At 56.1% G+C, this 52,443-nt stretch carries 49 protein-coding genes (1 of these 49 cut by a window edge); 10 read left to right on the top strand and 39 right to left on the bottom strand.

The annotated features are described in order from the left end of the window. Window positions 1-359 precede the first annotated feature (359 nt). The 4 genes from pssA to FFI95_RS14950 form a co-directional block, all read right to left on the bottom strand. Window positions 360-1,211 (bottom strand): CDP-diacylglycerol--serine O-phosphatidyltransferase, encoded by an 852-nt coding sequence (gene pssA / locus FFI95_RS14965; RefSeq protein WP_144823839.1) that lies wholly within the window; start codon window positions 1,209-1,211, stop codon window positions 360-362. An 89-nt stretch (window positions 1,212-1,300) separates the two neighbouring features. Then, window positions 1,301-2,317, bottom strand: coding sequence for a ketol-acid reductoisomerase (gene ilvC / locus FFI95_RS14960; protein ID WP_144823838.1), 1,017 nt, complete (start codon window positions 2,315-2,317; stop codon window positions 1,301-1,303). A 62-nt stretch (window positions 2,318-2,379) separates the two neighbouring features. After that, window positions 2,380-2,871, bottom strand: a complete 492-nt coding sequence (gene ilvN / locus FFI95_RS14955) for an acetolactate synthase small subunit (protein WP_144823841.1) — start codon at window positions 2,869-2,871, stop codon at window positions 2,380-2,382. A gap of 2 nt (window positions 2,872-2,873) precedes the next feature. Further along, window positions 2,874-4,592, bottom strand: coding sequence for an acetolactate synthase 3 large subunit (locus tag FFI95_RS14950; protein ID WP_144823837.1), 1,719 nt, complete (start codon window positions 4,590-4,592; stop codon window positions 2,874-2,876). A gap of 427 nt (window positions 4,593-5,019) precedes the next feature. On the opposite strand from FFI95_RS14950, the gene FFI95_RS14945 reads away from it, so the two are divergent. Further along, the gene (locus FFI95_RS14945; RefSeq protein ID WP_144823836.1) at window positions 5,020-5,484 is read left to right on the top strand and encodes a DUF4124 domain-containing protein; all 465 of its coding nucleotides are present in this window, start codon (window positions 5,020-5,022) and stop codon (window positions 5,482-5,484) included. A gap of 58 nt (window positions 5,485-5,542) precedes the next feature. Here the strand turns inward: FFI95_RS14945 and clpB are convergent, their stop codons facing one another. From clpB to rluD, 3 genes are all read right to left on the bottom strand, one after another. Next, window positions 5,543-8,119, bottom strand: a complete 2,577-nt coding sequence (gene clpB / locus FFI95_RS14940; RefSeq protein WP_144823835.1) for an ATP-dependent chaperone ClpB — start codon at window positions 8,117-8,119, stop codon at window positions 5,543-5,545. Between the two features lie 135 nt (window positions 8,120-8,254). Then, window positions 8,255-9,022, bottom strand: a complete 768-nt coding sequence (gene pgeF, locus FFI95_RS14935; RefSeq protein WP_144823834.1) for a peptidoglycan editing factor PgeF — start codon at window positions 9,020-9,022, stop codon at window positions 8,255-8,257. Then, the gene (gene rluD / locus FFI95_RS14930; RefSeq protein ID WP_144823833.1) at window positions 9,012-9,989 is read right to left on the bottom strand and encodes a 23S rRNA pseudouridine(1911/1915/1917) synthase RluD; all 978 of its coding nucleotides are present in this window, start codon (window positions 9,987-9,989) and stop codon (window positions 9,012-9,014) included. Before rluD ends, pgeF begins: the two co-directional genes overlap by 11 nt. 133 nt (window positions 9,990-10,122) lie before the next feature. Between rluD and FFI95_RS14925 the strand changes: the two genes are divergently transcribed. After that, window positions 10,123-10,956, top strand: coding sequence for an outer membrane protein assembly factor BamD (locus FFI95_RS14925; RefSeq protein ID WP_144823832.1), 834 nt, complete (start codon window positions 10,123-10,125; stop codon window positions 10,954-10,956). A gap of 8 nt (window positions 10,957-10,964) precedes the next feature. On the opposite strand, the gene FFI95_RS14920 is transcribed toward FFI95_RS14925, so the two are convergent. Continuing rightward, entirely contained in the window at window positions 10,965-12,629 is a 1,665-nt protein-coding gene (locus FFI95_RS14920) for an NAD+ synthase (protein WP_144823831.1), read from the bottom strand. A gap of 93 nt (window positions 12,630-12,722) precedes the next feature. Here FFI95_RS14920 and FFI95_RS14915 point away from each other — a divergent pair, with 93 nt between their 5' ends. From FFI95_RS14915 to FFI95_RS14905, 3 genes are all read left to right on the top strand, one after another. Beyond that, on the top strand, window positions 12,723-14,363 hold the full coding sequence (locus FFI95_RS14915; protein WP_144823830.1) for a sensor histidine kinase: 1,641 nt from the start codon (window positions 12,723-12,725) through the stop codon (window positions 14,361-14,363). A 20-nt stretch (window positions 14,364-14,383) separates the two neighbouring features. Continuing rightward, entirely contained in the window at window positions 14,384-15,751 is a 1,368-nt protein-coding gene (locus FFI95_RS14910; RefSeq protein WP_144823829.1) for a sigma-54-dependent transcriptional regulator, read from the top strand. 110 nt (window positions 15,752-15,861) lie between these two features. Further along, on the top strand, window positions 15,862-16,434 hold the full coding sequence (locus tag FFI95_RS14905) for a GspH/FimT family pseudopilin (RefSeq protein WP_186312031.1): 573 nt from the start codon (window positions 15,862-15,864) through the stop codon (window positions 16,432-16,434). A gap of 5 nt (window positions 16,435-16,439) precedes the next feature. Here FFI95_RS14905 and FFI95_RS14900 read toward each other — a convergent pair whose 3' ends face one another. The 13 genes from FFI95_RS14900 to murJ all read right to left on the bottom strand — a co-directional run bounded on the left by FFI95_RS14900 (window position 16,440) and on the right by murJ (window position 30,902). Then, window positions 16,440-16,895 (bottom strand): type IV pilin protein, encoded by a 456-nt coding sequence (locus FFI95_RS14900; protein ID WP_144823827.1) that lies wholly within the window; start codon window positions 16,893-16,895, stop codon window positions 16,440-16,442. A 5-nt stretch (window positions 16,896-16,900) separates the two neighbouring features. Beyond that, the gene (locus FFI95_RS14895; RefSeq protein WP_144823826.1) at window positions 16,901-20,179 is read right to left on the bottom strand and encodes a pilus assembly protein; all 3,279 of its coding nucleotides are present in this window, start codon (window positions 20,177-20,179) and stop codon (window positions 16,901-16,903) included. A gap of 15 nt (window positions 20,180-20,194) precedes the next feature. Then, entirely contained in the window at window positions 20,195-20,509 is a 315-nt protein-coding gene (locus tag FFI95_RS14890; RefSeq protein WP_144823825.1) for a hypothetical protein, read from the bottom strand. A 77-nt stretch (window positions 20,510-20,586) separates the two neighbouring features. Continuing rightward, window positions 20,587-21,102 carry a PilX N-terminal domain-containing pilus assembly protein gene (locus FFI95_RS14885; RefSeq protein WP_246069530.1) on the bottom strand — a complete coding sequence of 172 codons (516 nt, stop codon included), beginning with the start codon at window positions 21,100-21,102 and terminating at the stop codon, window positions 20,587-20,589. Next, complete coding sequence (locus FFI95_RS14880) at window positions 21,102-22,124, bottom strand: PilW family protein (RefSeq protein ID WP_186312030.1); 1,023 nt, start codon at window positions 22,122-22,124, stop codon at window positions 21,102-21,104. Before FFI95_RS14880 ends, FFI95_RS14885 begins: the two co-directional genes overlap by 1 nt. Before the next feature lie 41 nt (window positions 22,125-22,165). Continuing rightward, window positions 22,166-22,675, bottom strand: coding sequence for a type IV pilus modification protein PilV (gene pilV / locus FFI95_RS14875; RefSeq protein ID WP_144823823.1), 510 nt, complete (start codon window positions 22,673-22,675; stop codon window positions 22,166-22,168). 30 nt (window positions 22,676-22,705) lie between these two features. Next, window positions 22,706-23,275 (bottom strand): GspH/FimT family pseudopilin, encoded by a 570-nt coding sequence (locus FFI95_RS14870; protein WP_144823822.1) that lies wholly within the window; start codon window positions 23,273-23,275, stop codon window positions 22,706-22,708. A 220-nt stretch (window positions 23,276-23,495) separates the two neighbouring features. Beyond that, on the bottom strand, window positions 23,496-24,446 hold the full coding sequence (gene ispH, locus FFI95_RS14865) for a 4-hydroxy-3-methylbut-2-enyl diphosphate reductase (RefSeq protein ID WP_144823821.1): 951 nt from the start codon (window positions 24,444-24,446) through the stop codon (window positions 23,496-23,498). Window positions 24,447-24,448: 2 nt separating this feature from the next. Beyond that, the gene (locus FFI95_RS14860) at window positions 24,449-24,901 is read right to left on the bottom strand and encodes an FKBP-type peptidyl-prolyl cis-trans isomerase (protein ID WP_144823820.1); all 453 of its coding nucleotides are present in this window, start codon (window positions 24,899-24,901) and stop codon (window positions 24,449-24,451) included. A gap of 5 nt (window positions 24,902-24,906) precedes the next feature. Further along, window positions 24,907-25,425, bottom strand: a complete 519-nt coding sequence (gene lspA, locus FFI95_RS14855) for a signal peptidase II (RefSeq protein WP_425463067.1) — start codon at window positions 25,423-25,425, stop codon at window positions 24,907-24,909. 5 nt (window positions 25,426-25,430) lie between these two features. Next, window positions 25,431-28,250 (bottom strand): isoleucine--tRNA ligase, encoded by a 2,820-nt coding sequence (gene ileS, locus FFI95_RS14850; RefSeq protein ID WP_144823818.1) that lies wholly within the window; start codon window positions 28,248-28,250, stop codon window positions 25,431-25,433. 33 nt (window positions 28,251-28,283) lie between these two features. After that, window positions 28,284-29,237 carry a bifunctional riboflavin kinase/FAD synthetase gene (ribF, locus tag FFI95_RS14845; protein ID WP_144823817.1) on the bottom strand — a complete coding sequence of 318 codons (954 nt, stop codon included), beginning with the start codon at window positions 29,235-29,237 and terminating at the stop codon, window positions 28,284-28,286. Between the two features lie 84 nt (window positions 29,238-29,321). Continuing rightward, window positions 29,322-30,902 carry a murein biosynthesis integral membrane protein MurJ gene (gene murJ, locus FFI95_RS14840; RefSeq protein ID WP_144823816.1) on the bottom strand — a complete coding sequence of 527 codons (1,581 nt, stop codon included), beginning with the start codon at window positions 30,900-30,902 and terminating at the stop codon, window positions 29,322-29,324. Window positions 30,903-31,154: 252 nt separating this feature from the next. On the opposite strand from murJ, the gene rpsT reads away from it, so the two are divergent. Next, entirely contained in the window at window positions 31,155-31,424 is a 270-nt protein-coding gene (gene rpsT, locus FFI95_RS14835; RefSeq protein WP_144823815.1) for a 30S ribosomal protein S20, read from the top strand. A gap of 66 nt (window positions 31,425-31,490) precedes the next feature. Here rpsT and proB read toward each other — a convergent pair whose 3' ends face one another. The 4 genes from proB to rplU all read right to left on the bottom strand — a co-directional run bounded on the left by proB (window position 31,491) and on the right by rplU (window position 34,586). Further along, window positions 31,491-32,615, bottom strand: coding sequence for a glutamate 5-kinase (gene proB / locus FFI95_RS14830; protein WP_144823814.1), 1,125 nt, complete (start codon window positions 32,613-32,615; stop codon window positions 31,491-31,493). A 20-nt stretch (window positions 32,616-32,635) separates the two neighbouring features. After that, a complete protein-coding gene (gene cgtA, locus FFI95_RS14825; protein ID WP_144823813.1) occupies window positions 32,636-33,826 on the bottom strand; it encodes an Obg family GTPase CgtA in 1,191 nt (396 codons plus the stop codon). Between the two features lie 145 nt (window positions 33,827-33,971). Next, entirely contained in the window at window positions 33,972-34,232 is a 261-nt protein-coding gene (rpmA, locus tag FFI95_RS14820; protein WP_144823812.1) for a 50S ribosomal protein L27, read from the bottom strand. Between the two features lie 42 nt (window positions 34,233-34,274). Beyond that, on the bottom strand, window positions 34,275-34,586 hold the full coding sequence (gene rplU, locus FFI95_RS14815; RefSeq protein ID WP_144823811.1) for a 50S ribosomal protein L21: 312 nt from the start codon (window positions 34,584-34,586) through the stop codon (window positions 34,275-34,277). A 242-nt stretch (window positions 34,587-34,828) separates the two neighbouring features. Here rplU and FFI95_RS14810 point away from each other — a divergent pair, with 242 nt between their 5' ends. Continuing rightward, window positions 34,829-35,797: a polyprenyl synthetase family protein gene (locus FFI95_RS14810; RefSeq protein ID WP_144823810.1), complete on the top strand. Its 969-nt coding sequence runs from the start codon at window positions 34,829-34,831 to the stop codon at window positions 35,795-35,797. Here FFI95_RS14810 and FFI95_RS14805 read toward each other — a convergent pair. Then, window positions 35,790-36,776, bottom strand: coding sequence for a glutathione S-transferase family protein (locus FFI95_RS14805; protein ID WP_144823809.1), 987 nt, complete (start codon window positions 36,774-36,776; stop codon window positions 35,790-35,792). The two genes, FFI95_RS14810 and FFI95_RS14805, sit on opposite strands and share 8 nt — an antisense overlap. 102 nt (window positions 36,777-36,878) lie before the next feature. Here FFI95_RS14805 and FFI95_RS14800 point away from each other — a divergent pair, with 102 nt between their 5' ends. Beyond that, the gene (locus FFI95_RS14800) at window positions 36,879-37,787 is read left to right on the top strand and encodes a LysR substrate-binding domain-containing protein (protein WP_144823808.1); all 909 of its coding nucleotides are present in this window, start codon (window positions 36,879-36,881) and stop codon (window positions 37,785-37,787) included. A 10-nt stretch (window positions 37,788-37,797) separates the two neighbouring features. Here the strand turns inward: FFI95_RS14800 and FFI95_RS14795 are convergent, their stop codons facing one another. The 9 genes from FFI95_RS14795 to glyA all read right to left on the bottom strand — a co-directional run bounded on the left by FFI95_RS14795 (window position 37,798) and on the right by glyA (window position 45,133). Further along, window positions 37,798-38,454: a DUF2057 family protein gene (locus FFI95_RS14795; protein ID WP_144823807.1), complete on the bottom strand. Its 657-nt coding sequence runs from the start codon at window positions 38,452-38,454 to the stop codon at window positions 37,798-37,800. A 97-nt stretch (window positions 38,455-38,551) separates the two neighbouring features. Then, window positions 38,552-39,079 carry a phosphatidylglycerophosphatase A family protein gene (locus tag FFI95_RS14790; RefSeq protein WP_144823806.1) on the bottom strand — a complete coding sequence of 176 codons (528 nt, stop codon included), beginning with the start codon at window positions 39,077-39,079 and terminating at the stop codon, window positions 38,552-38,554. Continuing rightward, window positions 39,076-40,041 carry a thiamine-phosphate kinase gene (gene thiL, locus FFI95_RS14785; RefSeq protein ID WP_144823805.1) on the bottom strand — a complete coding sequence of 322 codons (966 nt, stop codon included), beginning with the start codon at window positions 40,039-40,041 and terminating at the stop codon, window positions 39,076-39,078. Before thiL ends, FFI95_RS14790 begins: the two co-directional genes overlap by 4 nt. A gap of 3 nt (window positions 40,042-40,044) precedes the next feature. Beyond that, entirely contained in the window at window positions 40,045-40,521 is a 477-nt protein-coding gene (gene nusB, locus FFI95_RS14780; RefSeq protein ID WP_144823804.1) for a transcription antitermination factor NusB, read from the bottom strand. Continuing rightward, window positions 40,521-40,997 carry a 6,7-dimethyl-8-ribityllumazine synthase gene (gene ribH / locus FFI95_RS14775; protein ID WP_144823803.1) on the bottom strand — a complete coding sequence of 159 codons (477 nt, stop codon included), beginning with the start codon at window positions 40,995-40,997 and terminating at the stop codon, window positions 40,521-40,523. Before ribH ends, nusB begins: the two co-directional genes overlap by 1 nt. A 47-nt stretch (window positions 40,998-41,044) precedes the next feature. Beyond that, a complete protein-coding gene (gene ribBA / locus FFI95_RS14770; protein ID WP_144823802.1) occupies window positions 41,045-42,151 on the bottom strand; it encodes a bifunctional 3,4-dihydroxy-2-butanone-4-phosphate synthase/GTP cyclohydrolase II in 1,107 nt (368 codons plus the stop codon). A 74-nt stretch (window positions 42,152-42,225) separates the two neighbouring features. Beyond that, window positions 42,226-43,341, bottom strand: coding sequence for a bifunctional diaminohydroxyphosphoribosylaminopyrimidine deaminase/5-amino-6-(5-phosphoribosylamino)uracil reductase RibD (ribD, locus tag FFI95_RS14765; RefSeq protein WP_144823801.1), 1,116 nt, complete (start codon window positions 43,339-43,341; stop codon window positions 42,226-42,228). After that, on the bottom strand, window positions 43,338-43,856 hold the full coding sequence (nrdR, locus tag FFI95_RS14760) for a transcriptional regulator NrdR (protein WP_144823800.1): 519 nt from the start codon (window positions 43,854-43,856) through the stop codon (window positions 43,338-43,340). The genes ribD and nrdR overlap by 4 nt, the downstream gene beginning before the upstream one ends. Window positions 43,857-43,879: 23 nt before the next feature. After that, window positions 43,880-45,133 (bottom strand): serine hydroxymethyltransferase, encoded by a 1,254-nt coding sequence (gene glyA, locus FFI95_RS14755; protein ID WP_144823799.1) that lies wholly within the window; start codon window positions 45,131-45,133, stop codon window positions 43,880-43,882. Between the two features lie 235 nt (window positions 45,134-45,368). Here glyA and ettA point away from each other — a divergent pair, with 235 nt between their 5' ends. Then, window positions 45,369-47,030 carry an energy-dependent translational throttle protein EttA gene (gene ettA, locus FFI95_RS14750; protein ID WP_144823798.1) on the top strand — a complete coding sequence of 554 codons (1,662 nt, stop codon included), beginning with the start codon at window positions 45,369-45,371 and terminating at the stop codon, window positions 47,028-47,030. Continuing rightward, window positions 47,030-48,406, top strand: coding sequence for a DNA repair protein RadA (gene radA, locus FFI95_RS14745; RefSeq protein WP_144823797.1), 1,377 nt, complete (start codon window positions 47,030-47,032; stop codon window positions 48,404-48,406). Before ettA ends, radA begins: the two co-directional genes overlap by 1 nt. Before the next feature lie 27 nt (window positions 48,407-48,433). Here the strand turns inward: radA and hemE are convergent, their stop codons facing one another. The 4 genes from hemE to aroK all read right to left on the bottom strand — a co-directional run. Next, window positions 48,434-49,498, bottom strand: a complete 1,065-nt coding sequence (gene hemE / locus FFI95_RS14740) for a uroporphyrinogen decarboxylase (RefSeq protein ID WP_144823796.1) — start codon at window positions 49,496-49,498, stop codon at window positions 48,434-48,436. Between the two features lie 99 nt (window positions 49,499-49,597). Beyond that, window positions 49,598-51,052: an SPOR domain-containing protein gene (locus tag FFI95_RS14735; RefSeq protein WP_144823795.1), complete on the bottom strand. Its 1,455-nt coding sequence runs from the start codon at window positions 51,050-51,052 to the stop codon at window positions 49,598-49,600. A gap of 35 nt (window positions 51,053-51,087) precedes the next feature. After that, window positions 51,088-52,185, bottom strand: coding sequence for a 3-dehydroquinate synthase (aroB, locus tag FFI95_RS14730; RefSeq protein ID WP_144823794.1), 1,098 nt, complete (start codon window positions 52,183-52,185; stop codon window positions 51,088-51,090). Continuing rightward, window positions 52,178-52,443, bottom strand: partial view of a shikimate kinase AroK gene (gene aroK, locus FFI95_RS14725; protein WP_144823793.1) — the 3' portion only. 301 nt of this gene lie beyond the right edge of the window; only the last 266 of its 567 coding nucleotides appear in the window; its start codon lies off the right edge, out of view; the stop codon is at window positions 52,178-52,180. The genes aroB and aroK overlap by 8 nt, the downstream gene beginning before the upstream one ends.

Raw genomic sequence — 52,443 nt, 5'->3', positions numbered from 1 at the left:
TTTCTTGCCGAAATACTCCAGCCAGCGCCCACACGAATTACTTGGTCAACTTGTTAAAGAGCGTTTGAGCTGTTGCTCAATCGAGGTGGCGTATTCTACATCGATTCGCCGCCTTGTCAACTGTTAATTTAAAGAAACTTCAAAATCGTTTTTCTTTAATACTTTCAAACAGTTGCCCTTGTCGAAACCGCCGCCTCAGCGGTGTGTCCCTCGAAGGAAGTGCGCATTCTACAGGCGTGGACTTTTCTGTCAACGGCTATTTTCAACTAATCTTCGAAAGCTTCGGTTTCCACCTATAAAACCAGTCAAAGGTGACAGATACTGCTCAATAAACCAGCAAACCCGACCTGTTACAGCTATTAATTGCCAGACCGGACCCCACGACGCCACTTTCCCCGAAACAGTGCACGCACCGGACCGGACAAGGCATACACTAGGAACCCGGTAAAAAGCACAGTTGCCGGATCCAGTGCGACAACCACAAGAATCAGCACAACCAGCAATATTGCTGCAAAAGGAACACGCCCCTTGAGATCAAGATCCTTAAAGCTGTGATAAAACACATTACTGACCATCAGAACGCCGGAACCACCTACAACGATCAGCGTCATGAAGGTAAGCCAGGCCGCAGGCTCGAATGTATGGAAGCTCCAAACCAGTCCGGCAACACAGGCCGCAGCGGCCGGGCTGGGCAGCCCCACAAAATACTTTTTGTCGACTGAGCCGATCTGAGTGTTAAATCGCGCAAGGCGCAGGGCAGCGCCGGCTACAAATATGAAGGTAACCGCCCAGCCAAGTTTATCCAGCCCATTGAGGGACCAGAAGAACGCAACAAACCCGGGCGCAACACCAAAAGCCACCATATCGGCGAGACTGTCGTATTCCTCCCCGAACTTGCTCTGGGTATTGGTCATTCGGGCAACACGCCCGTCGAGGCCATCCAGAACCATGGAGATAAAAATGGCTATGGCAGCGTTATCAAAAACCCCACCCGCTGCAGACACAATCGCATAGAAGCCTGAAAACAGTGAAGCCGTTGTCAGTGCGTTAGGAAGCAGATAAATGCCTTTCCTGCGCACAGGCGCTCCTTCAACCAGCTCTTCCTCGATCACTTCACCCGACTCAACATCATAGTCAGTTGCAGATCCCGGCACTTCATCATGCTTACCGTCCCCGGACTCAGGGCCGGTGCTTGCTCTCTCTTCAGTCATTCCCATTACTCCGGAAAGTATTCGGGCAAAGTATATACGAAAAACGCGGCCACCCGGGCCGCGTTTTATCAAACCAAACGAGAGTCCGCTCAGTTTTTATCTTTATCAACGATCTTGTTCGCTGAAATCCACGGCATCATTCCGCGCAGCTTCTCGCCCACGACTTCAATATCGTGAGCTGCGTTCTGGCGACGACGCGCAGTCATGGAGGGATAGTTCAGTGCACCCTCAGAAATGAACATCTTCGCGTATTCACCACTCTGGATGCGCTTGAGTGCATTGCGCATGGCTTCCCGGGATTGCTCGTTGATAATCTCGGTACCGGTTACATACTCACCATACTCTGCGTTGTTAGAGATGGAGTAGTTCATGTTGGCAATGCCGCCTTCGTACATCAGGTCTACAATCAGCTTCAGCTCATGCAGACACTCGAAGTAGGCCATCTCCGGGGCGTAGCCGGCTTCTGTCAGGGTTTCAAAACCGGCTTTTACCAGCTCAACCGCACCGCCACACAGTACAGCCTGCTCACCGAACAGGTCGGTTTCAGTCTCATCCTTGAAAGTGGTCTCAATGATACCGGTACGACCACCACCAATTCCGCTGGCATAGGACAGAGCGACATTCTTGGCATTGCCGGAGGCATCCTGGAACACAGCTACCAGATCGGGGATACCACCGCCATTGGCAAACTCGGTGCGCACAGTGTGCCCCGGCGCCTTGGGCGCGACCATGATGACGTCGAGATCCTTGCGCGGAACAATCTGGTTGTAGTGAATCGCAAAGCCGTGAGCAAACGCCAGTGTCGCGCCCTGCTTCAGGTTCGGCTCGATTTCTTCAGCATACAGCTGGGACTGGAACTCATCCGGCGTCAGCACCATGATGACATCAGCAGCCGCTACCGCAGAGGGTACGTCGCTGGTTTTCAGACCGTAGGCTTCCGCCTTGGCGATAGAAGAGGACCCCGGGCGCAGACCAACGGTTACATCAACACCGGACTCTTTCAGGTTGCACGCATGGGCATGCCCCTGTGAACCGAAACCGATGATGGCAACCTTCTTGCCCTGAATAATGGATAGGTCACAATCTTTATCGTAATAAACCTGCATGAAAAACCTCTATTATTTGTAATGGTCTCAACAGACCTGAGCGTTCGTAATACACAAACTCTTTATAAACTCAGAACCTTCTCGCCTCTGGCGATTCCGGATACCCCCGAGCGCACTACTTCCAGCACACCCGACGTGCCGACAGCCTGCAAAAAGCCATCCAGCTTGTCGCTGGCGCCGGCCAGCTGCACGGTGTAAACCGAGCTGGTCACATCAACAATCTGGCCCCGGAAGATATCCACGGTACGCTTGATTTCCGCACGCTGGGCACCGGTTGCTTTCAGCTTGATCAGCATCATTTCCCGCTCGATGTGGGGGCCTTCGGTCAGGTCTACCAGCTTCACTACTTCAACCAGTTTGTTGAGCTGCTTGGTAATCTGCTCAATAACCCGATCCGAACCGGAGGTTGTCACCGTAAGACGGGACAGAGTCTCGTCCTCCGTAGGTGCAACCGTGAGGGTCTCGATGTTGTAGTTGCGCTGGGAAAACAGCCCGACTACACGGGACAGAGCCCCCGGCTCGTTTTCCAGTAACACAGAAATGATTCGGCGCATGTTCATACCCTCTCCGTCTTACTGAGCCACATGTCTTTCATGGAACCACGGGCTACCTGCATCGGATATACATGCTCAACCCGGTCAACCTGTATGTCTACAAACACCAGCCTGTCCTTCATAGCCAGTGCTTCCCTGAGTTTGGGCTCCAGATCCTCTTTTTTATCAATCCGGATACCCACATGCCCGTAAGCTTCGGCAAGCATCATGAAGTCGGGCAGCGAATCCATATAGGAATGGGAGTGCCTGGACTCGTAGTTCATGTCCTGCCACTGCTTCACCATGCCCAGCGCCTGGTTATTCAGGTTGATGATTTTTACCGGCAGATCGTACTGGTTGCACGTAGACAGCTCCTGGATATTCATCTGGATACTGCCCTCCCCGGTGATACACAGCACTTCGTCATCCGGGTGCGTAAGTTTGACGCCCATAGCCGCAGGCAGACCGAAGCCCATGGTGCCCAGGCCACCGGAGTTGATCCAGCGATTAGGCTTGTCGAACTTATAGTACTGGGCTGCAAACATCTGATGCTGACCGACATCGGAGGTTACGAACGCGTCGCCATTGGTCAGGCGCGACAACATTTCCACCACTTCCTGGGGCTTGATCACATCCGGGCTGGTTTCATAACGCATTCCATGAAATGCCCGCCACTCGTCGATCTGCTTCCACCAGGATGCCAGCGCCTCGGCATCCGGCTTTTCTTTGCTCTCTTTAACCAGTGCCAGCATTTCCTTGAGCACAGCATCCACCGGACCAACAATGGGCACATCGGCATCCACCGTTTTGGAGATAGAGGCGGGGTCGATATCAATATGGATAATCCGGGCACCCGGGCAGAACTTCTCTGTGGCATTGGTCACCCGGTCATCAAACCGCGCGCCCACTGCGAGAATCAGATCTGAGTGGTGCATCGCCATATTGGCTTCGTAGGTGCCGTGCATACCAAGCCAGCCAACGTACTGCGGATCACTGGAGGGGTAACAGCCAATGCCCATCAGGGTGTTGGTAATCGGAAACTCCAGCTTGCGCACCAGATCGGTCAGCAGGCCGGAGGCCTTGCCCAGAATAACGCCACCACCGGCATAGATGATCGGACGCCGGGCCGCCAGCATCATATCCACGGCCTTCTTGATCTGCCCCGCATGGCCTCGTACCGCGGGGTTGTAAGAACGCAGCTTTACTTTTTTCGGATATGCGTATTCAAAGCGCTCATTAGGCGCGGTCATATCCTTGGGAATATCCACTACCACCGGGCCCGGACGGCCGGTTGAGGCAATGTAATAAGCTTTACGGATAATTTCCGGTATTTCAGAAGGATGACGCACACTGAGGTTGTGCTTAACAACCGGACGGGAGACACCCATCATATCGGTTTCCTGAAAAGCATCTTCACCAATCAGGGTGGAAGCCACCTGCCCGCACAGAACCACCATGGGGATGGAATCCATGAACGCGGTTGCAATACCCGTAATCGTATTGGTTGCTCCGGGGCCTGAGGTTACAAGCACAGTTCCCGGCTCGCCGGTTGCGCGCGCATAGCCGTCAGCCATGTGCACGGCTGCCTGCTCATGCCTTACCAGAATGTGTTTAACCTTGTCCTGCCGGAACAGCGCATCATAAATATGAAGAGCTGCACCACCCGGATAGCCGTATATGTACTCGATACCCTGATCCTGCAGGGAGCGGATCAACATATCGGCGCCAGACAATAATTCCACGATTTTCTACCCTCTTCTGCGAGTGATTGAGCCGGGCACATGCCCGGATGCCTGGATTCACGGTTGTCCTGCTTCTTGTGAAAGCGGAACCGGCTGCTGCTCCACACTTTAAAGAGGTTGTCTCCTGGCCAGCCGCCCTCCTGAGGGTTGCGGAGAACGACCAATCGTCGGGTTGCAACTAAGCAACAACCATTCCGCGACGGATGCGCGGCACGCTCAGTGTGGTAAGTAACGGGGGCATACCTGCACGGGATTGCCGGCCGTATAACCCCCAGTCTTCAGGCAATCAGTAATTCTGACAGGGCTAAACTCCCTGTCAATAGCTACCCGCGTTTTCCCGGCCCGTACTTTTGAACCAGATGGAAGAAAACGCAGGCCACAGATGGCATCATAGCCCCACCAGAATCACACACCCACGAGTAAAGCCATGACGAAACACTCCCTGATACTGATGACCATGCTCCTGATTATCGCGCCCGCAATGGCAATGAGCGCCTCAGTATACAAATGGACAGACGAAAACGGCGTCACCCATTTTGGCGACCGGCAGCCTGTCGGCACCAGTTCCGAAACCCTTAACGTACGCTCTGGTACTGCGTCGGCAAACGGGAACAGCCGCCCGGGCCCTCAGCAGCGCCTTGACGCGCTCCGGGAGCAACAACAGGAAGAAGCAAACAGGCAGACCGAGTCTGCGATGGAAGAAGCCCGTCGCAAACAGCGCGAAGCCAACTGCGCCACGGCCCGGACGAACCTTGAAATCATCCGCACAAATTCACGTATCCGTGTGCAGGATAACGGTGAGCCGCGCTACCTCACGCCTGAGGAAATTGATGAACAGAAAACAAAATACGAAGAGATTGCAGCGGAAAACTGCCAGCGCGAAGATCAGTAAAAAGCCCAAAAAAAGAGGGCAGAGCCAAAGCCCTGCCCTCTTTTTGCTTCTGCCTGTATCAGGCTTTCTTAAACACTAACTGACTGCCATCAACGGTCGCCCGGATTGTATCTTCGGAGACAAAATCCCCCTGCAACAACCTTTGTGCCAGTGGGTTTTCAATCATCCTCTGGATAGCCCTCTTAAGCGGCCGGGCGCCATAAACCGGATCGTAACCGACTTCCGCCAGCAAATTCAGAGCTGCCTCATCCAACTCCAGCCTTACGCCCTGCTCCTGTAAACGCAGGTTAAGGATTTCAATCTGGTTTTTGGCAATCCCGTGAATCTGACTTTCTGCCAGCGGATGGAACACCACCACCTCATCGACACGGTTAATGAATTCCGGACGGAAATGTGTGCCCACAACCTCCATGACAGAATTCTTCATGGCTTCGTAGTTCTCTGCCCCAGCCTGCTGCTGAATAATGTCAGAGCCAAGGTTGGATGTCATAACGATCACAGTGTTGCTGAAATCCACAGTCCGGCCCTGGCCATCAGTCAGGCGGCCATCATCCAGCACCTGCAGCAATATGTTGAAGACATCCGGGTGCGCTTTTTCAACCTCATCAAGCAGCAGCACAGAGTAAGGGCGACGGCGAACGGCTTCCGTGAGATACCCGCCTTCTTCATAGCCCACATAGCCGGGAGGTGCACCAATCAGTCGTGCTACGGAGTGTTTCTCCATAAACTCCGACATATCGATGCGCACCATGGCATCGTCTGTATCAAACAGGAACGAGGCCAGCGCCTTACACAGCTCTGTTTTCCCCACACCTGTGGGCCCGAGGAACAGGAACGAGCCATTTGGCCGCTGCGGATCGGCGAGACCGGCACGGGACCGACGTACAGCGTTTGATACCGCCTCTACGGCTTCATTCTGGCCAATCACACGCTCATGCAGGGCATCCTCCATGCGCATCAGCTTGTCGCGCTCGCCTTCCAGCATCCGGGTAACGGGAATGCCTGTCCACTTGGAAACAACCTCGGCAATCTCCTCGTCGGTCACGCGGTTACGCAGCAGCGTCATCTCCATCATCTCGGCCTGACCCGCCATGTCCAGCTGCCGCTCCAGCTCGGGAATGCGCCCATACTGCAACTCGGACATCTTGCCCAGGTCACCGGCCCGGCGCGCGCTCTCCAGATCAATACGGGCCTGTTCCAGCTCACTCTTTACGTTCTGGGAGCCATGCAGCGCTGCTTTCTCGGAGTTCCAGACTTCTTCAAGGTCGGCGTACTCGCGCTCAACTTCGAGAATCACATCTGACAACTCATTCAAACGCTTATGAGAGGCCGCATCGGTTTCCTTTTTCAAGGCTTCGCGCTCAATCTTGAGCTGAATAAGACGGCGCTCCAGGCGATCCAGAGGTTCTGGCTTGGAATCCATTTCCATACGAATCTGACTGGCAGCTTCATCCACCAGATCAATGGCCTTATCCGGCAACTGACGGTCGGTGATGTAACGCTGAGACAACTTGGCCGCGGCAATAATGGCGCCGTCGGTCACTTCTACACCGTGGTGTACTTCATACCGCTCTTTCAGGCCGCGCAGGATGGCAACCGTATCTTCCTCGTTCGGCTCGTTGATCAGTACTTTCTGGAAACGACGCTCAAGCGCAGCATCCTTTTCTATGTTCTCGCGGTATTCATCCAGTGTGGTGGCGCCTACACAGTGCAGCTCGCCACGAGCCAGCGCAGGCTTGAGCATGTTACCGGCATCCATGGAGCCTTCGGTTTTACCGGCGCCTACGACCGTGTGAATCTCATCGATAAACAGGATAACCTGGCCTTCTTCCTTGGCCAGCTCGTTAAGTACCGCTTTCAGCCGCTCTTCGAACTCCCCGCGGAACTTGGCGCCGGCAATCAGTGCGCCCATGTCCAGAGACAGTACACGCTTGTTCTTCAATCCTTCGGGCACTTCGCCGTTTACAATGCGCTGAGCGAGGCCTTCGGCAATGGCCGTTTTACCCACACCCGGCTCACCAATCAGTACCGGGTTGTTTTTACGGCGACGCTGCAGCACCTGAATGGTGCGACGTATTTCGTCATCACGACCAATGACCGGGTCCAGCTTTCCGGCTTCCGCGCGCTCGGTCAGATCAATTGTATACTTTGACAGTGCCTGGCGATTTTCCTCTGCGCCTGCGTCATCCACGGTTTCGCCTCCACGTACTGAGTCAATCGCCTTTTCCAAAGCGGCTTTATCCACGCCCTGCTCCCGCAATACACGGCCGAGCGTGCCACGATCTTCCAGCGCCGCCAGCAGCATCAGTTCGCTGGAAATAAACTGGTCCTGGCGCTTCTGGGCAAGCTTATCTGCAATATTGAACAGGCGCCCCATATCATTTGACATGGCCACGTCGCCGGCACTGCCCGGCACCTCCGGCAGGTTCTCGATTTCCTGCGCCACTGTCTGACGTACCCGGGCAGGCTCAGCGCCGGCCTGCTTCAGCAGGGGCGTGATCGAGCTGCCCTGTTGATCGAGCATTGCCTGCATCAGATGCAGGGGCTCAATAAAATTATGATCCTTGCCAACGGCAAGTGATTGCGCATCCGCCAAAGCGGCCTGCAACAGACTGGTGAGTTTGTCGATTCTCATGAATTCGTTTCCCCGACTTGTTTCTGCAAATGTAACCCTAAGTGGTACATTCTGTTTGCCTTGACATTTAATGTAGGGGCGTGCAGGGGAACTTCAAGGTTATAACAGGGCCAGCTGTCATATAATTGACGGGCCTCAATTTTTCCAGATAACCGTGGCCATGCGCCCGGTCTGGCCATCACGGCGGTAGGAGTAGAAGCGCGTGCGGTCGGTGACTGTACAAAAGCCCCCGCCAAAAACCTGCTCTACCCCCATTGCTTTCAGTCGCTGCCGGGCAAGCAGGTAAATATCCGCCAGGTAGTGCCCGGAGCGGGCACCGCCCGCAGAAAATGCTTCTGCCGCCTGCGGGTTGTGTGCAACAAACGCGGCTTTCACTTCCGGACCCACCTCAAAAACATCCGGGCCTATTGCAGGCCCCAGCCACGCCATCAGGTGATTACCGGGCAGTCCGAGCTGTGCAACAAGATTCTCCAGAACCCCGCCTGCAAGACTGCGCCAGCCGGCGTGGGCCGCGGCTACTGTGGTTCCATCGCAATCACAAAGAATAACCGGCAAGCAGTCGGCCGACAGGATGGCACAGGCAACACCGGCATGCCCTGTATAGCTGGCATCGGCTTCGGGCATTGAACTCCCCTGCCTCGCCGGCAAAGCGACAGCTTTCGTGCCATGCACCTGATTCAGCCATCCGAATGCTCCTGCAGGCAAGTTACAGGCGCTGGCCAGCCTCTCCCGATTCTGCTGTACATGGGCCGGATCATCATCCACGTGGTCGCCAAGGTTCAGCGACGCCCAGGGCGGACCGCTGACTCCGCCGGAACGGGTAGTACACAGCGCCCGGACATTCGCGGGCGCTGGCCACTGGGGGTGAATAAAGGCCAGCGCGCTGTGATTATCAAAGCTCATTTTGCTCCAGCTCCCGGGCGTGCGTGCGCAACACCGCCAGCAACCCGGTAAAGTCCTCCGGCAAGGGTGCTTCCCAGCTCAGGATTTCACCGGTTTCCGGGTGCTCGAGCGTAAGCTTTCGCGCATGCAACGCCTGACGACTGAACGATGTCAGCATGTCACGCAACGCTTCCGTTGTACCTTTGGGCAAGCGCAATCTGCCGCCATACACAGGGTCCCCGACCAGTGGGTGTTTTACGTGCGCCATGTGCACCCGGATCTGATGCGTTCGCCCGCTTTCCAGCTTGCAGCGCACATGGGTATGAGCCGCAAAGCGCTCGATCAGGCGATAATGGGTGACCGCCGGCTTGCCATTGGCAACCACCGCCATTTTTTTACGGTCATTCGGATGCCGGCCAATGGGGGCATCCACAGTGGCACCCCCGGTCAGCGTCCCTACAACCACAGCCTCATATTCCCGGCCCATGCTGCGCTCCTGAAGCTGATCCACCAGGGATGTATGTGCAATCAGACTGCGGGCAACGACCATTACCCCGGAGGTATCCTTATCAAGGCGGTGAACAATGCCGGCACGGGGCAGGTTTTCCACCTCCGGGGCATAGTTCAGCAGCGCGTTAACCAGAGTACCTGCTGCATGTCCGGCAGCGGGATGCACCACAAGACCGGCCGGTTTGTTGACCACAAGCAGGTGTTCATCCTCATAAACAACATCCAGGGCAATTTCCTCGGCCCGCCAGCTCACCTGTACTTCAGGTTCGGCATCAAGCTCCAGCACATCCCCGAGCATCACCTTGTCTTTGGGCCTGCAAGCGCTTCCGTTCACGGTTAACGCGCCGCTGCGGACCCAGGATTGCAGGCGCGAACGTGAATGTTCCGGCATCAGCTCAGCAGCCGCCTGGTCCAGCCGCCGGTCACTCAGTTCCGGAGGTACAGTAAAACTGGCGGTTATTCGGTTTTCAGATGACATTAAGCCCCCGAGGCCTGTGTGTGTTACGTTTCAGTCAGAATAACTGAAACTTTCAGAATGCACTCTGCACACAGGGCGTGTTCCCCGCTACAATAGCGCACTCGAATTTATCGACATTATACGGGATTCCGGCATGAGATCAGGCTTTCGTTTACTGCTACTTTCCACACTGGTTGTTCTGATCAGTGCCTGCGCATCCAACAAGCAGGAAGAAGTGTTGCCAGAGGAGACCTATTACGACAACGCCCGTCAGGCGATGAACTCCGGCAACTTCAACGAAGCCGAGCAAAACCTGGACTCCCTGGAGACTTACTACCCGTTCGGACGCTATGCTGAACAGGCGCAGCTGGATCTCATTTATGCCCGCTACCAGAACCTTGATCTGGAAGGCGCGCGCGCGGCCGCCGACCGCTTCCTGCGGCTGAATCCCCAGAGTGATCACGCAGACTACGCTCTCTACATGCGCGGGCTGGCGTCCTATAATCTGGACATTGGTCTGGCTGCACGCTATTTCCCCATTGATGTCGCCGCCCGGGACGCTGGAGAACAACTACAGTCTTTCCGTGATTTCGGCGAATTACTGAGCCGGTACCCGGACAGTCAGTACGCCGCCGATGCCCGCCAGCGCATGATTGCCGTGCGCAACCGCATGGCAAAGCTGGAGCTTCACGCCGCACGCTATTACATCAAGCGGGAAGCCTATATAGCTGCCAACAACCGCGCCCGCTACATTGTCGAAAACTACTCCACATCACCCTCAGCTGAAGAAGCACTGATTATCCTGGCGGAAACGTTCGAGTTTCTGAAATACAACGAAAGCGCCGAAGACGCCGTCGCCCTGCTACGGAAAAACTTCCCCGAAAGCGACGCATTCAACCAGGAAGGTGAGTTTGAAGCCGGCCTGCTGAAGCGTGAGAACCGCTCACTCTCCAGCGTAGTCACCTTCGGCCTGGCGGGCGATGACTGACCTGGTCTTTACCGGCCGCTTTTCCAGCCACTGGTAATGGGATAGCGGCGGTCTTTCCCAAATGCCCGCTCAGTAATACGAACCCCGATGGGCGCCTGCCGGCGCTTGTATTCGTTCAGATCCACCAGGCGAACCACCCGCTCAACATCAGCCCGCCCATACCCTTCTGCAACAATGGCGTCGGCGCTGTAATCTTTCTCCACATACAGATGAAGTATCGGGTCCAGTACATCGTACCCCGGAAGATTATCCTCATCTTTTTGGTCCGGCGCTAACTCGGCAGACGGTGGCCGCGTAATAACCCGCTCCGGAATAATCGCAGAAACGGAGTTTCGGTACCTGGCCAGACGAAAGGCCAGCGTCTTGGGCACATCCTTGAGCACATCAAAACCACCGGCCATATCGCCATACAGGGTTGAATAGCCCACCGCCAGCTCACTCTTGTTACCCGTGGTCAGCACCAGTGAACCAAACTTGTTGGAAAGAGACATAAGCACAACACCGCGCACCCTGGCCTGAAGGTTTTGCTCAGTGGTATCGGGTGTTGTGCCTGCAAACGGCACCGCCAGGGTTTCCATAAACGCATCATACAGAGGCTCAATAGAGTACACGTCGTACTGAACCCCCATAGCCTCGGCCTGGGCTTCCGCATCGGCCAGACTGATGTCTGAGGTGTAACGGAACGGCATCATCACAGCGCGAACCCGCTCCGGGCCCAGCGCATCCCCGGCCACAGCCAGAGCCAGGGCCGAATCCAGACCGCCGGATAAACCAAGCACCACCGATTTGAAACCGTTTTTGTTCACATAATCCCGAACCCCGGCCACCAACGCACTGTAAACACTTTCCTCAAGCGACAGCCGGGCCGGCAGTGTCTGGGTTACTGGCTGGCACTGCGCATGACACAAAAGCTCTACCGGATACAGACCTTCGGTAAATTGTGGCGCCGCCACTTCAAGTGAGCCAGACGGATCATAAACCATAGAGCCACCATCAAAGGCCAGCTCGTCCTGAGCCCCCACCAGGTTGGCCCAGATAATACTGACCTGATTCTCACTGGCCTTACGCTCAAGCAGCGATTTTCTGCCAGCCCGCTGATGAATTGTGAAAGGCGAAGCACTCAGGTTAAGGACAAGTTTTGCACCAGCTGCAGCCGACTCCTCCACCGGGCCATCGGCACTCAGGTCGTCACCAATGGTCAGGCCAACCGGTATACCACAGACAGAAACCACCACGGCCTCTGAGCCAGCCTCAAAATAACGCTTTTCATCGAACACACTGTCATTGGGTGTCACCCGCTTGAAGTACCGGCCGGTAATCTCGCCCCCCTCGATCACCAGCGCAGCATTATAAAGCACACAGTCACTTCGCAACGGCGCACCAATAACGATTGCGGTCTCAAGCTTCTCATTCTGCAGCCGCTCCAGCGCTTCACCCACCCGAAGATCCAGGCTGGGCCGAAGCAGCAGGTCTTCCGGAGAGTACCCGGTAAGACACATTTCCGGGAACACCACCACATCTGCCTCATCCCGGTCGCGCGCCTGTTTTGCGGCATCAATAATACGCTCTGTATTGCCGGGAATATCCCCCACAAGAAAATCCTGCTGCGCGATCACCACCCGCAACTTGTGGGGAGGTGTACTGGAACTCTGGGTGTTCCCGGAAACCGTCATAATGAGACTCCTGTAATTCGTTGCCGCTTAAAGGCTATTATACCCCCGCTCAGGCGTTTATTTCTTCCGCACCATAACGGATTTCTGCAGACCATGGCACCAAACACAGCAGCGGCTGGCAGTACTGACAAATACACAACCGGTCTGAAGCGGACCAGCCTATTCCGCATATACAACCATTACCGCCTCATTATCAGCCTGATGCTGGTCGCATTGCTGTTTATTGATCCCATAAGCTTCGACACGCAATTCCGGCTGCCCTACTTTTATCAGCTTGGCGCGGCAGGCTACCTGGCGCTGAACGGCTTTATCGCACTCTCATTGCTGGCCGGGTTTCAGCCCAACAAGCGACACATTACCCTGTCGCTTTTGCTGGACATTCTGATTATGCACGGGCTGCTGTTTGCCAGCACCGGCATTACCAACGGCGTCGCCAACCTCGTCATTGTCATTGTTGCCGCCGGCAACATACTCAACCCCAACCGTATAGGTACCTTTTACGCGGCCCTAGCAACCATCTGCTCGCTCAGCATCTCTGCATGGGCCGTGCTGACCCTCGACGGCCCCGGAGACGACATTGTCCGTGCCGGTTCACTGGGTATTCTGTACTTTGCAACTGCGATTATTCTGCAGAGCATTTCCCGCCGGATGATTCACAGTGAAGCCCTTGCCCGCAGCCGCGCACGCAGCATTGCCGAGCTGGAAAACATAAACCAGCAGATTATTCAACGTATGCGCACAGGGATTCTTGTGCTGGACCGGCAGGGGGAGATTCGCGTAGCCAACGCGGCCGCCGAAGAGCTGTTGTTCGGAATTCCAGGCGCCATGAAAACACCGGAACCCTCACCCCGCACCCTGCCAGCCCCCCTTAAGCTGCGACTGGAGGCCTGGCAGCAAGCCCCCGACAAACGCACAGAGCCCTTCCAGCCTACACCCACATCGCCGCTGCTACAGGCAAGCTTTACCCGGCTGGACCGGGAGCCTTACAAGCAGATTCTTGTGTTTATTGAAGACCTGAGCAAAGTAACGCAGCAGGCACAGCAAATGAAACTGGCCTCTCTTGGGCGACTGACCGCCGGTATCGCCCATGAAATACGCAATCCGCTCGGTGCCATCAGCCACGCGGCCCAGCTGATGGAAGAATCGCCCAACCTGGATAAAGGCGACCAGAAAATGCTGGACATTATCCAGCGCCACTCCCACCGGGTGAACAGTATTATAGAAAACATTCTTACCCTGTCCCGCCGCAAACCCGCCAACCCCGATCTGGTGAACGTTGCAGCCTGGCTGGAAGAATTCAGAGCGGATTTCCTGCAGACTCAGGAAAACATAAGCCCACCCACTCACATCCTCTTAAAATCTGATCCGGGCATACCAGCCGCCAGGTTTGATAAAAGCCAGATTGAACAGGTACTGGTTAACTTGTGCGACAATGGGCTGCGCTATAGTCAGCAAGAGACCGGGGAACGCACTATTGAGCTGCACGCCGGCATCACGGCAGATAATGAACGCGCCTGGATAGCAATAAAAGATTTTGGCCCCGGCATTGCAGAAGGCTCCCGCGAGATGCTTTTTGAGCCGTTCTACACCACCGACAAAGGCGGTACCGGCCTCGGCCTGTACCTGGCCAGAGAATTGTGTGAAGCCAATCAGGCCCATCTATCCCTGGTGGATGATAACCTTCCGGGCAGCTGCTTTCGTATTACCTTTGCCCCACCCGGGCGAATTATCTGAAAGGACACCGACATAACACGATGACCACCCACACCGCGCTGATTGTTGATGATGAACCGGATATCCGGGACCTGCTTGAAATCACTCTTACCCGAATGGGGATTGAGACCTTCACTGCGCCCGATCTCACCGCTGCCCTCCAGGTTCTCAAAACCCAGGCTCCCCATCTGTGCCTGACCGATATGAACCTGCCGGATGGCAATGGCATCGAGCTGGTGCAATGGATACAGCAACACAGCCCGGCAACGCCTGTTGCGGTGATCACAGCCTATGGCTGCATGGAGACGGCCATCGAATCACTGAAAGCCGGCGCCTTCGATTTTGTATCCAAACCGGTTGAACTGTCCCGGCTCAGAGAGCTGGTCAACAGCGCCCTGAAGCTTGCCAGGCCGGAGCCAGGTACAGACGATTCTCAAGATGAACCCGGGCTTTTGCTGGGGAACTCACAACAAATAAAAATCCTGCGCAACCAGACCCGAAAACTGGCCAGAAGCCAGGCCCCGGTCTTTATCAATGGGGAGTCCGGCAGTGGTAAAGAACTGGTAGCGCGAATGATCCACCTGCAGGGTCCGCGCAGTGACGGCCCGTTTGTTGCCGTTAACTGCGGCGCAATTCCCTCGGAACTCATGGAAAGCGAATTCTTTGGCCATAAAAAAGGCAGTTTCACCGGCGCTACCGACAACAAAGACGGCCTCTTCCGCTCCGCAAACGGTGGCACCCTGTTTCTGGACGAAGTTGCCGATCTGCCACTGCCCATGCAGGTGAAGCTCTTGCGGGCGATTCAGGAAAAAGCCGTGCGCCCGGTGGGTGAAACCAAAGAAATCCCCGTGGACATACGCCTGCTCAGCGCCACCCACAAAAATCTCGCGGAGCTGGTTCAGGAAGGGACTTTCCGGCAAGACCTGTTTTACCGGATCAACGTAATCGAACTGGCCGTACCTCCCCTGCGGGAGCGCACAGGCGATATTCCGCTACTGGCCAGACGCATCCTTGAACGCATTGCCCGGGAATACGAATGCGATACCGCCACCCTGACCCGGGATGCTCTCGAACGCTTGCAAGAACACGACTTCCCCGGCAACGTGCGGGAGCTGGAAAACATACTGGAGCGCGCCTTTACCCTGTGTGATTCAGAGCAGATAAGCGCGGCTGACCTGCATCTGGGTAACAGCCTGGAGAGTCGGCCGCAAAGTACAGCTGCGGCTTCCCGTTCGACACTTGTACCGGATGGGGATATCGATCTGGAAGACTACCTTGAATCCATCGAGCGCCAGGCTATTGAAAAAGCACTGGAGGCGACTCGATGGAATAAAACGGCGGCGGCTAAAAGGCTGGGGATCAGTTTTCGGGCTATGCGGTATCGGTTGAAGAAGTTGGGGATGGAGTGAGGTGCGACCAAGCTCACAAATCGGTCAACACTCCATACAACTGCCGTAATTCTTGATACCCTTCTGAGTTTTGGAGCAGGATGCTCCCACGAAAACAAGGACGTCGTACAATGAGCAACTACTCCCGCTGCACCGGCAATGGCGGCTTCACACTTGTGGAGCTGCTTATCGTAATCTCGATTTTCACAATCTCACTCAGCGTTGCAGTCCCAAATTTTCAGACCCTACTGCTGAATAACGCCAGGTCGGAAATCACCAATACCTACCGTGGCGCGCTCGCGCTGGCACGGAGCCACGCCGTCTCTTCCCGGAAAATTGCCGCAATCTGTCCTTTGGACGCCGACAGCAATTGTACCGACGATTGGAACCTCCCGGTCTCCGTTTTCCCCGATTCGAACAGGGACCGGAAGCCGGATAATGACGAGATATGGCGGGTTATTCCCAAACCGAACAATCGGTTCTCAGTTCACTCCAGAACAGGGGGAAGCGGCGTGATTCACTTCGGACCAGATGGCATCGTTCATGGTCGAACCGGAAGCGTGGTCATCTGCCCACAGGACCTTTCCACAAGGCAGATGACCTACCTGGCCGTAAGCCGGGGTGGGCGGGCACGGCAGGTCTCAGACGAAGACGGAGATGGAGTGATCAACCTGTCCTGGGGCGGGCGGATCACCTGCCCCTGACAGTCTTACTTCTCCCAGTCGTTTTCGCCGGCATCATCAGTGTCACCGTCGTTGTTCTCATCCCAGCCCCGGCGACCGGTATGATCGAGAGTGAGAATACCGTCGCCGGCCTGGGCGTTTTTGGGTGTTGCCTGCAAGGAATAGGACGTGGCGTCGGCATCTTCGATCGTCAGGTCGTAATACTTAGTACTACCGTCAATTGGTGCCTCATCCGGGAAAATGGCGGGCGCTCCGGTGTTGTTCCCCCCGGAAGCTGCGCCCTGATAATTACCATTCGACGCCCGATGACGCTCCATGGCAGCAGCCAACCCCATGAGCGCCCCTTGAGCATCCGATCGTCTCGCCCTTTCCACATACTCCGTGTAGCTGGGGTAGGCGATGGCGGCGATTATTCCGATAATTGCCACCACGATCATCAACTCAATCAGGGTAAAGCCTTTGTTCGCTTTAACTGACCGCACTCCGCTCACTCCTCATACCAGTAAATCTTTCTGACCAGCCCACCAGGGTCAGGCGGCATCAGGGTCTCGGCGCCAGAAACAATTATTTCAACACCGTCAATGGTTATTGTTTGGGGAGAAGGCGGCAACCCCAAAGTTTTGAGAGTAATGTACCGGTCAGAGGCGGTCAGGTTCTCATCCGCATCTCCGCCAATCTTGTCGTAGTTGACCACAGCACGCCCGTCCCAAAGCTTTACGTGATACAGTCTCGACTGTCCTGCAGCAGGGATGCATGGATCAAGGTTTGCGGATGGCTCAAAGGTCGTAAAGTAGAGATCACCCCGCAGCGTTGTACTGCTTGAAAGCACTTTCTCTCCATTTCTTGTCAAGCGAATATACCAACCTTTCGCTTCCGCCAGAGAGTTTGTTGCCGCCTCCTTCTCATCTGCATCGCCCTGCTGAATAAGGTTATCCGTTGCATCCATTAGGTCCGACTCTGTCAAAATCGAATACTCAATATCCCCGTCGTCGTTTCTCGGAGCATCTACAGAATCAATCGTAAGCTTGTAGAAACGATCGTCGATAACTTTATCCAGTGGGTGTGCCTGATAGCCAGAGCCAATGGCCAAATTCAGGAAACGCCTGCCGTTTCGCAGGGTGCCTGAGATATCTGGCGAATGGTAAAAGCGACGGTTTGACGCTGACCCACTCCCCGCCAGGCTCGCGATAACTCCCCCGGTAGCAAAGCCTGCTGCGTCCTGACCATTGTTAAAGTCAAAACGAAGAATCTGCCCACCCATATCGCCTACATACAATTGGTCAGCCAGACCATCACCATTAACATCTATCACGGCGGGTGCTGCCGGAATACTGTAATTCATTCCAGCGACCTTAAGGTTAGCGGCACTCGCACTGCTTCCCGCCCACCAGAGCCGATCTCCTGTTACTGCGTCAACCATGTAGATCGCTCGCCCCATGCCATCCTCTGTGCGCACATTGACACCATCCTGACGAGGATCATAGCCCCCGGAAAGGAACAACACGTCCTTGACACTATCACCAATACGCACGCGGTGCTTTACCGGATCCGCCCAGGTTTGCCCGAGTTCCGCGAAGTGACCCGACCCACCGGAAATCGCCCAAAGCATAGAGGGCGACGCTCTGTCAGTCACATCAAGGGCATAGTAGCTTCGCCCCCCTCTCCTCATTCCGGAATAGATATAGACGGAGTCAGAACCATTAACGATACGGTCACCGTTTCGATCGTCAAACCACGCTACAACAGAGCCATCCATTCCATAAGGCCTGGGACCATCTAAAACTCGCTGGTTCATGTATACATTCTGATTAATGAGCAATTCAGCAGGGATAAATGAAAACTCGGCTTCTCCAGTTTCACCATCAATCGCATGGAGAAAACCTTGATTGTCCCCGTAAAAGATTGTTGTATCCGGGTTGTTTTGATCACCACCATAGACCTGTAAGTACGGGCGCGAATGCAGCGGATCAGCCAGGAACTTCCTTGACTCTGTTATATTACCGTCCCGGTCCTCGTCGAGGACGTCTTGGCCCCGCGTCCAGCGAACCAATAACTTATGCTGATCGTCCAACATATCAGGATTACCGAATAATTCCTTACCCAGATTATCAATATTGCTGAGACTCACTGCATTAGAGGCGTTTGACAGAGACTGTGAGCCTCCCAGGTACGTGTAAACCTTCCGCTTGCTGTTGTCGGCATCTATGACACTAGCAGCGCCACCCTGGCCAGCAGCAGCCCCATCGGCTGACGGTGACCAATAACTCTGCGCAGAATCCCGGAAAAAGCCTGTCGCCTGGTCGATGGCAGGATTCCCATTTCTGTCTACAATTGTGCCGTCTGATTGAAGGCGATAACGCTTCAGGTTACCCGGCCACAACGGCTGCACTACAGGTTCAAAAACAGAAAAATAGAGGGAGTCAAGGTGATTTAGCTGGTTAAAGTTACTCACACTAACCCCGGGCGATGCGAACGTCGTATTCGTTGACAGCACTTCCCTGAATATCGAATAAAAGGCATTCTCCAGCTCGTCAGCATTATCGGCAACGTAGTACTTTCCTCCGCCTGCTGTAGCAGCCCGGTTCAGAAGTTCTTGATTCGTTTGAAAGCCAACAGTATGCGTTATTACTCTTTGGTGCCCGATATAATCATCATTTATATCCTGTTCAAACATATATTCAGCAATTTCAGCCAGGCAGTTCTGAACTCTCCTATTGTTGTCATCGGTAATCACGGCACAACCTGTAACGTCTATCTCTGACCTGATCTTGCTATTGTGATTATCATCGTAGGTTGGCACCCCATCGGTCAGCAAAACAATATGGTTAGCCTGGCACTCCAGATCAATCGGGCTATTGTATTTGCCATCCGAAACCGAATCGTCATGCTGCCTCGCTGCAGGGCTCAAAAACGGCTCACTGCCCTCAAAGTAGCGCTTCGCCCCAAACAAGGTCTCAGCTAGTGGCGTATTAGTTTCTGGCCGGAGCCCATTAACAGCTTGCTTGAAAGCGGAGCGGACTTCACTGACAGGCCCGATCGGCTGCAAAATCTTACCGCCCTCTCCGGCATTCTTGCCATCCTCATCAAACGACATTAATCCGATATTCATGCCTTCAAGGCCATCAGCAAGGTTATTTGCAACTTGCTTAACAATCTCAAGCCGACTAACCCAGGTATCTGTACGATGGTTTGCGTACCAGTTACGATAATTCCCGGTGGAATAGACGTGATCATCGATTCCTGCCCAATTAATATCATCGCTTGCAGAGTCTTCAGACTCACAAACAATGGGGCCTTCTGTAACATCTTCGCGATTGAGAGATTGCCAGGATCCACCCTCGGCATCACCACTGCATCCAGGAGCCCAGGGCACCCATTCGCAATACCAAGGCAGCGACGCCTCTTCCCAGTATGCCAATCGATAGTTAGCGGTTTGCCCCAGAGTATCCAGCTTACTTTCAATATCATCACATTGAAGCGCAGATCGAGAAATACGATAGTAGTTCCCACCATCCAGGTAGTAGACATCATTCGTCGTATAGCTGCCGGAGTAATTAATTGTCGGGTCGTAATCAGCAGCTTTGACCCGGACTTTATTAATCATACTCCCCGAGTTGTCCAAAATGAAAAGAATGTTGGGTGCAGAAACTTCCTGTTCGATATTGAAAAATATTTCAGTGTCATCCGCGTACACACTACTGAAAAAGGGGGACAGAACGAGCATCTGAACCGCTATGAAATTTTTGATAAACCGAAGATTGGTCATAAAGACACCCCAGTATTAACGGCTATAAAAATAAACCTTTTGCGCCAACTTTGTCTGAGGGTGATAGAGCACTACCCCCAACCCACCGTTTGCCTGAACCGCCTGTTTTGCAGAAACCTGTTGCTCGCCAACGTATATCTCCAGGCCCCTGGCTGGCAGAAAGGTGGTGTGCTGACAGTCCTCACACTGAACAATGCGAATTCCCACAACATCTCCCTGATTATTGGTTACAAGTGTCAGGTCTACCCCCTCCGCAGCCCGGCTAACGACGGCTTCATCAAAGCCCTCCAGGTCAAAACTCTGAGCAGCCACCAAGCTAGAGAAAATCAAACAAACAAGCAGCGAAAGAAACCGATTTAAGTGCGAAACTTTTACATTCATAGTGCCCACCTGTGTGTAACGGGATATCATCTAGGCTCAAAGCCATAAGTATGGCTAGAACCCGCCTGCGTGCTTGCATTTTCCGTGGTCAGTTGAAGCTCAAACCGCGGTCGAGGAACAGTGCTTTGGCCCGGAGCCGGCGCAGATCGCTCTTCACCCGGGCGGGCAAACAACCCCGCATCCCCTACATAAGTGACTCTGTACTCGGCAGACACAGGATCAACCGCATCGGTGTAATTGGTGGCGCTACTCGGGACACCTACCCCGCGATCCAGGGCGTCACTCATCACTGTTGCCGTGCCGCCCAGGATGTCTTCATCCTCCAGAATATCTTCCAGCAGGCTGGCCGTGTCCTGAAACGAGAGGTTCTTGTACTGGGCGTTGGTGGCCATTCGCTCCTGAAAAACAGCAGTTTCCAGGCTACCAACGCCGAGCAGCGTCACCACCAACAGCACAATGAGACTGATGACAAGCACTGCGCCCCGCTCACGGCCAGGACCAACAACCACTCTACTTTGCCGCTTTGCCATTTCAGCACCCATTACTGGTCAATCCGGTTTCTTACCTTCACGGTCATGGTAAAGGTTGTTCTCAGGCGCCCATCAGCCGGATAGGTTGCCTGCGCTCCAGCCGTACCCGCCGGCTGCACGGCCATCCCGGGCAAGACATAGTCTTTGCTGTCAGCGATTTCCATCACGCGCTCCTCATCACTGACCAGAAGCCCCAACTGTATGGCGTCCACCGAGTTCCACTCCGAGGCATCCACGTTATCCGCGGTCACATACCGCATATCACCATTATCTTCTCTGACGCCATAAAGGACCTGTAATCTCTCCACGCCACTGACGACCTCAAGCCCGTTCTGATAAAGAGCGAAAATAGCGTTACCCTGTCGGTCGTTACGGCCCGTATCTCCAACCCAATAGCTCGTTGTGTTGAAGTGAAATACTCGGGCCCCCTCCGGGTAATTCTGGGACAGTGGCTGATGGTTTATGTGATGGTCCTCCAAGCCGTCGGGGTCGCCTACTGCAAACACATCCGCAGCAGCGCAGTTGGTTATCAAGGCATTCTCACCCATGCGATACTCCGTTACTGCCTGGTCCGAATCGGTACTGATAATGCTCCCCCCATCGGCCATATCCTGATCCAGGGTTAACGCAGGGCCATTTGCCCGGCGAATCTGAAGCACATCCGAGCCTGTGACGGCATCGTCACTCATGGCGCCGACAGCGAAATCATCCACCAGGTCATCCCAGCCATCGCCATCAACACGGACTCCCCTCAATCCCGTGCCAAAGAAATCTCTGTCCAGAGTCGAGGCGCGGAAGTCCGGTTCAAAGTCCTGCATGGGAAAAGCGCAGCCCTGGAACCCCATCATTCGCAGATCTCTTGCCATGAGATCCAGGGCAATTCGCCCTGACTCCTGCACCCTCGCCATGGCGCGACTCACCCGCGAGGTTTCCGTAGAGTCGAGGTACATGGTCAGTATGCCCAGCGTGATCAGGGTGCTCAGCAGGAGCGCGATCATCAATTCAACGAGCGAGAGACCGGTCTGCCGTCTCATGGGTTTCAAGTTGCCTGATAGGGATACCATTCAGCGTTACCTTACAGATTGAATGTCAGCACAAACTGCTGATTTACATTGTTGAACTCGCTGTCGTCAGAACTCCATCCCACTTGTTGCCAGATAATAGTGATATCAAACGTTTCACCATTTCGATCAATGGTGCCACTGGCTTCGGGCAGCATGGCCGCTCCCTCTTCGGCCCCAATCAAGGAACGCGCCCACAGAGCTTTATCGACATTCACAACGGTATTGGAATCACATCCCGAACCAGACGAATAACATCCCGGCAAATCGGGCGCACTAGCGATGTCAAAGCCATCGTAATCCCCCGCTAATGCCCTCTCGCTATTAGCCCGGATTCGATCGGCCATATCATAGGCCAAGATACTGGCCTGAGTACGCAAATAAGCATTGCGATTGCTCTCAAGCCCCTTGATCACCATGGCTGCCGCGCCAAGCAAGCCGACTGACACGATCACCAGGGTCACCAAGATCTCGATCATGGTAATGCCTTTCTCACGGCCCGAATTCACACGATTCAGCCTCATTACAACCCTCCGAATTTCACTGAATCAGAATCACGGACACGCAATGGCCGCCCCTGCATGGTCGAGTCCGTCCCGGACAACCCGCACCTGTCCGGCACCGGAAACCACCAGCGCTTCGGCATTACTCACGCCCCGCTCATCACAGACAATAAAGGTTCCGGCTGCTGGCGCACCGGCAGGCAACCTGGGCATCCCCTCGGCATCGAACCTTACGGAGGAGTTCACGCCGCCAAAGCCCCTGACTCTCAGCGTGTTCCCCCCTGACAGCTCACTGTTGACCCGCAGAACTTCATCATCGCCAGCATCGACGGTCGCGTCGCCGTCAACATCGCGAAAAACAATCCAACCATTTTCCCACAGGGCGCTGCCGCTGCAGGTAGCACCGTTAGCGCTGGCACAAAGGGTTACTGAGGCTCCGGGCCGGGTGGATGCAGAGCTGCGTGCAAATGCGATCGTCCCCGACAGAGAGTTAAGTTGTGAGGCGATTCGATTGTTTGCAACCATTGTCTGAAAGGAAGGGATAGCCACCCCAATTACAATGCTCAGAACCACGAGGGTTACCATTAACTCTACTAACGTCAGTCCGTACTGGTACCGCATCTACACATCCATCTCTGACAGTTTTTCTATAGACAATGCTAAAGGATGTCGTGCCTATAAAGAACAGGTCAACGACAAGCGGTCAACGCAGGAGGATAAACGGAGAGAGGACGATATATTTGTGACCGGGATCAACAAAAGAAAAAACCGCCACGGTTTTACGACAAGTGGCGGTTTGTAGAAGATAAGCGGAAACAGATCCGCAAAAGCGTGATTCAGGTCAAACGTTCAGTGCGTCTATCCGCAATTCTTTAGGCATAGAAAACACAATATTCTCCTCCCGCCCTGCAATCTCTTCAGGCACGTTGCCACCAAGATCGCGCAGGCGGGCAATCACATCATTAACCAGCACTTCCGGGGCGGAAGCGCCAGCGGTTACGCCGATGGATTCTTTGCCTTCCAGCCATTGCGGGTCAATCTGGGAGGCTTCGTCGATCAGGTAGGCGGGCGTGCCCATGCGTTCCGCCAGCTCGCGCAGGCGGTTGGAGTTGGAGCTGTTGGGGGAGCCTACCACCAGCATGAGGTCGCAGTCGCCGGCCAGTTGTTTTACCGCATCCTGGCGATTCTGGGTGGCGTAGCATATGTCGTCTTTGCGCGGGCCTTCAATCTCGGGGAAGCGTTCGCGCAGGGCATCAATCACGCGGGCGGTGTCGTCCATAGAAAGAGTGGTCTGGGTCACGTAAGACACATGAGCCGGGTCTTTCACTTCCAGCCGTGACACGTCTTCCTCGTTTTCCACCAGGTAGATATCACCGCCGGTGCTGTGATCATACTGGCCCATGGTGCCTTCCACTTCCGGGTGGCCGTGGTGGCCAATCAGTATGCACTCGCGACCATCGCGGCTGTAGCGCATCACTTCCATATGCACTTTGGTAACCAGCGGACAGGTGGCGTCAAATACCTTGAGGCCACGGTCAGCCGCTTCGTTCTGCACGGCCTGAGACACGCCGTGGGCGCTGAAGATCACTAGTTTATCGTCTGGTACTTCGTGTAGCTCATCGACAAAAATGGCGCCACGATTGCGGAGGTTGTCGACCACAAACTTGTTGTGGACCACTTCGTGGCGGACGTAAATGGGTGCACCAAACACGTCAAGCGCACGGTTTACGATTTCAATGGCGCGATCCACGCCTGCACAAAAACCACGGGGGTTTGCCAGTCTGATCTGCATAGTCAGTGCGTCTGTCCTGCCGGTTCTACGTCTACAATTTCAACATCAAAGATCAGTGTACGCCCGGATAGCGGATGATTGAAGTCTACTTCCACTTCATCGCCTTCCACACGGCTGATCACTCCGGGCAATTCATGTTGCCGGGCATCGGCAAATGAGATCATTACACCTGCCTCGAGCACCATGTCGGCACTGAACTCGTGCCGTTTGAAGGTCTGCAGGTTGTTGGGGTTACGCTGGCCAAAGCCGTTCTCCGGCGGCACTTCGTAGCTGGCTTTGTCGCCGGCTTTCATGCCCATCAGATACGCCTCGAAGTTCTCGGGCAGGCTTTCATCACCAATTTCCAGAGTGGCGGCAGCCTTGTCGAAGTTGCCGTCAATCACCTCACCACTGTCGAATTTCAGCGCAAAATGCAGGGTTACGCGCGTCCCTTTGTCTACAGGCAGTTCTTTCATGGGCGTTACTCGCTCCCTTTCGCCGCTTCGTCGGGGTCAGCCGGCTTGCGGAATACATCAAGAATCATCATGGCTGCACCTATGGTAATTGCAGTGTCAGCCAGATTGAATGCGGGAAAGTGCCAGTCCTGCCAGTAAAAATGCAGAAAATCGACAACATAACCGTGCACTACCCGGTCGTATACGTTGCCAATGGCGCCCCCCAGTATCAGTGCAATGGCAATAGCGGTCCAGGTTTCATGGTGCCGGAGTTTTCTCAGCCAGCCTGTCAGAACCACACTGACCACCAATGCCAGGGCTACAAAAAACCAACGCTGCCAGCCAGCAGCACCGGCCAAAAAACTGAACGCAGCCCCTGTGTTGTGCAGCAGCGTCAGGTTGAACATGGGCATAACCGGCACCGGGCTGGCGTAGGTCAGCATCGCGGTCGCCATGGCCTTGGTGCCAAGATCCACTGCAACCACCAGCGCTGCCAGCCAGAGCCATTTCAGCTTGGTTCCGGTTACCGGCTTACTCATTGTCATGTGCATCAGGCAAACGAGCGGGTTTCGCCCGTTCCTTCAACGTTGGTAATACAGCGACCACAAAGATCCGGATAGGTCTCATGGCTGCCTACGTCTTCACGGTGATGCCAGCAACGCTCGCACTTGGTGTTTGCAGCTGGTACAACTGCTACGCGCAAGCCTTCATAACCGGTCACCTCGGCGCTGCCCGCCTCGGATATCGGCCTTACAGTGGCTTCGGATGTAATCAGCACAAAGCGCAGCTCTTCTCCCAGGTATTCCAGGTCTGCCGCCAGGTCTGCATCGCAGTAGAGTGTTACTTCAGCGCTCAGTGAGCCTTTGATTTCACCGCGCACACGGGCTTCTTCCAGGCACTTGTTAACGGCTTCCTTCACACTGTAAATCCGGTGCCAGTAATCACGGCTCAGTTCAGCATTGTCCGGGAGTGCGGTCAGGCCTTCGTACCAGGTTTCATAGAACACAGTGTCACCGTGCTCTCCCGGCAGATGCTGCCAGATTTCGTCGGCGGTGAAACTGAGAATGGGCGCAACCCAGCGCGCCAGCGCCTCTATTACGTGGTGCAGCGCCGTCTGGCATGAGCGCCGGGCGAGGCTATCGGCCTGGGTGGTGTACTGACGGTCCTTGATAATATCAAGATAGAACCCGCCGAGTGTGGCCTCGCAGAAGCTGTACACTTTCTGGGAAATCCGCAGGAACGCGTAGTTCTCATAATCCTCATGCAGCTCGTTCTGCAGTTGCAGCGTGCGGTCTACCATCCAGCGGTCCAGCGCAATCATGTCCTCCGGCGCCACCATGTGCTGCTGAGGGTCAAACCCTGTCAGGTTGCTCAGCAGGAAACGGGACGTGTTCCGTATGCGTCGGTAGCCATCCGCGGTTTGTTTCAGGATGCCTTTGGAAACCGTCATCTCGCCACTGTAGTCGGTTGCCGCCACCCACAAACGCAGGATGTCTGCCCCCAGCTCGTTCATGACCTCCTGGGGCGCAATCACGTTGCCCATAGATTTGGACATCTTCAGACCTTTGCCGTCCACGGTGAAGCCGTGGGTCAGCACCTGCTTGTAAGGCGCCACCCCGTTCATGGCTATGGAGGTTTTCAGTGACGACTGAAACCAGCCACGGTGCTGATCCGAGCCTTCCAGATACAGGTCAGCCGGAAACTGCCCCAGCTCCGGGCGCACACGCAGAACGGATTCGTGGGTCACGCCTGAGTCGAACCACACGTCCAGGGTGTCCAGCACTTTCTCGTAGTGCTCAGCGTCATCACCCAGCAACTCACTGGTGTCCAGGTCGTACCAGGCGTCAATGCCATCGGTTTCGATGATCTGGACCACTTTTTCAATCAGGCTCTGGGTATCCGGGTGCAATTCCTGGGTTTCTTTATGAATAAACAGGGTGATGGGTACGCCCCAGGTGCGCTGGCGCGACACACACCAGTCCGGCGACTGCTGGAACATGGCTTCAATCCGGCTCTGCCCCCAGGCAGGAACCCAGCGCACACCCTTGATTGCCTCCAAAGCATCTGCCCGGAGGTTTTCCTTGTCCATGCTGATAAACCACTGAGGGGTTGCGCGGTAAATCAGTGGCGTTTTGGTACGCCAGCAATGGGGGAAGCTGTGGCGGAACTGTTCCTTGCGCACCAGCTTGCCTTCACGCTCAAGCGCCTCGCAGACGGGCTCATCCGCTTTATACACATGAATACCCGCAAATTCCCCGGCAGCGCTGGTGTAGGTACCATTCGCCTGCACCAGGTTGAGGGTATCAATGCTGTAGTCCTTGCCAACCAGGAAGTCTTCCATACCGTGGTCCGGTGCAGTATGGACCGCCCCGGTACCTGCATCAGTGGATACGTGATCACCCAGAATCGCCGGCACCTGTTTGTCGTAGATCGGGTGGTGCAGAGACAAGAGCTCAAGGTCTGTCCCCATACAGGTGCCCAACACTTCATAGTCTTCAATTTCCCAGCGCGCCATGATGTCTTCCACCATGGCCGCCGCAAGAATCATGCGTTCCGGGCCATTACCGGCATCAACCTGGACCAGCGCATACTCCAGGTCTGCGTTTAGTGATACAGCCTGGTTCGCCGGGATGGTCCAGGGCGTGGTGGTCCAGATAACCACGGACACATCACCCTCACCCTTGTCCGTATCGAACAGTGCCAGCGCCTTGCTTTGGTCAACCACGGTGAAGCGCACATCAATCTGCGTGGAGGTTTTATCCTGATACTCCACTTCGGCCTCTGCCAGTGCGGACTGACCCACCACACTCCAGTAAACCGGCCGGTACCCGCGCACAAGGTGGCCTTTGGCCACAATCTTGCCCAGTGCCCGCACAATGCCAGCCTCTACTTTCGGGTCCATGGTGAGGTAGGGCTTGTCCCATTCGCCCATAATGCCCAGACGGGTAAAGTCCGCTTTTTGCCCGGCAATCTGTTTGGTGGCGTAGTCCCGGCAGGCCTGGCGGAAGGTTTTGTAATCAACCTTCACCCCGGCTTTGCCGATTTCCTGCTCAACCTTGTGCTCAATGGGCAGACCATGGCAGTCCCAGCCTGGCACATAGGGCGCATCAAAGCCCATGAAACCGCGGGACTTCACAATCATATCCTTCAGAATCTTGTTAACCGCATGACCAATGTGAATGCTGCCGTTGGCGTAGGGAGGGCCATCATGAAGAATGAACTTTTCCCGACCTTCCCGTTGCTTACGCAGGTTGGCGTATACGTTCAGGTCTTGCCAGCGCTTGAGCATCTCGGGCTCGCGCTTGGCCAGGTTGCCGCGCATGGGAAACGCGGTTTCCGGCAGATTCAGAGTGTGCTTGTAGTCGCTCATGGTTTGTGTGCGTACTCTTTTGGTCAGTGTGGGTCAGTGATGCTGTGCCAGCCACGCCTTGGCGGCGTCGAAATCTCTGGCTATCTGCGCCTTGAGCGCATCGATGGATTCAAATTTTTCCTCGTCCCGCAGTCCATGGCGGAACACAACGTCTATACGCTGGCCGTAAAGTGTGCCAGTAAAGTCAAACAGGTGCACTTCCAGGGCTGGCTGCCTGCCATCCACTGTGGGCCGCAGGCCGATGTTGGCAACGCCGTGCTTTATAGTGCCGTCTGCCAGGGTAACACCAACAACATACACCCCGCGCAGGGCTGGCATCTGGCGCAGAAGAACATTGGCGGTGGGGGCCCCGATCTGCCGACCCAGCTGCCGTCCATACACAACCTTCCCGCGAATGCAGTAGGGTTTGCCAAGCAGGGCCTCAGCTTTTTGCAGCTCATTATCCAGCAGCAGGTTACGAATACGGGTACTGCTTACCCGCTCCCCGGCCACGGTAACGGTGCGGGTGTTTTCCACGGAATAACCGGCCGTTTTACCCACCTCTTCCAGCAATCGGAAGTCGCCTGCACGGTCGCAGCCAAAGCGGAAGTCGTCACCGACAACCAGGTGTCGCACCGCCAGCCCATCGATCAGCACATCGTTGATAAAGCCCATGCCCGAATAGCTGCGAAAAGCGGCGTCAAACCTCAGGCAAAGCACGATATCCACGCCGGCTGCCCGCAGGGCTTCCAGCTTCTGCCGAAACCCGAACAAACGGGGCGGCGCCTCCATGCCCTGAAAAAACTCCCTGGGCTGCGGCTCGAAAATCATGACCACCGAGGGCAGATTTAACGCCGCCGCTTTACTTTTCACCTGCTCGATAATGGTCTGATGGCCCAGATGAACGCCGTCGAAGTTGCCAATAGTAGCCACGCAGCCGCTTGCCAGCGGGGAATCTCCCCGCCCGGAGAGCTTCTTCAGGTTGGTCAGGCTCCGGATAAGACGCATGCAATGCGCACCTTTATTTGCCAGATGGCTTTCAGCGCTCGTTCAGTGTACAAAAACGCTGGTGAGAAAACGCGCGATTATACCTTACCTTTGGCGGAAATGTCTTATCCTCACCCCGGACAGGGCCAGCACAATAAAGTAAGTGCCACCGCCCGCCACGACCAGCATGGCCATATACAGGGATCGCTCGATGGCTTCCGCCGTCAGCCAGCGCCACACAGAACTGTTCAGCCACAGGATAACAGCAACCATGGCGCCGTTCGCCAGCCCGATCTGAACCAGGAACTTTCCCCAGCCAGGCTGACTTTTCCAGGCGCCTTCGCGCCGCAGACCACGCCACAACAAGGTTGCGTTAAGCCAGGCTGAAAGTGAAGTAGCCAGGGCCAGGCCGGCATGGGCCAGCGGGAAAACAAGCACCAGGTTGAAGACCATATTGGCAACCATGGCAATCACCCCGATCTTCACCGGTGTGCGGGTGTCCTGGCGCGCGAAAAAGCCCGGCGCCAGAACCTTTATAATCATGAACGCCAACAGACCGGCAGAGTATGCGCGCAAACTTCGGGCCGACATCATCACATCCCGATCGGTTACCTCGCCATAATGAAACAACGTTGCGATCAGTGGCTCTGCAAGCAGCGCCAGCGCAATGGCGGCCGGCACGCCGATAAGCAGCACGGCACGCACAGCCCAGTCCAGTGTCGCGGCAAACTGCTCTGAAGAGGCGGCTGCGTGCTTGCGGGACAGGCTGGGCAGAATAACCGTGCCTATGGCAATGCCGAAGACCCCGAGGGGCAACTCCGAGAGCCGGTCGGAATAGTACAGCCAGGAGACACTGCCGGTTTCCAGGAACGATGCCAGCACCGTGTCCAGCAACAGATTGATCTGGCTGACCGATACACCAAACAGCGCCGGCAGCATCAGCTTCAGGATACGGCTGACACCTTCGTGCCGGTAATCCACCCGCGGACGCGGCATTAACCCCAGCCGCATCAGGAAAGGCAGCTGGAAAAAGAGCTGCAATGCCCCGGCAATAAACACCCCCCAGGCCAGCGCCATAACCGGCTCACTCATCAGCGGCGTGAGGTAAACCGCAGCTCCGATCATGGCCAGATTAAGCAGTACCGGTGTAAATGCAGGCACCGCAAAGCGGTCGTAGCTGTTCAGAATACCGCCGGCGAACGCGGTCAGGGAAATCATCAGCAGGTAAGGAAACGTGATCCGCAGCATATCGCTGGTCAGTGCGAACTTGACCTCATCGCCGAGAAACCCAGGGGCAAACACCGCCGTCAGCAGCGGCGCACCCAGCATGGGCACCAGAGTGATACCCAGCAAAACCAACCCCAGCGATCCGGCAACCGCATCCACCAGTCGCTTTACTTCCGAAACCGGCTGGTTTTCCCGATAGGATGAAAGCACGGGTACGAAAGCCTGAGAGAACGCCCCCTCTGCGAACAGTCGCCGTAAAAAGTTCGGAATCTTGAAGGCCACAAAAAATGCGTCTGCGCCGGCGCCGGCACCAAAATAACGGGCAATCACAATATCCCGGACCAGCCCAAGCACCCGGGAAAGCATGGTCATAATCCCCACCAGCCCGGATGAGCGAAGCAGGCCGGGCGCCTTGCCTGGTGCTTTTTGTTCGGTTCGTTTCTCAGCTTGTGATGACATTCAGCCTATGGTTCCGTGCTACACTTGTATGAATCGGGCCGTCGAGCTTACCACAGGCTATTTATGCCAAGGGAGCGATGCCAGCGGTATTGACTTTTTCGGGTTTGAGCGGCATAGTTTCGCGTCATTTATTTCGACGCGCTGGTTATGGGCGCGCCCGCGATTTTAACGGAACCTCTGGATGGTAGTCTGGCCAGGGTTTTCCATACGAATCATTCAGAAACGAGTTCAAGTACTTTCAGGAGTTTTACGGTGGCAAATACCCCGCAATCCAAAAAGCGCGCACGTCAGAACGAGCAAAACCGCAAGCACAACGCAAGCCTGCGCTCAATGACACGCACCTACATGAAAAAAGTTCAGGCCCAGATCGATGCCGGCAACTATGAAGAAGCCCAGGCTGCTTTCAAAACTGCCCAGCCGATCATGGACAGCATGGTCAACAAAGGCGTTTTTGCAAAGAACAAGGTTGCGCGCCAGAAGAGCCGCATGAACGCTAAAATCAAAGCACTGAAGAGCGCCTGATAACATCCAGCTCTGAATTGCATTATAGCGTTAGTAAAAACCGGCCCTCAGGCCGGTTTTTTTGTTTCAGATAATGACCATATTATCCCGGTGAATCATTTCTTCATCGGAGATATAGCCCAGAATCTCATTAATGCTGCTGCTTGGCCGACCAGCTATGGCCCTGGCATCCACCGCATCATAGTTCACCAGACCCCGGGCAACTTCTGCCCCGTCAAGAGCAACACACGACACCATCTCGCCACGGCGAAACTGTCCGACCACATCCCGCACCCCAACCGGAAGCAGGCTGCGCCCACCCTGGCGGAGTACACTGACCGCGCCATCATCCAGCGTCAGTTTGCCACGGGTTTGCAGATGACTGGCCAGCCACTGCTTGCGGGCCGCTGTGCGCCCCTGTTCGGGCAGCAATAAAGTGCCCACAACATCACCCTGACGTAAACGCGACAACACACCTTCAATCCGCCCACCGGCAATGACTGTAAAAGCCCCTGAGCGAGCAGCCAGGCGCGCGGCACGCAGCTTGGTCTGCATACCACCCCGACCGAGAGCGCCAGCACTGCCACCGGCCATAGCATTCAGATCGCGATCGCCAGCGTAACGCTCCGTCACCAGGCTCGCATCCGGGTTCTTGCGCGGGTCTTTATCAAACAGCCCCAACTGATCAGTCAGAATAATCAGCCCATCCGCTTCCACGAGATTGGCAACCAACGCCCCCAAGGTGTCATTATCGCCAAAGCGGATCTCGTCGGTCACCACCGTATCGTTTTCGTTTACGATGGGCACTACGCCCACATCCAGCAATGCTCTCAGAGTACTGCGTCCATTCAGATAGCGCTTACGGTCAGACAGGTCATCATGAGTCAGCAGCACCTGGGCAGTATGAATACCATGGCGCTTGAACTGAGCCTCCCAGGTCTGCACCAGCCCCATCTGCCCCACAGCAGCGGCGGCCTGAAGCTCATGCAACTGGTCCGGACGCCGGGCCCAGCCCAGACGGCTCATGCCTTCGGCTACAGAGCCTGAAGACACGACAACCAGCTCAACACCCTGCTGCACCAACTCGACCATCTGATCAACCCAGACCCCCAATGCTGCAACGTCCAGACCGCGACCGTCGTTGGTTAGCAGCGCACTTCCGATTTTCACAACCAGGCGGCGGGCCTGGCCAAGCTGGGCACGTTCACTCATGACAGGGGTGTTACCTCTCTTCAGTCCGGCGCATAAATGACCTCAACGCCGTCGTCATCGTCGTCAAAGTCGTCTTCGTCTTCTTCACGGGCAGCTCTGCGGGCCAGTTTTTCTTCCTCAATACCGACCCGGGCTTCTTCGTCCATCTGCCGGCGTCTTTCAGCTTCACGCTCAGCTGCCTCAGGATTCTCAACCTCTTCCTCGGCGCGCTCCTCAATCCAGCGCATAACAGCCTGTGTCAGCGGCTTGGTGCCCTCACCGCTTAATGCAGAAATTCTGAACACCGGTCCCTGCCAGCCCAGCTCGTCAATAATTGCCTGACAATGCGCCTCACGCTCATCCTCCGGCACCATGTCGACCTTGTTCAGCACCAGCCAGCGTTCACGCCCGGCCAGTGTTTCACTGAACTTTTCCAGCTCGTTAACAATCACCCGCACCGCATCAGCCGGAGAGGAGCCGTCATAAGGAGCTACATCTACAAGGTGCAACAGCAACCGGGTGCGCACCAGGTGTTTAAGGAAGCGGACGCCAAGGCCGGCACCTTCTGCAGCGCCCTCAATCAGCCCCGGAATATCCGCAACCACAAAGCTCTGGTGCGCCTGTACACTCACCACCCCCAGGTTCGGCACCAGAGTGGTAAACGGGTAATCCGCTACCTTCGGCGTAGCGGCAGACACAGACCGGATAAAGGTGGATTTGCCGGCATTGGGCATACCCAACAGCCCCACATCCGCAAGCACCTTCAGCTCAAGACGCAGATTCCGGAGTTCCCCTTCAGAGCCTTTAGTAGTCTGGCGGGGCGCCCGGTTTACAGACGACTTGAATCTGGTGTTTCCAAGTCCGTGAAAACCGCCCTGAGCCACTTTGAGACGCTGACCAATACGAGTCAGATCCCCCAGCACTTCGTGGGTATCCATATCCACCACCGTGGTGCCAACCGGCACCGGCAAGACCAGGTCGCTGCCCTTGGTGCCTGTGCAGTTACGCCCGGCACCCGGCTCGCCATTTTCGGCCTTGTGCTTACGCTGAAAGCGGTAATCAATCAGCGTATTGAGGGAGTCTTCCGCTTCCAGGTACACGGAGCCACCATCGCCGCCGTCACCGCCATCGGGACCGCCCTTAGGTACGTACTTTTCACGCCGGAAGCTCAGACAACCGTGCCCGCCCTTTCCGGCCTCTACAATGATGGTGGCTTCGTCTACAAATTTCATGATTCAACCCTTTGCGCATAGCGCATAAACAAAAAGCCCCGCAGCCTCTGGGAAGCTTTGCGGGGCTCCGGGCGACTCTTGCCGCTGGCTGCAACAGCACAGCACAAGAGCTGCCTAAGGCTCTGAAGAACCGGATCGCCGCTGCTTACGCAGCTGGAACGATACTTACAGTCTTGCGGCTCTTCGGACCTCTCACTTCGAATTTGACCTCACCGTTTGCCTTGGCAAACAGAGTGTGGTCTTTACCCAGGCCAACATTGCTGCCTGCGTGGAACCTGGTTCCGCGCTGACGAACAATAATGCTGCCCGCAGAAACTGTTTCACCGCCGTAGCGCTTCACCCCAAGCCGTTTCGACTCGGAATCCCGACCGTTACGGGTACTACCTGCTGCTTTTTTATGAGCCATGATTAGCCTCCTGTTAAAAGGGTTTTTCCGGGTTTACCGGGATCAGCCCTGGATACCCGTGACCTTCACTTCAGTAAACCACTGACGGTGGCCCTGACGCTTCATCGAGTGCTTACGACGACGGAACTTGATGATATTAACTTTATCATGACGTCCGTGGCTAACCACCTCGGCGGTAACCTTGGCACCGTCTACAACCGGTGCGCCAACTTTAACGTTGTCGCCATCGGCCACCAGCAGAACGCGATCAAACTCAACGCTGCCGCCGGTTTCCGCTTCCAGCTTTTCCAGCTTCAGAGTTTCGCCTTCTTTTACACGGTGCTGCTTACCACCGCTTACAATAACTGCGTACATTAACATTACTCCGCGATTGACCCATCCCTGCTCTTATCCGCCTGGTTCTAAGGGAAGCGCTTCGGCAACCCTATTGCAGGGAGCGCAGGTTGGGATGAGTTGGGCGCGTGATTGTACGAAAAGCAACGCGGTAATACAAGCCAAGTTGACAGTAACCGCAGCAAAACCTAGGATTGCCGCGACCTGCCTGTATTATCAAAACACGCATCACATACGACATCAGCAAGGGACCTAAAAGCCGCATGACAGCCCAGCGCATATACGACACAGTGGCAACTGACTTCAACCGTGTTAATGACCTGATCATCCAGCGGCTTGCCTCCGATGTCCCCATGGTGGAGAAAGTAGCCCAGCATATCATTGAAAGCGGCGGCAAGCGTCTGCGTCCATTGCTGGTGTTACTGGCCAGTCAGGCTGCCGGCTATACAGACGACGAGCATATCAAGCTGGCCGTTGTTATCGAATTCCTGCACACAGCCACCCTGCTGCACGATGACGTTGTCGACACCTCTGACATGCGCCGCGGCAGAAGAACAGCCAATGCCCAATGGGGTAACGCTCCCAGCGTTCTGGTAGGCGATTTTCTCTATGCCCGTTCATTCGAGATGATGGTCGAGCTGCGAAACCTGCCGATTATGGACGTACTGTCCCGGGCCACGGCCGTGATTGCCCAGGGCGAGGTGATGCAGCTGATGAACGTGAAAAACCCGGATATTACCGAAGAGCAGTACATGACGGTAATTCACAACAAAACCGCCATGCTCTTTGAAGCCTCGTCCCATTCCGGTGCCCTGCTGGCGAATGCCAGCGAGACCCGGGTGCAGGCGCTGAAAGACTATGGCAAACACCTGGGGCTGGCGTTTCAGCTGGTAGACGATGTTCTGGATTACCGGGGTGATGCCGAAGCCATGGGGAAAAATGTGGGTGACGACCTGGCAGAAGGCAAAACCACATTGCCCCTGATCCATGCCATGACTCGCAGCACCGAAGACGATCGCCAGCTTATCCGCCAGGCGATCCGCAAGGCCGGACTGGACAGCCTGCCCAGGATTCTCGGGCTTGTGGAAAGCTCCGGGGCTCTGGAGTACACCATGAAAAAAGCCAGAGCCGAAGCCGCGCAAGCCTCCGATGCTCTCAAAGCTCTTCCTGACTCTCCCTATAAAGAAGCCCTGGAGCTACTCGCCCAGGTTGCCGTGGCGCGGGTCAGCTGAGACTGTCGCGCCCGTGGGGAGAGGTGAAGTCCAGCGACGGCCCCACAGGTACAATCTGTGTCGGGTTGATCGTCCGCTGGCTCACATAGTAGTGGCGCTTGATCTGATCAATACTGACGGTTTCAGCCACTCCGGGCACCTGATACAGCTCACGCACGTAGCCTGACAACGCCGGAAAGTCGCTGATCCGCTGACGATTACACTTGAAGTGGCTGTAATACACCGCATCAAACCGCACCAGCGTGGTAAACAACCGCCAGTCAGCTTCTGTAATTGTGCTCCCCGTCAGATACCTCTGCCCTGATAACTTTGTCTCCAGCCAGTCCAGCGACTCAAACAGCTCGGCATAGGCCTTTTCATACTGATCCTGAGCCGTAGCAAAGCCCGCCTTGTACACACCGTTATTAACCGTGTTGTAAACCCGCTCATTCACTGCATCAATGTCTGCCCGGAGAGCCTCGGGATAGAGGTCCAGGTCGGCATTTACACCGTCCAGAGCATCGAAGGCCGAATTGAACATACGGATAATGTCTGCCGACTCATTGCTGACGATCGTCTCCTGCTTCTTGTCCCACAGAGACGGAACCGTTACCCGTCCTGAATAGTCCGGCGCCGCCTTGGTATACACCTGGTGCATAAAACGGAAGTTGTGCAGATCGTCTGTATGCTCACTCTCGCCCGGCCGGAACTCCCAGCCATTCTCGACCATGTCCGGATGCACGACGGATACGGAAATGTGCTTCTCAAGCCCTTTCAGCTTGCGGAAAATAAGCGTGCGATGCGCCCAGGGACAGGCCAGAGATACGTACAAATGATAGCGCGCGGACTCAGCCTTGAAGCCACCTTCTCCTGCCGGCCCCGCGGAACCATCTACTGTTACCCAGTTCCGGAAGCGCGCAGCCTCACGCTCAAACTTGCCACCGGTTTTACTGGTGTCATACCAATGATCATGCCACTGTCCGTCTACCAGAAGACCCATGTCTGACTCCCATCTCTACAATGCTGTAATAGCTACAATAGCGGCCAAACTGCTACTCTCTCAAGCAATCAATTCTGGCCAACACCATCAGATTATTCGAACATGCAGACAGCCATCACTATAGACGCCCTGAGAGTTCTTGACGCCATTGACCGCAAAGGCAGCTTTGCCGGAGCCGCCAACGCCTTGTTCCGGGTGCCCTCCGCGATAAGCTATACCGTGCAGAAACTTGAAGAAGACCTTAATGTTTCTCTCTTTGATCGCAGCGGGCACAAGGCTGAACTCACTCCCGCCGGCCATTACCTGCTCCGGGAAGGTCGTACCCTTCTTGATGCGGCCACCAGCCTGGCACACTCAACGCAACAGGTTGCACAGGGCTGGGAAACCACTCTGCGCATCGGCATTAACTCCTTGCTGCCGGCAGAATGCCTGTTTCCGGCGATCAAGGACTTTTATGCCATGGGCGTTCCCGTGGATGTGCAGATTATAGAGGAGGTGTTTGCCGGTACCTGGGATGCGCTACGGGACCGCAGGGCGGACCTGATTGTGGGGGCGGATGATATCAGCAAGCCAGCCGGCAACTTCGCCAGCCAGACACTCGGGGCTATGGAGTTCGTCTTTGCGGTTGCGCCGGATCACCCACTGGCACAGGTTAACGTCCCGTTGAGCGAGGAGGACATTCTGCGCTTTCCCGCTGCAGTTGCAGCCGATTCCTCCCGGTCACTGCCGGCAGGCCATGCCGGCATCTTTCACCGGCAACGCACGCTGACCGGAACCACGGTCAGTCATAAAATCGCCATACAAAAAGCCGGCCTGGGGGTAGGCTGGCTGCCCCGCTCCCGGATAACCGCCCTGCTTGAGTCCGGGGAACTCATCGAGAAGCAGGTAGCGGAGCCCAGGCAACCGATATCTCTGCAGGCTGCCCGACACGCCACCGATAAAGGCAAGGCACTGATGTGGTTCTGGGAGAGGCTGACCAGCGACCCGGCGGTTACCGACTGGCTGGCCTGACCTCCGGCTCTTATTCGAAAGCCCAGCGCAGAAACGCTTTTTTCTCTTCCTCGGTCGCAGTCTGCCAGGTGGCCTTCAAGCGCTCCAGCGAGCCTGCGTCAGCACTGCCTGACATACCCTGCCCGCCAGATGCCTGACCGTCAGACAATGGCGTCCGCTCTGCCTGAGCTTTACGAGCTGAAGACCAGTCGGTAGAGCGGGCCATCACTTCACCCTCTGCGTTAACAATGGACGCCGAGAACTCCGGCATACTCTGCTCGGCCTCTCTCCGGGAGCCGGGCTTATCAAATTCAAACCGGTAAGTCTCACTGGCACTGGCATCAAACCGCACAACCTGCGGCTCACTCTTGATCACATGAACCTTGGATTCGCCATTCTCTACAACACCCGACTTGGCCCAGATGGTCTTATAGGTAAATACCACTTCGTTTTCGCCTGGTAACAGCGCATAGTCCAGTGCCAAGTCGTCCATCAGATAGTTGGTCATGGAACGCCCGTTAACCCGGGTAACGCGAATGGCGCCCGGAGCTTTCAGCGTTGCGGCTTCTGCAGCAGCAGACGGGCTGCCCTCCCAGGTCTCAAGCTTGGTAACCGCAGTGGAACAACCCGCAACAACCGTCAGGGCCAGTACTGTCAGGGCAGCACGAAAAACATGAACAACACGCATTATTTCTCCTTACAACACAGGGAGGCCCGGATAGGCCACAGATAAGAAACTGGGACGTATTCTGAACGCGGCAGCCAGCGGGGGCAACCTGTCAGGACTAAACAACGTAGGGCATCAGCCAGATATCGATGGCCAGCAGGCACGGAAGCGCCATAACGCCGGCCACCACATCGTCCACCATGATCCCCAGGCCTCCGGGCAGGCGCTCATCGAGCCAGCTGATGGGCCAGGGTTTGAGCACATCAAAAAACCTGAAGACCAGAAATGCCGACAAGACACCGTATATCTGATCAGGGAAAAGCCCCAGGGCAATCCACATGCCCACAAACTCATCCCAGACAATACCGCCGTGGTCATGCACCTTCAGGTCTGTGGCAGTCTTTCCACACAACCAGATACCCAGAACAAACGCCAGGGCAACAATCGACCAGTAAGCTGAGGCTGGCAACCAGGCAAAGCTGTACCAGATCGGAATAGCTGCCAGACTCCCCCAGGTGCCAGGTGCCCGGGACACGGCCCCGCTGCCAAACCCGAAGGCCAGCAGATGTACGGGATGTTTCAGAAACCCCGGCGGCAGAATGGTCTGGGGGACATCCGGCTCCGGCCACTGCTCTTCCTGGCTCATACACTGCTCCTGAAATGATCAAAACCCGCAGGCTCAGGGCCCGGCTCTGTCGCAGCACCATCAACCCGCAAACCGGGTCCCGGATCAATAACACCAATCACGGCAAGCTCGTGCTTTAACCACTGAGGCGCTTCCTTCCAGACCGCCTCGGGAATGGTTGCACAGAGTTCATAATCATCGCCGGAATGCAGGGCATAATTCAACGCCTGTTGCTGTTTTACCCGGCGCAGTGCCGCTGACAGGGGCACATTGGCAGTTTCAATACTGGCTCCCACCCCGGACGCTTCAAGAATATGCCCCAGATCCGCCAGCAGACCATCGGAGATATCAATTGCAGCCGTCGCCCTGCTTCTCAGGGCGGCACCCAGCTTGAGCCTGGGAATGGGGTGATGGTAACGCTCCAGCAGAAACTGCTCATCGTTCCCGAGCTGATGTTCATCCCCGGCACTCAGGAAGCCCAGAGCGGCGCCCGCATCGCCCAGGGTGCCGGAGGCCACAATCAGGTCGCCAGCCCTGGCGCCGGAACGCAGTAGCGCGCCGCCCTGCTCCACCAGCCCGTGCACCTGAACACTTAACGTTAACGGGCCACGGGTTGTATCACCGCCAGCCAGGGACAGACCGAACTGGCTGGCGGCGCGGCCCAGACCATGGGCAAATTGCTGCAGCCAGGACTCACTGGCTTCAGGAAGTGTCAGCGCAAGCGTAAAACAATCAGGGTCGGCCCCCATGGCTGCGAGATCGCTTGCAGCAACCGCAAGCGCTCTCCAGGCCAGGAAATCCGGGCGATAATTCGGGGGAAAGTGCACGCCTTCAACCAGCGTGTCGATGGAGAAAACCAGGTCCTGACCAGGGGGAACTCTCTGAACAGCACAATCATCGCCCGGCCCCACGATAACCGCGCCGGAGCCAGGCAGCTGCGCCAACGGCAAGAAGTATTGCCGGATCAGTTCGAACTCACCCATCGGTCAGAGTGAGCGGGTTTCAGCGAGTCGTAAGCGGCGGCCCAGCTTGTCCAGCACACTGTTCACAAACCTGTGCCCTTCGGTGCCACCGAAACGCTTTGCCAGCTCAATGCCTTCGTTGATCACTACCCGGTAAGGAACGTCCAGGCGGTGGCGAAGCTCATACGCCCCCACGCGCACAATAGCCAGCTCTACCGGGTCCACTTCAGGTAACGGGCGGTCGAGAAATGGCTCAATCAGTTTATCCAGCTCGGCCTGCTCGCGATGAACACCGCGCAGAACGTCCCGGAAATACAATGAGTCCACTTTCGTCATGTCATTGTCGATCATGAACTCGGCTTCAATGTCGGAGATCGGGCTCTTGGTAAAGTGGCGCTGATAAAGCCCCTGCATTGCCAGAACCCGTGCACGGCGCCGATCGCCAGCTTTTGGCTGACCCGACGGTGCCGGCTGGGGGGTGGTCTCGTCAGTGTCGCTCATCACTCACCCAGCTTCTTGAACAGGCTAACCATTTCCAGCGCTGTCACAGCCGCTTCAGCACCTTTGTTGCCTGCTTTGGTACCGGAACGCTCGATGGCCTGCTCAATGGAATCGACAGTAAGCACCCCGAAGGCGACCGGAACATCAGTCTCCAGGCTTGCTGCGCCAATACCACTGGAGGCTTCACCGGCCACGTATTCAAAGTGTGGCGTTCCACCACGAATCACGGCGCCGAGCGCAATGATGGCATCGTGGGCACCGGTTTCGGCGACCCGCTTAACGGCCAGCGGCATTTCATAGGCCCCGGGAACGCGCACAACGGTAATGTCACTGTCCGCAATGCCGTGACGACGCAGTGCGTCGATGGCGCCATCTACCAGGCTCTCCACCAGAAAGCTGTTAAAACGTCCCACGACCAGCGCATAACGCCCTGAGCACTGGGTAAAATCACCTTCAATTACTTTAATATCTGCCATTGGTGGCTCCTTCTCGGGCTACAGCCATTGTGCTGTAGCCAGGTTTATCATTCGGGGGTATACGGAATGTACTCAACAACTTCCAGGTCAAAACCGGAAATGGCTGAGTATTTTACCGGCGGACTCAGCAGGCGCATCTTGCTGACGCCTATATCCCGCAGAATCTGGGAACCGGTACCCACGGTAAAGTAGACACCAGAGCTGCCTTTACCCTGCCCCTGATCAAAGAAATCCTGCATGCGGTCTTCCAGGTTGTAGCTGTCTTCTGCACTGTTCAGCAGAACCACAACGCCCCGGCCTTCTGCAGCTACTTTTTCAAGCGCATGGTGCAGCGGCCAGCTGCGCGAGTCCTTGCGGCGCGCACCCAACAGGTCCCGGAGTGTGTCGGTAATATGAACCCGCACATGCACAGGCTCATCGCCCGCGATATCCCCGCACACCATCGCAAGGTGCGTGGAACCCTGGATAACATCCCGGTACGTCCGCAACCTGAACACGCCGTACTCTGTATCCAGCTGATTCTCTTCAATGCACTCAACGGTGCGTTCGTGAGTGGTGCGGTAGTGAATCAGATCGGCGATAGTGCCGATTTTAAGGCCATGCTCCTGAGCAAAACGCTCCAGGTCTTCCCGGCGCGCCATGGAGCCATCGTCGTTCATGATTTCACAAATAACGCCGGCGGGCTCACAGCCTGCCAGGGAGGCCAGATCGCAGGAGGCCTCTGTATGGCCTGCACGGCTGAGCACGCCGCCCGGATCCGCCATCAGCGGGAAAATATGGCCCGGCTGTACCAGATCTGAGGGCCTGGCGTTGCGGGCAACCGCTGCCTGTACTGTGCGCGCGCGGTCGGCCGCAGAAATACCCGTAGTAACACCCGTGGCTGCCTCGATTGACAGGGTAAACTTGGTACCAAAGCCTGACGCGTTCTGCTGCACCATCAGCGGCAGCTCCAGCTGCTCACAACGCTCACGGGTCATAGGCATACAGATGAGACCACGACCAAAACGGGCCATAAAGTTGATGTCTTCCGCGGAGCAGTGCTCGGCAGCCATCACCAGATCGCCTTCATTCTCCCGGTCTTCGTCGTCCATCAGGATAACCATCTTACCCTGGCGGATGTCTTCAACAATTTCTTCAACGCTGTTCAGTGCCATACCGTTTTGCACCCTTGCAATGCGCCCTTTGCTCTTCAGACAAAAGCTCAGTAGCACACCATGAATTTAAACACCTAGCGGCGGACAAGGATTAATCGCTGATCCTCACCCACCTGTCGCCGATCCTTTACCGTCCACTCGACTTTTTCGGCCATGGTTTCAAGCGGAAGATGCGCCGTTGGCCGGCCCGTACTGCCCAGAAAAACCGGGGCCTGATACAGCCAGAGCTCATCCACCAGGTTCTCACTGATAAATGTGCCAGCCAGTGTCGGCCCGGCCTCTACCAGCAGTTCATTAATCCCGAGCGCGCCCAGCGAATCCAGAAGCTCGGCCACATCCACACCGTTATCCTTCCAGGCAACACCTTTGAGGCGGATCCCCAGCGCAGCAAGATCCTGTGCCGGTGCAGTGTCGATGGTGGACGAGGCGCAGAACACATGAACCTTGCCGCCACGCAGAATAGTGGCAGCCGGCGGTGTTCTGGCGTCTCTGTCGGCAATCACCCGTAACGGTTGCCGTGAGGGCTCTGTGGCTCTGCCGATATCGCCAAGCTCTTCGCGGCGTACGGTGAGTGACGGGTTATCCGCAAGCACGGTACCTACGCCTGTAAGAATGGCATCGCTAACCGCTCTTAACCGCTGCACATCACGACGGGCTTCATCACCGGTAATCCACTGACTTTCCCCCGAGGCCATGGCCGTACGACCATCAAGACTGGCGGCCATTTTCAGCCGTACCCAGGGGCGCCCGGTGTTCATTCGTTTCATGAACCCCGGGTTCAACTGTGCGGCCTCATCTGCGAGCAGTCCGACACTCACCCGTATACCGGCCTCGCGCAGCATCTCCACTCCCCGACCGGAAACCGAGGGGTTCGGATCCTGGGTCGCCGCGAATACCCGTGAGATCCCCGCATCTATCAGGGCCCGCGCGCACGGTGGCGTGCGGCCAAAATGACTGCAGGGCTCCAGGGTGATGTACGCCGTTGCGCCCCGCGCTGCTGCCCCGGCCTGACTCAGCGCCCGGGCTTCTGCGTGGGCTTCTCCGGCGCGCTCATGCCAGCCCTCGCCCAGAATCGTGTCGCCACGGGCTATCACACACCCAACCCTGGGGTTGGGGTGCGTTGAGTAACGGCCCCGCCATGCCAGTTGCACAGCCCGGGCCATCATGGACCGTTCCCGGTATTCGGTCATTTTTTTCCTTCAGATGTATGGTTTTCCGCCAGCGCTTTCGCCATATCAGCCGCGGCCTCGCCATTGGTGGCCGATAGCCGCTCTATCTCATCCTTGAATTCGTTAATGTCCTGAAAGCTTCTGTACACCGACGCAAAGCGAACATAGGCGACCTTGTCGAGCTGACGCAGCTCGGTCATCACCTCTTCGCCCAGCTGCATCGATTTCACCTCACGCTCACCGGCAGCCCGCAGACGGTAGTTGATGCGGTTCAGCGCGGCATCAATTTCCTCGATACTGACCGGGCGCTTTTCCAGCGCTTTCATCAGCCCCGAGCGCAGCTTTTCTTCATCGAATGGCTGCCGGGTACCGTCCTGCTTGACCACTCGGGGCATCACCAGCTCGGCCGTTTCAAAGGTGGTAAAACGCTCCCGGCAGGTAAAGCACTCTCTGCGGCGGCGCACCTGATCGCCCTCGGCCACAAGACGCGAGTCAATAACCTTGGTATCCGCTTCACCACAGAAAGGACAATGCATACAACGAACTCCGGAGAGGATGCTTAGGCGTAGACCGGGAACCGCGCGCACAGGGTTTCAACCTGTTCGCGGACCTGGTTGATAACCGCCTCGTCATCCAGATTGTCAAGAATGTCACAAATCCAGCCCGCCAGCTCCCGGCACTCAACCTCACCGAAACCACGGGTGGTGACCGCAGGCGTCCCCAGGCGCAGGCCTGAGGTTACAAAAGGCGAGCGCGGATCATTGGGGACCGCGTTCTTGTTCACAGTAATGTTGGCACGGCCCAGAGCCGCATCTGCATCCTTACCGGTAATGTCCTGCTTGATAAGGCTGACCAGGAACAGGTGGTTTTTGGTGCCGCCGGAAACCACATCATAGCCGCGATCGACAAATACGCTCGCCATGGCTTCCGCGTTCTTCAGGACCTGCTTCTGGTAGGTCTTGAACTCTTCGCTCATGGCTTCCTTGAAGCAGATCGCCTTGGCTGCAATCACGTGCATCAGCGGACCACCCTGTCCACCCGGGAAGACCGCAGAGTTCAGTTTTTTGTGCAGAGCCTCATCGTCACAGGCCAGAATCAGGCCGCCACGGGGGCCGCGCAATGTCTTGTGGGTTGTGGTGGTAACCACATGGGCGTGGGGCACAGGGTCCGGATAGACACCTGCCGCCACCAGACCGGCCACGTGCGCCATATCCACAAACAGGTAGGCGCCCACTTTGTCTGCAATTTCCCGGAAGCGGGCAAAGTCCAGCTCCTGAGAGTATGCCGAGAAACCGGCAATAATAATTTTGGGCTTGTGCTCAACCGCCAGGGCTTCCAGCTCTTCGTAATCAATCAGACCGGTGTCTGTATCAATACCATACTGCACCGCGTTATAGATCTTGCCGGAGAAGTTTACGCCTGCCCCGTGGGTCAGGTGACCACCGTGAGCCAGGCTCATTCCCAGCACGGTATCGCCAGGGTTGGCCAGCGCCATGAAAACCGCTGAGTTAGCCTGGGAGCCGGAGTGTGGCTGTACGTTAGCGTACGCCGCACCAAACAGTTCTTTGGCGCGGTCAATCGCCAGCTGCTCGGCAATATCGACAAACTCACAGCCACCGTAGTAACGCTTGCCGGGATACCCCTCGGCATACTTGTTCGTCAGGTCGCTGCCCTGGGCTTCCATCACCCTCGGGCTGGTGTAGTTCTCTGATGCAATCAGCTCAATATGAGCTTCCTGGCGTTTGCTTTCCGCCTGCATAGCGTTCCAGAGTTCGTCGTCGAAACCGGCGATCTTCATATCACGATTAAACATCAGTGGCTGCCCCTGTGTGCTTGACTGGCCCGGAGAGTTCGCAGAACTGCCTTCCGGGATCACGTAAAATTTGGCCGCCTATTCTAGCCCATTACCGGGTTGGAAATCATCCTTTATACAGTGCGCACATACCGCCATACCCATATCGCAGGCCTAGCCTAAATTGCTATAGTTTCCGGGTTTAGATACCTTACAAACCTATTAAAATCTCGTTTTCAAAGAGGACAACGCCTTTATGGCTCAGTACGTATACACCATGAATCGCGTGGGCAAGGTGGTTCCACCCAAGCGCGAGATCCTCAAGGATATTTCCCTGAGCTTTTTCCCGGGCGCCAAAATCGGTGTACTCGGCCTCAACGGTGCCGGTAAGTCTACGCTGCTGCGTATTATGGCCGGCGTCGACCAGGATTACATAGGCGAAGCGCGGCCACAGCCCGGCATCAATATCGGCTACCTGCCCCAGGAGCCGGAGCTTGACGAAGACAAAACCGTTAAGGAAATCGTTGATGAAGCCGTGGCCCACGTTCACAACGCACTGGCCGAACTGGACCAGGTTTATGCAGCCTATGCAGAACCGGATGCTGATTTTGACGAACTGGCGAAAAAACAGGGCGAGCTGGAAGCCATCGTACAAGCCACCGATGGCCACGACATCGAGCGCAAAATGGAAGTAGCCGCAGATGCTCTGCGCCTTCCGCCCTGGGACCAGAAAGTAAACGTTCTGTCCGGCGGTGAGCGCCGCCGTGTGGCCCTGTGCCGTCTGCTGCTCTCCGGCCCGGACATGCTGCTTCTGGACGAGCCTACAAACCACCTGGATGCGGAATCCGTCGCCTGGCTGGAGCGCTTCCTCCATGATTACGACGGTACCGTGGTTGCCATCACCCACGACCGCTACTTCCTGGACAACGTAGCCGGCTGGATTCTGGAACTGGACCGTGGTCAGGGCATTCCATTTGAAGGCAACTACAGCCAGTGGCTGGAAAACAAGGAAAAGCGCTTGGAGATGGAAGCCAAGCAGGAAGCTTCTCACCAGAAGGCCATTAAAGAAGAACTGGAATGGGTGCGCTCCAATGCCAAGGGCCGCCAGTCCAAAAGCAAGGCCCGTCTTGCCCGCTTTGAGGAGATGAACTCCCAGGAGTTCCAGAAGCGCAACGAGACCAACGAGCTGTACATTCCACCCGGCCCCCGCTTGGGCAACAAGGTGATTGAAGTAGAGAACATCAGTAAATCGTTTGGTGATCGCCTGCTTTATGAAGACGTCTCCTTCAGCGTACCTCCCGGCGCCATTGTGGGCATTATCGGGGGTAACGGTGCGGGCAAGTCCACCCTCTTCAAACTGATTGCCGGGTACGACAAACCGGATTCTGGCGACATTACCATTGGCGAGACTGTCGACCTGGCCTATGTGGACCAGATGCGCGATCTGAATGATGGCAACACCGTCTGGGAAGAACTGTCCGACGGAAACGACATCATCAAAGTGGGCAACTACGAAACCCCGTCGCGGGCATACGTGGGCCGCTTCAACTTCAAGGGCAGCGACCAGCAAAAGCGGGTCGGTGACCTGTCCGGTGGTGAGCGTAACCGCCTGCACCTGGCCAAACTGCTGAAACAGGGCGGCAACGTGCTGCTGCTGGACGAACCCACCAACGACCTTGACGTGGAAACCCTGCGGGCTCTGGAAGAGGCCCTGCTGAATTTCCCGGGCTCGGCGCTGGTCATCTCTCACGACCGCTGGTTCCTCGACCGGGTGGCCACCCACATCCTGGCCTTTGAGGATGACGGCGAGGTGATTTACTTTGAAGGCAACTTCACCGAGTACGACGCCGACTACAAGAAGCGCAAAGGGGATTCTGCCATGCAGCCCCAGCGCATGAAGTACAAGAAGCTGGCCTGATGGCAAAAGCTAAAACCTCCTACGTCTGCACCGAATGCGGTGCAGACTATTCCAAGTGGCAGGGCCAGTGCACGGCCTGCCAGGCCTGGAACACCGTTACCGAAGTCCGGGGCGTCAGCAGTAACGCCAAAGGCGCCCGGGGCGTTCGCTTTGAAGGCTTTGCCGGCAGCCTCTCCAGCGTGCAGAGCCTTGATGCCGTCAGCCTTGCTGAACAGGAGCGCATCAGCACCGGCATGCAGGAGTTTGACCGGGTGCTGGGAGGCGGACTGGTGGAAGGCTCCGCCGTGCTTATGGGCGGGCAACCAGGTGCTGGTAAAAGTACCCTGCTGCTCCAGGCTGTATGTCACCTGGCCGGCAGCGTTCCGGCGCTCTATGTGACCGGTGAAGAATCCCTGCAACAGGTTGCCATGCGCGCCAAGCGCCTGGGCCTGCCTACCAGCGATCTCAAAATGCTGTCCGAGACCAGCGTTGAGCGGGTCATGCAGGTCGCTGAAACAGAAAAGCCACGGATTCTGGTGGTGGATAGTATTCAGGTCATGCACGTGGCCGATATAGAGTCGGCTCCCGGCTCTGTGTCACAGGTGCGTGAAAGCGCAGCCTTTCTCACCCGCTTTGCCAAGCAGACTGGCATCATCCTGTTTCTGGTGGGCCACGTCACCAAGGATGGCAGCCTGGCCGGCCCCAAGGTTCTGGAGCATATGATTGATTGCTCCATTCTGCTGGAAGGCTCCAGCGACAGCCGTTACCGCACCCTTCGGGGCATCAAGAACCGCTTTGGTGCTGTAAACGAGCTGGGCGTATTTGCCATGCTCGAGCAGGGCCTGAAGGAAGTAAAGAACCCCAGCGCCATCTTCCTGAACCGTGGTGAAGACGCAGCACCGGGCAGTGTGGTGATGGTGGTCTGGGAAGGCACCAGACCCATGCTGGTGGAAATTCAGGCGCTGGTCGACATGGCCCAGGGCGGCTATCCCCGGCGCGTGGCTGTTGGCCTGGATCAGAACCGGGTGGCCATGCTCCTGGCGGTACTGCACCGTCACGGAGGGCTGCACGTATCGGATCAGGATGTGTTTGTGAACGTCGTTGGCGGCGTGAAAGTAAACGAAACCAGTGCAGACATGGCGCTTCTGGCGGCCATTGTGTCGTCGTTTCGTGATCGTGCCCTGCCCCAGGACCTTGTGATCTTTGGCGAGGTGGGACTATCAGGAGAGATCCGCCCTGTGCCCAGCGGCCAGGAACGGATTTACGAGGCGGCAAAGCATGGCTTTACCCGTGCCCTGGTGCCGAAATCCAACGCCCCACGCAAGCCGATTGACGGCATGAAGGTGATTCCGGTCACCAAACTCAGCGAGGCCCTCACAGCCCTGGAAGAACTCTGACCAGGGCTGCAATAGCTCTCCGCTGAATCAGCGGTGGTATTCCGGGCTCAGCTCAACAACCGCTTCAATGAATGCTTTCGCATGCTCCGGATCCACTTCCGGAGTAATACCATGACCAAGGTTGAAGATATGACCCGGGCCTGAACCGTAACGACGCAGGATATCTCCTACCTCTTCACGAATCCGTTCTTTAGGCGCATACAGCATGGTGGGGTCCAGGTTGCCCTGCAAGGCTACGCGATCGCCTACACGCGCCCGCGCATCGCCAATATCTGTGGTCCAGTCCAGACCCACAGCGTCTGCGCCCGTATCTGCCATGGATTCCAGCCACTGACCGCCGTTTTTGGTAAACAGAATCACCGGCACGTGGCGACCGTCGGCTTCGCGGATCAGGCCGTTCACAATCTTGCGCATGTACTGCAGGGAGAAGGCTTCATAGGCCCAGCCACTGAGTATTCCACCCCAGGTATCAAAGATCTGCACCACCTGGGCGCCCGCTTTGATCTGGCTGTTCAGGTAATCAATCACGGCATCCGCCAGGTGATCCAGCAACCGGTGCATTACGTCCGGCTGACCGTACGCCAGCTTCTTGGCTTCGCGGAAGTCCTTTGAGGAACCGCCTTCCACCATATAGGTTGCCAGCGTCCATGGGCTGCCGGAAAAACCAATCAGTGGCACACTGCCATTGAGCGCGCTGCGAATAGTGGAGACAGCGTTCATGACATAGTCGAGGTCGACGTCTGCCTTGATGTTCGGCAATGCATCCACGTCTGCTGCGGAACGAATCGTGTTTTTGAATTTAGGGCCTTCACCGGTTTCAAAGTAAAGCCCCAGCCCCAGAGCATCGGGAATGGTCAGAATATCCGAGAACAGGATGGCCGCATCCAGAGGGAAACGCTCAAGCGGCTGCAGTGTTACTTCACACGCCAGCGGCGTGTTTCGGCACAAGCTGAGGAAATCACCCGCTTTTTCCCGGGTAGCACGATATTCGGGCAGATAACGGCCGGCCTGGCGCATCATCCATACCGGTGTACGATCAACTGGCTGACGCGCCAGAGCGCGCAGGAAGCGGTCATTCTTCAGCTCGGTCATAGGAATTCCAGAATAGTCTCTTTCAGATGGTCTTAATGGAACGGAACTTATGATACCCCGTTTGCGGCAATAAAAAAGGCCGGCTTTCCCTTAGAGGCGCTACAGGTCCCCGGTGGTACGCGCCCACGGGGAACGGGATACTAACGTGTCAGGGAGAGCGGAAATAGCCTTTCTGGCCTCTTCTCTGGTTGCGTAGTCGCCATAGAGAACCATGAACCAGGGCTCATTTTTGCGCTCACCCAGGGTATACACCATGGTGTCCAGTTGTGAGTACCGGGAAAGTACGTTTAATGCTGTCTCCTCAAGATTTCCCGCCACCAGTTGAATTGTCCAGCCTTTGCTGCGGCTGCGCAATTCCTCCACAGCCACATACCGGTCAGCATTTTTCGGTGTAAAAGCTGGCTCCGGTTCTGGTTCTGGCTCTGGCTCTGGCTCTGGCTCTGGCTCTGGCTCTGGCTCTGGCTCTGGCTCTGGCTCTGGCTCTGGCTCTGGCTCTGGCTCTGGCTCTGGCTCTGGCTCTGGCTCTAATGGTGCCGGCGCGATCGGCTCTGGCAACTCCGGGATCACTTCTGCAGGTATTTCTTTTTCGGGATTCTCCGGGCCTACCGTTATGCTCTTGCGCACTCGCTCCGGCTCCGTATTGCTTACAGCATCCTGAGCCATGGTTTCATCATACTGCCATGCAACGAACCACCAGGAACCCGCTAACAATAAAAGCGCCAGAATGGGCAGGCGCAACTGCCTGAAGCTTATCCGTCCCGAGCGCTTCTGCTTTGATGCCCGGGAAACCATCCCCAGCCAGATGCCCGGAGTTACTCGCTTTACTCCCGAGAAGCTGCCTTCACTGAGCTGATGTATACGCTCGAGGCGGGACGCGCTCAAAAGCTCACTCACCTTGCCACCGGCTTTGCGCACCCGCGGCTCCAGGTAAGAAAACACCTCTTCTTTGGTCAGCGGACTCAGGTGAAGCTGATGCACAGCATCGTTCAGTTCATCTGTGATCAGCACCCGGCTCAGGTGTGCTTCACCGGCAATCACAGGAACCGCTGCCCTCGCCCTGTCTGCAGTCAGAAACCCTTCAAGAATAAGCCGGAGTACCTCCGGATCAGCCTGCCCGGCATCGTCAATAAGCAACACCATGCGCTGCCCTTTACCGACCCGGCCTTCAGACCAGCGGAAAAAACGATGCACTGCCTCCCGGGGAGACTCTTCAGGGCTGGCCCCGGCACGGACCAATTGCTTCAGGTTAGCGGCCAGCACCGTGCTACTGGCCAAGGCTTCGGGGGTCACGTAATGGAATCCAAGACGCGATGACTCACTGCGTACCAACTCTGACAGCAACCGGCTTTTCCCCGTGCCCGGCGGGCCGGTCAGCAGTAGCGCCATATCACCGAAGCCACACAAGTGACGCAGGGTCTCCAACGCATGCTGGCGCATGCCGCCCTGAAAAAACGGCGTGTCCATTTCCAGCGGATTGTCTTTCAGACTGTATTGTTGCTGTAAGCGAGGGAACAAACCGCCGCCATCCAGACTGTTCAAACTGTCGTCTTTCACAAAAGACACCTACTGTTCAAAATGACCGCTATTTCTCAGCGCTGCTGATTACAAAATGTCTCTAGCGTTGCCGCAAGGTTTTCCGGTGCTGCATCAGACGTCACTACCGCATCGCCAACGGCCCTGAGCAACACCAGCCTTAACCGGCCATCAATATTTTTCTTGTCCACCGCCATCAGGTTCATAAAGTTTTCCGGCGTCATGCTCGCCGGTGGCAGTGATGGCAGGTTCGCTCTGTTGATAATCTGCACTATGCGTTCAAAGTCGGCCCGGCTGATCGCCCCCTCGCGGGCGGACAGATCGGCCGCCATGATCATCCCGGTACCTACGGCCTCCCCGTGCAGCCAGTTGCCATACCCTGCAAAGGTTTCAATGGCATGGCCAAAGGTATGACCCAGGTTCAGAGTAGCCCGGAGCCCGGCTTCGCGCTCATCCTGCGCAACCACATCAGCCTTACACCCACAGGAACGGTATATAGCCTCAGCCAGCGCCACACTGTCACCGCCCACCAGGGGATCAATCAGCAACTCCAGCCAGTCAAGAAAGTCGGCGTCGCGAATCAGCCCGTATTTGATAACTTCCGCAAGGCCCGCCGAAACTTCTCTGGGGGGCAGGGTTTTGAGTGTGTCTGTATCAATCAGCACCACTTCAGGCTGATGAAACGCACCAATCATGTTTTTGCCCAGCGGGTGGTTAATCCCGGTTTTGCCACCCACTGATGAATCCACCTGGGACAGCAAAGTGGTCGGGATTTGTATAAACGGCACCCCACGCTGGTACGAGGCGGCGGCAAAGCCTGTCATATCCCCCACGACGCCACCGCCCAGAGCCACCAGGGTGGTTTTTCGGGTGTGCCGCTTTTCCAGAAGGGCATCGAATATCAGATTCAGGGTCTGCCAGTCTTTATGTTTTTCGCCATCGGGCAACACCACGGTATCCACAGTTTTGCCAGGGAAGCAGGCTTTGGCCTGCTCCAGATACAAGGGGCCGACCCGGTTATTGGTCACAATCATTACCTGGGAGCCATCCACGTACCCGGAAAGATCAAGCTCCCCCAGTACCCCTTCACCGATCAGGATCGGATAGCTACGATCCCCCAGATCGACCGGTAGTTCGTGAAGCAGTTTATACATGGTTGCGTCCCTCTTTTCTGACCTGTCTCTGCTGCCGGGGCGTTTTAGGGTTGATACGGTTAATCACCTGGCGAACCACTAGCCGGGGGCTTTTGCGGTCTGTGTACATAATGATATCGGCAAGGCTGGTGTACAAAGGGTCTCGCAGGGCAAACAGCCTGCGCAGAACACCTTCCGGGTCATCGTTCTGCAGCAAAGGCCGGTTGCGGTCTTTGCGGGTGCGCTCTATCTGTTGCTCGATGGAGGTTCTCAGATACA

Source organism: Marinobacter piscis, from assembly GCF_007671655.1.
GTDB lineage: Bacteria > Pseudomonadota > Gammaproteobacteria > Pseudomonadales > Oleiphilaceae > Marinobacter > Marinobacter piscensis.
This window is presented reverse-complemented; position numbering and strand designations above follow the sequence as displayed.

Coding starts and splice junctions, on each gene's coding strand:
- ilvN (WP_144823841.1), bottom strand. CDS start 2,871: ATGCGCCGAATCATTTCTGTGTTACTGGAAAACGAGCCGGGGGCTCTG.
- FFI95_RS14945 (WP_144823836.1), top strand. CDS start 5,020: ATGACGAAACACTCCCTGATACTGATGACCATGCTCCTGATTATCGCG.
- nusB (WP_144823804.1), bottom strand. CDS start 40,521: ATGAGCGACACTGACGAGACCACCCCCCAGCCGGCACCGTCGGGTCAG.
- ileS (WP_144823818.1), bottom strand. CDS start 28,250: ATGAGCGACTACAAGCACACTCTGAATCTGCCGGAAACCGCGTTTCCC.
- ilvC (WP_144823838.1), bottom strand. CDS start 2,317: ATGCAGGTTTATTACGATAAAGATTGTGACCTATCCATTATTCAGGGC.
- FFI95_RS14805 (WP_144823809.1), bottom strand. CDS start 36,776: ATGGGTCTTCTGGTAGACGGACAGTGGCATGATCATTGGTATGACACC.
- ettA (WP_144823798.1), top strand. CDS start 45,369: ATGGCTCAGTACGTATACACCATGAATCGCGTGGGCAAGGTGGTTCCA.
- FFI95_RS14870 (WP_144823822.1), bottom strand. CDS start 23,275: ATGCGGTACCAGTACGGACTGACGTTAGTAGAGTTAATGGTAACCCTC.
- proB (WP_144823814.1), bottom strand. CDS start 32,615: ATGAGTGAACGTGCCCAGCTTGGCCAGGCCCGCCGCCTGGTTGTGAAA.
- FFI95_RS14800 (WP_144823808.1), top strand. CDS start 36,879: ATGCAGACAGCCATCACTATAGACGCCCTGAGAGTTCTTGACGCCATT.
- nrdR (WP_144823800.1), bottom strand. CDS start 43,856: ATGCATTGTCCTTTCTGTGGTGAAGCGGATACCAAGGTTATTGACTCG.
- FFI95_RS14905 (WP_186312031.1), top strand. CDS start 15,862: ATGAGCAACTACTCCCGCTGCACCGGCAATGGCGGCTTCACACTTGTG.
- FFI95_RS14885 (WP_246069530.1), bottom strand. CDS start 21,102: ATGGGTGCTGAAATGGCAAAGCGGCAAAGTAGAGTGGTTGTTGGTCCT.
- ribBA (WP_144823802.1), bottom strand. CDS start 42,151: ATGGCACTGAACAGCGTTGAAGAAATTGTTGAAGACATCCGCCAGGGT.
- murJ (WP_144823816.1), bottom strand. CDS start 30,902: ATGTCATCACAAGCTGAGAAACGAACCGAACAAAAAGCACCAGGCAAG.
- ribF (WP_144823817.1), bottom strand. CDS start 29,237: ATGCGTCTTATCCGGAGCCTGACCAACCTGAAGAAGCTCTCCGGGCGG.
- rpmA (WP_144823812.1), bottom strand. CDS start 34,232: ATGGCTCATAAAAAAGCAGCAGGTAGTACCCGTAACGGTCGGGATTCC.
- thiL (WP_144823805.1), bottom strand. CDS start 40,041: ATGGGTGAGTTCGAACTGATCCGGCAATACTTCTTGCCGTTGGCGCAG.
- ispH (WP_144823821.1), bottom strand. CDS start 24,446: ATGCAGATCAGACTGGCAAACCCCCGTGGTTTTTGTGCAGGCGTGGAT.
- glyA (WP_144823799.1), bottom strand. CDS start 45,133: ATGTTTAATCGTGATATGAAGATCGCCGGTTTCGACGACGAACTCTGG.
- rluD (WP_144823833.1), bottom strand. CDS start 9,989: ATGTCATCTGAAAACCGAATAACCGCCAGTTTTACTGTACCTCCGGAA.
- pssA (WP_144823839.1), bottom strand. CDS start 1,211: ATGACTGAAGAGAGAGCAAGCACCGGCCCTGAGTCCGGGGACGGTAAG.
- FFI95_RS14795 (WP_144823807.1), bottom strand. CDS start 38,454: ATGCGTGTTGTTCATGTTTTTCGTGCTGCCCTGACAGTACTGGCCCTG.
- rplU (WP_144823811.1), bottom strand. CDS start 34,586: ATGTACGCAGTTATTGTAAGCGGTGGTAAGCAGCACCGTGTAAAAGAA.
- aroB (WP_144823794.1), bottom strand. CDS start 52,185: ATGTATAAACTGCTTCACGAACTACCGGTCGATCTGGGGGATCGTAGC.
- pgeF (WP_144823834.1), bottom strand. CDS start 9,022: ATGAGCTTTGATAATCACAGCGCGCTGGCCTTTATTCACCCCCAGTGG.
- FFI95_RS14860 (WP_144823820.1), bottom strand. CDS start 24,901: ATGAAAGAACTGCCTGTAGACAAAGGGACGCGCGTAACCCTGCATTTT.
- clpB (WP_144823835.1), bottom strand. CDS start 8,119: ATGAGAATCGACAAACTCACCAGTCTGTTGCAGGCCGCTTTGGCGGAT.
- FFI95_RS14910 (WP_144823829.1), top strand. CDS start 14,384: ATGACCACCCACACCGCGCTGATTGTTGATGATGAACCGGATATCCGG.
- lspA (WP_425463067.1), bottom strand. CDS start 25,425: ATGACAATGAGTAAGCCGGTAACCGGAACCAAGCTGAAATGGCTCTGG.
- FFI95_RS14915 (WP_144823830.1), top strand. CDS start 12,723: ATGGCACCAAACACAGCAGCGGCTGGCAGTACTGACAAATACACAACC.
- radA (WP_144823797.1), top strand. CDS start 47,030: ATGGCAAAAGCTAAAACCTCCTACGTCTGCACCGAATGCGGTGCAGAC.
- FFI95_RS14810 (WP_144823810.1), top strand. CDS start 34,829: ATGACAGCCCAGCGCATATACGACACAGTGGCAACTGACTTCAACCGT.
- FFI95_RS14880 (WP_186312030.1), bottom strand. CDS start 22,124: ATGAGACGGCAGACCGGTCTCTCGCTCGTTGAATTGATGATCGCGCTC.
- hemE (WP_144823796.1), bottom strand. CDS start 49,498: ATGACCGAGCTGAAGAATGACCGCTTCCTGCGCGCTCTGGCGCGTCAG.
- ribH (WP_144823803.1), bottom strand. CDS start 40,997: ATGGCAGATATTAAAGTAATTGAAGGTGATTTTACCCAGTGCTCAGGG.
- FFI95_RS14895 (WP_144823826.1), bottom strand. CDS start 20,179: ATGACCAATCTTCGGTTTATCAAAAATTTCATAGCGGTTCAGATGCTC.
- FFI95_RS14790 (WP_144823806.1), bottom strand. CDS start 39,079: ATGAGCCAGGAAGAGCAGTGGCCGGAGCCGGATGTCCCCCAGACCATT.
- ribD (WP_144823801.1), bottom strand. CDS start 43,341: ATGACCGAATACCGGGAACGGTCCATGATGGCCCGGGCTGTGCAACTG.
- FFI95_RS14925 (WP_144823832.1), top strand. CDS start 10,123: ATGAGATCAGGCTTTCGTTTACTGCTACTTTCCACACTGGTTGTTCTG.
- FFI95_RS14920 (WP_144823831.1), bottom strand. CDS start 12,629: ATGACGGTTTCCGGGAACACCCAGAGTTCCAGTACACCTCCCCACAAG.
- pilV (WP_144823823.1), bottom strand. CDS start 22,675: ATGAGGCTGAATCGTGTGAATTCGGGCCGTGAGAAAGGCATTACCATG.
- cgtA (WP_144823813.1), bottom strand. CDS start 33,826: ATGAAATTTGTAGACGAAGCCACCATCATTGTAGAGGCCGGAAAGGGC.